The sequence below is a fragment of the Thalassotalea montiporae genome, assembly GCF_053485855.1.
On the sequence record NZ_JBQRUO010000003.1, the window covers coordinates 173,014 to 230,684 of the forward strand.

49 protein-coding genes, 5 tRNA genes and 1 other RNA gene (2 of these 55 only partly in view) are annotated in these 57,671 nt (G+C 42.1%); 13 read left to right on the forward strand and 42 right to left on the reverse strand.

Annotated features, from left to right (window positions below; all coding sequences use genetic code 11):
• Positions 1-143 carry the end of a tRNA-dihydrouridine synthase gene (locus tag ACSLUR_RS11440; RefSeq protein ID WP_448555110.1) on the forward strand. 796 nt of this gene lie to the left of the window's left edge, so the window shows 143 of its 939 coding nt (coding positions 797-939); its start codon lies beyond the left edge, outside the window; it ends in the stop codon at positions 141-143.
• A gap of 358 nt (positions 144-501) precedes the next feature.
• On the opposite strand, the gene ACSLUR_RS11445 is transcribed toward ACSLUR_RS11440, so the two are convergent.
• The 7 genes from ACSLUR_RS11445 to ACSLUR_RS11475 form a co-directional block, all read right to left on the reverse strand.
• A complete protein-coding gene (locus ACSLUR_RS11445) occupies positions 502-1,761 on the reverse strand; it encodes a tetratricopeptide repeat protein (RefSeq protein ID WP_448554655.1) in 1,260 nt (419 codons plus the stop codon).
• Positions 1,761-2,378, reverse strand: a complete 618-nt coding sequence (locus ACSLUR_RS11450) for an energy transducer TonB (RefSeq protein WP_116000821.1) — start codon at positions 2,376-2,378, stop codon at positions 1,761-1,763. The genes ACSLUR_RS11445 and ACSLUR_RS11450 overlap by 1 nt, the downstream gene beginning before the upstream one ends.
• A gap of 3 nt (positions 2,379-2,381) precedes the next feature.
• Positions 2,382-2,783, reverse strand: coding sequence for an ExbD/TolR family protein (locus tag ACSLUR_RS11455; RefSeq protein WP_116000822.1), 402 nt, complete (start codon positions 2,781-2,783; stop codon positions 2,382-2,384).
• Positions 2,784-2,795: 12 nt separating this feature from the next.
• Complete coding sequence (locus ACSLUR_RS11460; protein WP_116000823.1) at positions 2,796-3,320, reverse strand: MotA/TolQ/ExbB proton channel family protein; 525 nt, start codon at positions 3,318-3,320, stop codon at positions 2,796-2,798.
• A complete protein-coding gene (locus ACSLUR_RS11465) occupies positions 3,320-4,669 on the reverse strand; it encodes a MotA/TolQ/ExbB proton channel family protein (RefSeq protein ID WP_448554658.1) in 1,350 nt (449 codons plus the stop codon). The genes ACSLUR_RS11460 and ACSLUR_RS11465 overlap by 1 nt, the downstream gene beginning before the upstream one ends.
• Positions 4,669-5,448, reverse strand: a complete 780-nt coding sequence (locus ACSLUR_RS11470) for a DUF3450 domain-containing protein (protein ID WP_116002426.1) — start codon at positions 5,446-5,448, stop codon at positions 4,669-4,671. The genes ACSLUR_RS11465 and ACSLUR_RS11470 overlap by 1 nt, the downstream gene beginning before the upstream one ends.
• A 414-nt stretch (positions 5,449-5,862) precedes the next feature.
• Positions 5,863-6,567 (reverse strand): 2OG-Fe(II) oxygenase, encoded by a 705-nt coding sequence (locus ACSLUR_RS11475; protein WP_448554660.1) that lies wholly within the window; start codon positions 6,565-6,567, stop codon positions 5,863-5,865.
• 270 nt (positions 6,568-6,837) lie between these two features.
• Between ACSLUR_RS11475 and ACSLUR_RS11480 the strand changes: the two genes are divergently transcribed.
• Entirely contained in the window at positions 6,838-8,727 is a 1,890-nt protein-coding gene (locus ACSLUR_RS11480) for a tetratricopeptide repeat-containing sulfotransferase family protein (RefSeq protein WP_448554662.1), read from the forward strand.
• Here the strand turns inward: ACSLUR_RS11480 and ACSLUR_RS11485 are convergent.
• The 4 genes from ACSLUR_RS11485 to ACSLUR_RS11500 form a co-directional block, all read right to left on the reverse strand.
• On the reverse strand, positions 8,706-9,875 hold the full coding sequence (locus ACSLUR_RS11485; RefSeq protein ID WP_448554664.1) for an aspartyl/asparaginyl beta-hydroxylase domain-containing protein: 1,170 nt from the start codon (positions 9,873-9,875) through the stop codon (positions 8,706-8,708). The genes ACSLUR_RS11480 and ACSLUR_RS11485 overlap by 22 nt on opposite strands.
• Positions 9,868-10,770: a class I SAM-dependent methyltransferase gene (locus ACSLUR_RS11490; protein ID WP_448554666.1), complete on the reverse strand. Its 903-nt coding sequence runs from the start codon at positions 10,768-10,770 to the stop codon at positions 9,868-9,870. Before ACSLUR_RS11490 ends, ACSLUR_RS11485 begins: the two co-directional genes overlap by 8 nt.
• A 58-nt stretch (positions 10,771-10,828) precedes the next feature.
• A complete protein-coding gene (locus ACSLUR_RS11495) occupies positions 10,829-12,646 on the reverse strand; it encodes a tetratricopeptide repeat protein (protein WP_448554668.1) in 1,818 nt (605 codons plus the stop codon).
• Between the two features lie 201 nt (positions 12,647-12,847).
• Complete coding sequence (locus ACSLUR_RS11500) at positions 12,848-15,670, reverse strand: TonB-dependent receptor domain-containing protein (RefSeq protein WP_448554670.1); 2,823 nt, start codon at positions 15,668-15,670, stop codon at positions 12,848-12,850.
• A gap of 786 nt (positions 15,671-16,456) precedes the next feature.
• Between ACSLUR_RS11500 and ACSLUR_RS11505 the strand changes: the two genes are divergently transcribed.
• Complete coding sequence (locus ACSLUR_RS11505) at positions 16,457-17,236, forward strand: sulfite exporter TauE/SafE family protein (protein ID WP_448554672.1); 780 nt, start codon at positions 16,457-16,459, stop codon at positions 17,234-17,236.
• A gap of 159 nt (positions 17,237-17,395) precedes the next feature.
• On the opposite strand, the gene ACSLUR_RS11510 is transcribed toward ACSLUR_RS11505, so the two are convergent.
• Positions 17,396-20,293 (reverse strand): TonB-dependent receptor domain-containing protein, encoded by a 2,898-nt coding sequence (locus tag ACSLUR_RS11510; RefSeq protein WP_448554674.1) that lies wholly within the window; start codon positions 20,291-20,293, stop codon positions 17,396-17,398.
• Between the two features lie 706 nt (positions 20,294-20,999).
• On the opposite strand from ACSLUR_RS11510, the gene ACSLUR_RS11515 reads away from it, so the two are divergent.
• Positions 21,000-21,260, forward strand: a complete 261-nt coding sequence (locus ACSLUR_RS11515; RefSeq protein ID WP_116000835.1) for a late competence development ComFB family protein — start codon at positions 21,000-21,002, stop codon at positions 21,258-21,260.
• An 11-nt stretch (positions 21,261-21,271) separates the two neighbouring features.
• Here the strand turns inward: ACSLUR_RS11515 and ACSLUR_RS11520 are convergent, their stop codons facing one another.
• The 11 genes from ACSLUR_RS11520 to pspA all read right to left on the reverse strand — a co-directional run bounded on the left by ACSLUR_RS11520 (position 21,272) and on the right by pspA (position 30,635).
• Complete coding sequence (locus ACSLUR_RS11520; RefSeq protein ID WP_448554676.1) at positions 21,272-21,943, reverse strand: flagellar brake protein; 672 nt, start codon at positions 21,941-21,943, stop codon at positions 21,272-21,274.
• Positions 21,944-22,127: 184 nt separating this feature from the next.
• Positions 22,128-22,224: signal recognition particle sRNA small type (gene ffs / locus ACSLUR_RS11525), an RNA gene on the reverse strand.
• A gap of 183 nt (positions 22,225-22,407) precedes the next feature.
• Entirely contained in the window at positions 22,408-23,391 is a 984-nt protein-coding gene (locus ACSLUR_RS11530) for a DUF3014 domain-containing protein (protein WP_448554678.1), read from the reverse strand.
• A gap of 225 nt (positions 23,392-23,616) precedes the next feature.
• Positions 23,617-25,170, reverse strand: coding sequence for a transcriptional regulator TyrR (gene tyrR / locus ACSLUR_RS11535; RefSeq protein ID WP_448554680.1), 1,554 nt, complete (start codon positions 25,168-25,170; stop codon positions 23,617-23,619).
• Positions 25,171-25,247: 77 nt separating this feature from the next.
• A complete protein-coding gene (locus ACSLUR_RS11540; RefSeq protein WP_116000838.1) occupies positions 25,248-25,592 on the reverse strand; it encodes a 4a-hydroxytetrahydrobiopterin dehydratase in 345 nt (114 codons plus the stop codon).
• Between the two features lie 9 nt (positions 25,593-25,601).
• Positions 25,602-26,429 carry a phenylalanine 4-monooxygenase gene (gene phhA, locus ACSLUR_RS11545; protein ID WP_116000839.1) on the reverse strand — a complete coding sequence of 276 codons (828 nt, stop codon included), beginning with the start codon at positions 26,427-26,429 and terminating at the stop codon, positions 25,602-25,604.
• A gap of 144 nt (positions 26,430-26,573) precedes the next feature.
• Complete coding sequence (locus ACSLUR_RS11550; protein ID WP_448554682.1) at positions 26,574-27,641, reverse strand: YcjF family protein; 1,068 nt, start codon at positions 27,639-27,641, stop codon at positions 26,574-26,576.
• The gene (locus tag ACSLUR_RS11555; RefSeq protein ID WP_448554684.1) at positions 27,638-29,068 is read right to left on the reverse strand and encodes a YcjX family GTP-binding protein; all 1,431 of its coding nucleotides are present in this window, start codon (positions 29,066-29,068) and stop codon (positions 27,638-27,640) included. The genes ACSLUR_RS11550 and ACSLUR_RS11555 overlap by 4 nt, the downstream gene beginning before the upstream one ends.
• A 175-nt stretch (positions 29,069-29,243) precedes the next feature.
• A complete protein-coding gene (pspC, locus tag ACSLUR_RS11560) occupies positions 29,244-29,705 on the reverse strand; it encodes an envelope stress response membrane protein PspC (RefSeq protein ID WP_116000842.1) in 462 nt (153 codons plus the stop codon).
• Complete coding sequence (gene pspB, locus ACSLUR_RS11565; protein WP_116000843.1) at positions 29,702-29,929, reverse strand: envelope stress response membrane protein PspB; 228 nt, start codon at positions 29,927-29,929, stop codon at positions 29,702-29,704. The genes pspC and pspB overlap by 4 nt, the downstream gene beginning before the upstream one ends.
• Positions 29,930-29,966: 37 nt before the next feature.
• Entirely contained in the window at positions 29,967-30,635 is a 669-nt protein-coding gene (pspA, locus tag ACSLUR_RS11570) for a phage shock protein PspA (protein WP_116000844.1), read from the reverse strand.
• Between the two features lie 192 nt (positions 30,636-30,827).
• Here pspA and pspF point away from each other — a divergent pair, with 192 nt between their 5' ends.
• Genes pspF through ACSLUR_RS11600 form a run of 6 tightly spaced genes read left to right on the forward strand, consistent with a single transcriptional unit; the run spans position 30,828 to position 37,228 of the window.
• Entirely contained in the window at positions 30,828-31,940 is a 1,113-nt protein-coding gene (gene pspF, locus ACSLUR_RS11575; protein ID WP_448554687.1) for a phage shock protein operon transcriptional activator, read from the forward strand.
• Positions 31,930-33,534, forward strand: coding sequence for an ABC transporter substrate-binding protein (locus tag ACSLUR_RS11580; protein ID WP_448554689.1), 1,605 nt, complete (start codon positions 31,930-31,932; stop codon positions 33,532-33,534). The genes pspF and ACSLUR_RS11580 overlap by 11 nt, the downstream gene beginning before the upstream one ends.
• Complete coding sequence (locus ACSLUR_RS11585) at positions 33,534-34,565, forward strand: ABC transporter permease (RefSeq protein ID WP_448554692.1); 1,032 nt, start codon at positions 33,534-33,536, stop codon at positions 34,563-34,565. Before ACSLUR_RS11580 ends, ACSLUR_RS11585 begins: the two co-directional genes overlap by 1 nt.
• Positions 34,552-35,445, forward strand: coding sequence for an ABC transporter permease subunit (locus ACSLUR_RS11590; protein ID WP_448554694.1), 894 nt, complete (start codon positions 34,552-34,554; stop codon positions 35,443-35,445). Before ACSLUR_RS11585 ends, ACSLUR_RS11590 begins: the two co-directional genes overlap by 14 nt.
• Positions 35,445-36,434, forward strand: a complete 990-nt coding sequence (locus tag ACSLUR_RS11595) for a peptide ABC transporter ATP-binding protein (RefSeq protein ID WP_448554696.1) — start codon at positions 35,445-35,447, stop codon at positions 36,432-36,434. The genes ACSLUR_RS11590 and ACSLUR_RS11595 overlap by 1 nt, the downstream gene beginning before the upstream one ends.
• Positions 36,434-37,228: a peptide ABC transporter ATP-binding protein gene (locus ACSLUR_RS11600; protein ID WP_116017839.1), complete on the forward strand. Its 795-nt coding sequence runs from the start codon at positions 36,434-36,436 to the stop codon at positions 37,226-37,228. The genes ACSLUR_RS11595 and ACSLUR_RS11600 overlap by 1 nt, the downstream gene beginning before the upstream one ends.
• A gap of 148 nt (positions 37,229-37,376) precedes the next feature.
• Here ACSLUR_RS11600 and ACSLUR_RS11605 read toward each other — a convergent pair whose 3' ends face one another.
• The 11 genes from ACSLUR_RS11605 to ACSLUR_RS11655 form a co-directional block, all read right to left on the reverse strand.
• Positions 37,377-39,284 (reverse strand): SurA N-terminal domain-containing protein, encoded by a 1,908-nt coding sequence (locus tag ACSLUR_RS11605; protein ID WP_448554698.1) that lies wholly within the window; start codon positions 39,282-39,284, stop codon positions 37,377-37,379.
• Positions 39,285-39,468: 184 nt separating this feature from the next.
• Positions 39,469-39,741 (reverse strand): nucleoid-associated protein HU-beta, encoded by a 273-nt coding sequence (gene hupB, locus ACSLUR_RS11610; protein WP_116000852.1) that lies wholly within the window; start codon positions 39,739-39,741, stop codon positions 39,469-39,471.
• A gap of 284 nt (positions 39,742-40,025) precedes the next feature.
• Complete coding sequence (lon, locus tag ACSLUR_RS11615) at positions 40,026-42,377, reverse strand: endopeptidase La (protein WP_448554701.1); 2,352 nt, start codon at positions 42,375-42,377, stop codon at positions 40,026-40,028.
• Positions 42,378-42,584: 207 nt separating this feature from the next.
• On the reverse strand, positions 42,585-43,865 hold the full coding sequence (clpX, locus tag ACSLUR_RS11620; protein ID WP_116000854.1) for an ATP-dependent protease ATP-binding subunit ClpX: 1,281 nt from the start codon (positions 43,863-43,865) through the stop codon (positions 42,585-42,587).
• An 80-nt stretch (positions 43,866-43,945) separates the two neighbouring features.
• On the reverse strand, positions 43,946-44,587 hold the full coding sequence (gene clpP, locus ACSLUR_RS11625; RefSeq protein WP_281269084.1) for an ATP-dependent Clp endopeptidase proteolytic subunit ClpP: 642 nt from the start codon (positions 44,585-44,587) through the stop codon (positions 43,946-43,948).
• An 88-nt stretch (positions 44,588-44,675) separates the two neighbouring features.
• The gene (gene tig, locus ACSLUR_RS11630; protein WP_448554704.1) at positions 44,676-45,983 is read right to left on the reverse strand and encodes a trigger factor; all 1,308 of its coding nucleotides are present in this window, start codon (positions 45,981-45,983) and stop codon (positions 44,676-44,678) included.
• Positions 45,984-46,643: 660 nt separating this feature from the next.
• A tRNA-Pro gene (locus ACSLUR_RS11635) sits at positions 46,644-46,720 on the reverse strand.
• Positions 46,721-46,823: 103 nt separating this feature from the next.
• Positions 46,824-46,900: transfer RNA gene (locus ACSLUR_RS11640), tRNA-Pro, on the reverse strand.
• An 8-nt stretch (positions 46,901-46,908) separates the two neighbouring features.
• A tRNA-His gene (locus tag ACSLUR_RS11645) sits at positions 46,909-46,984 on the reverse strand.
• Between the two features lie 7 nt (positions 46,985-46,991).
• Positions 46,992-47,068, reverse strand: a tRNA-Arg gene (locus tag ACSLUR_RS11650).
• 52 nt (positions 47,069-47,120) lie between these two features.
• Positions 47,121-47,197: transfer RNA gene (locus ACSLUR_RS11655), tRNA-Pro, on the reverse strand.
• 315 nt (positions 47,198-47,512) lie between these two features.
• Here ACSLUR_RS11655 and folD point away from each other — a divergent pair.
• Positions 47,513-48,370 carry a bifunctional methylenetetrahydrofolate dehydrogenase/methenyltetrahydrofolate cyclohydrolase FolD gene (gene folD / locus ACSLUR_RS11660; RefSeq protein ID WP_448554706.1) on the forward strand — a complete coding sequence of 286 codons (858 nt, stop codon included), beginning with the start codon at positions 47,513-47,515 and terminating at the stop codon, positions 48,368-48,370.
• A gap of 109 nt (positions 48,371-48,479) precedes the next feature.
• On the opposite strand, the gene ACSLUR_RS11665 is transcribed toward folD, so the two are convergent.
• Together ACSLUR_RS11665 and ACSLUR_RS11670 are read right to left on the reverse strand one after the other, a co-directional pair.
• Positions 48,480-50,117: a methyl-accepting chemotaxis protein gene (locus ACSLUR_RS11665; protein ID WP_448554708.1), complete on the reverse strand. Its 1,638-nt coding sequence runs from the start codon at positions 50,115-50,117 to the stop codon at positions 48,480-48,482.
• Between the two features lie 9 nt (positions 50,118-50,126).
• A complete protein-coding gene (locus tag ACSLUR_RS11670; RefSeq protein WP_448554710.1) occupies positions 50,127-51,179 on the reverse strand; it encodes a hypothetical protein in 1,053 nt (350 codons plus the stop codon).
• A gap of 236 nt (positions 51,180-51,415) precedes the next feature.
• On the opposite strand from ACSLUR_RS11670, the gene ACSLUR_RS11675 reads away from it, so the two are divergent.
• Positions 51,416-51,691 (forward strand): hypothetical protein, encoded by a 276-nt coding sequence (locus ACSLUR_RS11675; RefSeq protein WP_116000860.1) that lies wholly within the window; start codon positions 51,416-51,418, stop codon positions 51,689-51,691.
• 271 nt (positions 51,692-51,962) lie between these two features.
• The gene (locus ACSLUR_RS11680) at positions 51,963-52,562 is read left to right on the forward strand and encodes a Yip1 family protein (protein ID WP_116000861.1); all 600 of its coding nucleotides are present in this window, start codon (positions 51,963-51,965) and stop codon (positions 52,560-52,562) included.
• Between the two features lie 171 nt (positions 52,563-52,733).
• On the opposite strand, the gene puuE is transcribed toward ACSLUR_RS11680, so the two are convergent.
• The 6 genes in view from puuE to xdhC are tightly spaced (at most 4 nt apart) and all read right to left on the reverse strand, a layout consistent with a single transcriptional unit that may run on beyond the window.
• On the reverse strand, positions 52,734-53,702 hold the full coding sequence (puuE, locus tag ACSLUR_RS11685) for an allantoinase PuuE (protein ID WP_448554713.1): 969 nt from the start codon (positions 53,700-53,702) through the stop codon (positions 52,734-52,736).
• Between the two features lie 4 nt (positions 53,703-53,706).
• Entirely contained in the window at positions 53,707-54,972 is a 1,266-nt protein-coding gene (locus ACSLUR_RS11690; protein ID WP_448554715.1) for a urate hydroxylase PuuD, read from the reverse strand.
• Positions 54,972-56,363 (reverse strand): guanine deaminase, encoded by a 1,392-nt coding sequence (gene guaD, locus ACSLUR_RS11695; RefSeq protein ID WP_448555112.1) that lies wholly within the window; start codon positions 56,361-56,363, stop codon positions 54,972-54,974. Before guaD ends, ACSLUR_RS11690 begins: the two co-directional genes overlap by 1 nt.
• 2 nt (positions 56,364-56,365) lie before the next feature.
• A complete protein-coding gene (gene uraH, locus ACSLUR_RS11700) occupies positions 56,366-56,719 on the reverse strand; it encodes a hydroxyisourate hydrolase (RefSeq protein ID WP_448554717.1) in 354 nt (117 codons plus the stop codon).
• Positions 56,716-57,216, reverse strand: a complete 501-nt coding sequence (uraD, locus tag ACSLUR_RS11705) for a 2-oxo-4-hydroxy-4-carboxy-5-ureidoimidazoline decarboxylase (RefSeq protein WP_116000866.1) — start codon at positions 57,214-57,216, stop codon at positions 56,716-56,718. The genes uraH and uraD overlap by 4 nt, the downstream gene beginning before the upstream one ends.
• On the reverse strand, positions 57,213-57,671 hold the end of the coding sequence (gene xdhC, locus ACSLUR_RS11710; RefSeq protein ID WP_448554720.1) for a xanthine dehydrogenase accessory protein XdhC. 621 nt of this gene lie beyond the right edge of the window; only the last 459 of its 1,080 coding nucleotides appear in the window; its start codon lies off the right edge, out of view — the gene reads right to left on this strand; it ends in the stop codon at positions 57,213-57,215. Before xdhC ends, uraD begins: the two co-directional genes overlap by 4 nt.

Genomic DNA, 57,671 nt, shown 5'->3' on the forward strand with positions numbered 1-57,671 from the left:
TAAAGCAGTGGTATCGATATTTAAAATATTTCTACCCTCAAGCAGCGACGCTTTTTGACGCCATTAAAACGCTACAGCACAAAGCGGAGATCGTCAGTGAAATCGAGCGAATCATAAAAATAGAAAGTACTGAAGTGTTGTAGTTAGCCTATACCAGTTTGATTAATTATTTAGCCTCTCAGAATGACATAAGCATTATTAGAGCAAACGAAATTTATGACGATATAGTTGCTCTACATCGAGTGAATTTTGTGTAGTTAACATGCTGCTTATGCATTCCCAAAGGCGAGTTTTAAAAGCACATATACTGCGTTATGCCGTTTGCTTTTAGTTCAACAAAAGGGGAGTAACCATTCTCTGCACGCCAAGCCTTGTCTATGAGCCTTTAAATTCTCTCTGAGTGATCAAATAATTATTCAAGTTGATATCAGTTATGTAATTTTCTTGAGGGATAAAAAAACCAGCCATCAGGCTGGTTTTTTGTTTGGTTCTAAAGCCAAATTAAATAGCAACACCTTTACGTTGTGCTGTTTCTTCAATAAATGACTTCCAACCGCGAGCTGCTTTACGCGATTTAGGATCTTTCATTGCACGAGAGATCTCTGCATGCGCTTGCTTGTACTGACCCAAATAGAAGTGTGCTTCAGCTAGGCTCATGTATACACGACCTTTGTTCTTCACACCTGCGTCAAGTGCCTTGTTAAGCGCGACGATAGACTTTTTGAACTGCTCGCTTTGCTTTAACAACATGCCTTGCTTACGCCAGTGTTGTGCTTCGTTAGTTAACTTAGCAACTTCACCGTAGTATTTAGCAGCAGTGGCAATGTTTTGGGCTGCATGGTATGCGTTAGCTAATGTCGATAATGTTTGATCATCGCGCTTAATATCACCAGAGCCAATATGCTTCTCTAGTAATTTAGCTGCTTTGAACGGAACACCATTAGACTGGTACAAGCTTGCTAAAGTTTTTAGCTCAGATTCTTTTTCTAAGAAACCTTGCTTGTATGCCATATCTAACGTCGACAATGCTTTCGGGTAATCTTCTACTAATAAGTAGAACATACCCAATTGCGTCCACCATTGCTTATTCTCAGGGAATATTTGCAGTACGGTTTCAAGCACCTTAACACCGTCGCGGTACATCTTACGTTCGTAGTAAGACGTTAGCTTTAAGATGTAAGGGTTTTGATTTGGCTTGTCGCCAAATAACGCAATCGCCTTATCAGCAGGCTCAATCATTTTGTCTAAGCGACGAAGTTCGTAATAAGCTTGCGCAATCTTAACGTAAGTTTGCGAGTCTTCTTTACCTGTGAACTCCATCCAAGCTTCATAGTTCTTAAGCGCTTCTTCGTACTTTTTGGTTTGCATTTGCAAATCAGCAAGTAACTTGATTGATTCACCGTGATCGCCTTCGTTTAGGATATCAGGCTCAACCGCTTGCTTAAGATAGCTAATCGCTTTCTCTTCTTGGTTGCCTTTGGTTGCATACATTACTGCGATCATACGTGCTACATAAGCTTTGTCGTATGGTTTACTCGCTTCAATGTCTAACAAAAGAACAAGTGCACCATCAATGTCGTCGGCAGTGTAAAGTTCAAATGCTTTTTGTACTTTCTTACCTACTGATGGACCAACTAGTTGTGTTGGACGCTTTTTCTTCTCTTGTTTTGCTTCTGCGGCTTGAACGTCAAAAGAGAACGGTAATTGGACAGTCGTTACTGCAGATGCAATTACTAATGCCGTTGCAAGTTTTTTAAACATTACCTACCTCCGTCCATTTTAAAGTCAAGCTGAACAGTTAAACCAGGTTGCTTTTGCGGTTTACCGTCAACAACTTTTGGCTTGTATTTCCACTTACGTAGTGCACGCTTCGCTTCTTTGTCGAAGATACGTTTTGGCTCTGCTTCGATTACCTTAACGTCTTCAACACCACCAATCTCATTAATAGTAAAAGATAGTCGTACCCAACCTTCTTTACCATCACGAGCTGCTTGAATTGGGTATTTAGGCTCAATTCGAACAATTGGTGTTGCTTCACCATCACGACCAAAACCAGCACCCGGAGCAGATAAACCAGTGTTAGCACCAGCTAACTGTACACCTGGCATATTAAACTCGATACCACCTTGGTTATTGTTTGCTTCAGGCTCTGGAGCTTGAGGCTTAGGTGGAGTCTTAGGCGGCGGTGGCGGCGGTGGCGGTACACGACGACGCGTCTCTGCTGCAGACTTTGGTGGTGTAGTATTCACTTCCACCACGATATTTTCTAACTGTTCTTCCTGAGCGCGATCACCGCTCGCGATCAGGAATGCCATGAACGAAAATAGTCCAAAGGTAACTGCAGCGCCTAGTAGTATTGATACTAAAAAGCGAACCATAAATTACCCCTTAGCAGCTGCAATAGAGATACGATCGATTCCTGCTTCTTTGATAGCATCCATCACTTTAACAACGATACCGTGCTTAGCATCTTTGTCAGCTTGGATAATTACCACATCAGTTGGTTGCTCTGCTAAAAGCTTTTCGATGTTAGCAGCAACACGTTCTACATCAACGCGGCGCTTGTCTAACCAAATTTCACCAGTGTCTTTTACTGCAACAAAAATGTTAGCTGACTTCTGTTTAGTTTGGTTAGCTGCTTTAGGTTTATTTACTTCAATACCTGCTTCTTTTACGAAAGAAGTCGTTACGATAAAGAAGATCAGCATGATGAATACGATGTCAAGCATCGGCGTCATATCAATTGCTGCTTCTTCTTCTTCACGAATACGTTTACGTGCCATTCGAATTTCTCTCTAGTGATGAGGTAAACTGTCAACCAGTTTAGCCTTTGCTAGTTTAACTTTAGCGTCTAAACGCGTACTAAAAAATACGCCTGATAATGCTGCAACCATACCCGCCATTGTCGGAATTGTTGCCATCGAAATACCAGAAGCCATTAGACGCGGATTACCTGTACCTTGTTGAGCCATAGTTTCGAATACCGAAATCATACCCGTTACAGTACCTAATAATCCAATCAGTGGACACATTGCCACTAAGGTTTTAATGGTGAGCATATTACGCTCTAGTAGTTCTGTCGCTTCGGAGATCCATGTATCTCTGATTCGATGTGCATACCATGAAGTAGTATCAGCTCTAGCGTCCCAACGCTTGATGATGTCATCACGCATTTTTGGGTAGTTTGACGCTAGGAACCAATATCTTTCGATCATTAGGATCCACATCAATAAGAGAGCAACGGCGACAAAGTATAGTACGTTACCGCCAGTCGCAATAAAACTCCTGACAGATTCTACAAGCTCTATCAGGAATAACATTACTTAGACTCCTTCTCTGCAATCTCAGCGATTAGACCAGCAGCTTGCTCGTCTAACTTGTGAAGTACAGATTTTGCTTTACCTGCTACAACGCTGTGTACAAGGATAAGCGGAAGTGCTGCGATTAGACCTAGTGCTGTTGTTACTAGCGCTAGTGAGATGTTACCAGCCATGATTTTAGGGTCACCAGTACCGAATAATGTGATCGTTTGGAACGTCATGATCATACCGATAACTGTACCTAATAGACCCATTAGAGGTGCGATAGCTGCGAACATTTTGATTAGGTTAATACCACGGTCAACCGTTGGTGTTTCACGTAAGATTTGCTCGTCTAACTTAAGCTCAAGTGTTTCAGCGTCAGCATCTTTGTTCTCGTGGTAAACCTTTAATAGGCGGCCAAGAGGGTTGTTGCTGTTTGGCTTGTCCATGTTCTTAGTTTGCGCTTTGATTTTCGCACCAACAGCACCTAGAACAATGATACGCTCAAGCGCAATCAATAAACCAATAACTAGTAGTACAGTAATACCGTAACCTACTTCAGCACCTTGGTGGTAGAATTCCATCAATGTACGCTTACGAGTTTCTAACGCTAAGATAGCACCACGTGAAGGGTCAAGGTATAAAGGCGCGTAGCCTGAAGAAGTTGTGAAGTAACTTGTTGCTTCACCAGTGATGTAACCAGCTGGTTGCTTAGCAAGTGGTTGAACTTGTGCTAACTCATCGTTGTAAGTTAAGTAACCGTTTGAAGAGATTAGGTTGAAAGTACCAACACGCGTAACTGTTTCTGAAGACTTAGTACCGTCTAGGTTAGTAACATCAGTTTGGAACTGAGCAATCTTACCAGATTCAGTCATTTCAGTTTGAAGTGCGAACCATAACTCTTCCAAGTCAGGAAGGCCTGGGATTTCTTTTGAGTTAGCGATACGGTTTAATGTTTCGCCACGGCCAGGGTATTGAGCACTAACAATTGATGTAGAGATCATACCGTAAGCGTCAGCAGCAGCTGAACGACTTACACCGAACATTTCACCTAAAGTACCTTTAGCGTTATCAAGTTCTTGCGTTTTTTGTGCAAGTTTGATGTCGTTTGCTGCGTACTCTTTAGTTAAACGCGTATTGCGGTCTTGCTGCGCTTTTAACTCAGCTTTTGCTTTGTTCAATAAAGCTTGCTTGTCAGCACGCGCTGCTAAGAATTCAGATTCACGTTGCTTGTCTAGTTTAGCTTCTGAGATACGGTCAGCTTTAACTTGTTGTAACAACTGGTCTAGTTCATTAGCGTTAGCTGTTGTAGCGAAACCCGCTGACAGAGAAGCAGCAAGTAAAACGAAATTAATAACCTTTTTCATTATTGTGCTCCTGCTGCAAATACTGGAAGTTTAGTTAGATCCATTGGCAATTGCTTGCGTGCCATACGGATAGTGTCAGTGATAGTCTTCGCATATTCTTCACCTAACTCGTCCCATGAACGAGTTGAGTTGTTCCAAACCCAAGCTTGCTTGTAGTCTAGAGATTGTGCGATTAGCGCAACACGACCCATGTGAACGAAATCAGCAGTGATCGTGCGATCACCTAAGTCTAACTCACCTTGGTAAGCATCAAATACTGTACCGTAGTTAGCTTCGATTTCGTATGCTTCAAGTACTAAGCGGAACTGCTCAGAAGTTGTTACGTTAGAATCAGCCATTACGTCGCGAAGACCCGCGATACGCTCTTTACGATTCTCAAGGTTCATTGGTACGTCAAGATCAACAAACTTTTCTAACGTGTCGATCATTTTGTACATTAGTGGAACAACGCCTTGCTTGATTTTATCGATACCATCGATTTGACGTTGTAGTGACGCGATATTTGCGTTTTGGTCATCAACCATGCGCTGTACGTGGTCGTTGTAGCCTTTTAAAACTTCAGCTTCGTCTACTGTTGTACGGTAGTCAGCTAGTAAGTCTTGAGTTTGCTCATAGATGCTATCGATCTTGCTTTGTGATTTAGCTGATGCTTTGAAAATTTGCATTTCAGCTTTTTGTAAATCAGTTAACGCATCAGCAGCAGCGATATTGCTACCAGCCAACGCAAAAACACCTGCTATCGTCGATGCGATAAGGCTTTTTTTACTTATTTTGGACATAGTTCCCAACCAATTGCTATTTAACTTAGATAACAAAAATTTAAAACCCATCAGTAATGATGAATCTAATTCTGCCATTAAAAAGGATTTTTAATTAATCTAGAATACAACCAGCCAATATTCCCAGACGACAGCGAAACTGTCAACCTAGAACATCTTAATCAGAACTACTTTTTTGTAAATTTCCTAAACTGTTTCGCTTGTCGTGCAGCGCCGCTGCTAAGCCTGAAACAATTTATTAAACTCACTAACATTGCCATAACAATTAAGTAAATTTGATTGCGACTAGTGTATTCTCCTTCTCAATTTAACAAATTGCAGACCCATGTTTTACTAATTCATTCGTAGTAAGTCAAATCTAAATAAATAATAGCTTATTAATTGAGCATTTTTATTCTTTTTACAAAGTAGTGTTTAACTCCTAAACCAGCCCGTTAACGAGTAACGGCTAACCGGTGAAAAAGCCGCAATTGAAGTAACCGAATGTACTTTATTAACATCGAATAACGTTAACGAGTTATATTTCGGCATATATGATTGAGTCGGTGTACCATCTGGTTCAAACATTTGTAGTAAACCGCCCCAATCTGGATGCCACTGTGGACTTAAACCTAGCACATACGCATATTTTCGTGTTTCACCAGGTAGATTATCAATGTGGCGTGTTAAGAAGTCGCCAACCCGGTAGCGTGTTGCTTGTCCATCAGCATGGCTTAGCTCATCATCACCAGTAATATGCTTAATAACAGACAAGCAAGCTTCGTCATTAATCAGCTTCAACGCTTCATCAATGATTGCAGGTGACGAATCGCTCGCTTTGTGACGGCCGTAAAGAAACCCCTGCCCCTGCGCGGCTAACTGGTAAATTGCCTGATACATTTCTCTTCGTTGCGCATTCGGCAGCTGGGCAATTTGTTCATCGCTAGCTTCACGGTTTTGGCGATTTAAAAAGAAGGCATTGTTAAATGAAGTGTCGTGATGTAAACAGCGTGAAAGCTCTTCTGCTCCCTCGGTATTTAAGAAATCAAAAATACGAACAATGCCGTAGTCGGCGAATTCTGCTTTTAACGCTGCCTGTTTATCCGAATCTAATGTTGGGTTAATGGTAAGCTGAGTCAATTTCTTTCCTATTTTATAATTTAGTTCTTATTTTCTGGGATTGTCGCCAGTTCTTAGCCAGCCGGTAATCGACACACGCTTTTGTGTGGCAAATGGGCTAACACAGCCAACGTAATGATCTTCAAGGTCTTTAAAAAACTAAATTCCAATCACTTTGTTGTTGAATATGGAATGCTGTAGTTCAGATAAATTCGTTAACTAACATAACGCCTTATAGTATCATCCTGTTCTCTCAAAGTTGAAGATAAACCTAGCATACATTGCATTTTCATGATCACCGTCAATACCATTAGAAAAGCTGAGCAAGCTCACCAACAAGGCCAACTTGCAGAGGCAGAGTCTTTATACCGACAAGCATTAAGTAACGAGCAACATATCGATGCGATCTATGGCTTGGCAACGCTAAAGATGCAACTAAAAGAATACGCTGTCGCCACTCAACTGTTTGAACAAGCACTGTCTATTGAGCCACAAGCACTAGATATCAATTTTAATTATCTTTTGTGCCTCAAACAAAGCAATCAAGTCGAACAAGCAAAAGGGCGACTTCGTGAAATTTCGCACCTTGTTGGCAATAACAGCCAAATGGTGAGCGCCTTTGCTAACTTGGCATTTGAATTAGGTGATTATCAGCAGGTCATTAATATCACCTCTGTCAGTCAGCTAAACCAAGACAATATCAATTTTATTGCCGCAAAAGCCCACATGGCCCTTAACCAATGGCCTGACGCGATCCAATACCTTGTGAAGCTTAGCGAGAGACACCCAACTAATACTGAACATTTAAATTTACTGGCACAGTGTTTTGGGCATACTTTGAACTTTAATTTGGCAATGCCAATATTTGAACAACTCACCGCACTAGCACCTTCTTTGGAAAACACGTTGCGATATGCTGATTTATGCATTCTCGCTCAGCATAAAGCCAAAGCTGAGCAGTTGGTTGCACAGCTAGAGACTCATGCTAATACCGAATTTTCCACGCAAGCTAGCTTGCAATTGCTTTCTATCAAAACAAAGCTAGCACGACTTAACCACGACAAAGCGCAAGCCATTAGCTTAGCTGAGCAGTTACTTGCCCGCGAGCCATCATCCTCACTAGCGTGGCAAGTGCTTTTTGAGCTTGGTAATGACAGTGCGCACAAACAAGTGCTAAAGCAGCTGCCAGCAGTTGTCGAAACTAGTGAACAGCACAGTTTTGACTATCGCCAAAATCTTTATACCCTTGCCAAAGTTTATGAAAAGTCCGATGAGTACCAAAGAGCATTTGAATACTTTACGAGGGCGAATCAGAGTCAATACTTTCAGCTCGCCAATCAAAATCGCGCATTTTCTTATCAAACATTAAAAGCCGAAATTAACAAGTTAACCGAGATTGATTATGCACACCTTGCTGAAACCGAACAGTCTAAAACGCCTGCTACAAATTCCGCCACAGATCACCCCACCAATATTTTTGTCGTGGGGATGCCTCGCTCGGGTACAACATTAGTCAATCGTATACTGTGTCAGGCAACGAATGTAGCTAGTGTTAATGAAAGCAACGGTATCGCGAGTGTTTATGAGCATTTATTAGCGCAGATTGCCGCAGCAGATATCCCTGCATATTTAGCAAAAAACGCTAAAGCGCTGGCAGAAAAGTACCGTGACGCACTCCCTGCCCTGCCGGCTCACACTGAAATTATCGTTGATAAAATGCCACATAACTTTCGTTTCGTTGGCGCCATTTTAGCCAGCTTTCCAAGAGCTAAAATTATTCAAATGCGCCGTAACCCGGAAGACTTAGCACTATCAATTTTTAGCCAGCAATTTAACGATTACCACAACTATGCTTGCGATCAGAAAGCTATCGCTCAGACAATATTTGAAGCGAATAAGCTAATGGATGTTTGGGCTAAGCGCTATCCTGAGCAAGTTTATGATCTCAGTTATGAAGATTTGGTGAACAATCCGGAAAGTGAAGCGAAAGCAATATTTGAGTTCCTCTCACTGCATTGGCAACCTAGCTATCTTGAGTTCTACCAGCAAGCCGTGCCAAGCTTTACGTTCAGTGAAGTACAAGTGAGAAAACCGATTAACCAAAGTAAAATCGGCTTTGCCAAACACTATCACGATCAGCTAAGTGAATTTAGAGCAACTTACAACAAGTTGTTAAAGTAAGCTCGATGCTCTGCTTGTATTCGCTGTCGATGCTCAAAGCTTCGCTGTATGGCTTCTTGCTCAGCATCGCTAAGTTCAGGATGCCAGACCGAGAAAATCAACACTACACGATCAGCATCACTCAAGTTGATTGCTTCGTGTATAAATGAGTCGTCAAAGGCAACCAACGTCCCCTCTTGCCAAGCACATTGCTGATCTGCAACTTTGATGTATCCATCACCGGGGACGGTAATCGGTAAGTGAACCGTTAAGCTGTGGTTCGATAGCCCGTAATGCGGTGTAATATGTTGCCCAGCTTTAAGCACGGAATAAAATACTTCGTAAGGTTGTTCACTTAGCCCGTATAGTGGTAACTGTTTTAGTAACGCTAGAGTTTGTGGTACGTGGCAGGCTAATTCAGGGTTAAGAATACCGTTCTTGAACAAATGCAATGCCGTCCAATTCGCACTGCCAGCCAGTTTATCAAAACCTTGTTGTTTATATTTCTCATTTAAATATGGCTCGCCTAAGCTATCTATTTTGTCAATTAAGGCATTAAATTCCGATTTAATGACGTCAAAACCTTGCTCGATAACTTGCCCATTAAAGGCCTCATTGGCTGGCCAAAAAGGTTGAGCAGTCAATGTTGGCAAATAAAATAAATGAGGCCGTTGTTGCTCTGCTAGGTAAGTAAAGGCATTGTTGTGGGTTTGTGGCCAAATAGCACTTTTTACGGCTTCTGGTTCAGGTTTCGTGCCAATCGCTTTTTGGTGTTCTTCAGTGTAAAAATTACGTAGTGCCACATCTGCCTGATACGAGCGCTTTTTCGTTTGTTCTGCGACTTGTTCATAGCGATAAAACATGGTCAAACGAGCATCTAAATCTTGACCTTGACTGAGAATCGCAAGCCCTGATTCTTTCTCACCAATATTTAAATAATAGGTACCAGCATACAGGTAACATAGGACATTGTTCGTCGCCTTGCGCAGGCAGCTGATGTAAGCATGTTTTGTATCATCAACTGTACCTAGTTGTTCTGAAAGCACCGCAAAACGATAAAGTTGCTCTGCATCATCTGGGTTTTGCTCAACATATTGGTTGAGTAATTGATATGCTTGCTCATTTCGGCCTTGGCCAAACAATTCGTTGACTTGATTTAGTTCAGCCATTTTTAACTCCGTGAATTAGCCAAGCAAAAGTAAACTTATCTTCGGTTAAAACGCTTGAATTTTGGTATGCCATGTCATAAGACTTTAACTCACTCACAAGTGTTTTAATGTCATTCTCAGATTTTGCTACGCTAAGCAAATGCGCTAGCCTCACCTGCTCTGCTGACAACTTATTAGCAAGTAAACTCATCATACTTTTAGCACTGCTATGATTCCCCTGTTGTATCGCAAGTACCGCTTGATTAATGGTTTCTAGTACCTGACCTGTAATACTTTTTGATAAATAGCCTTGATGCTGTTGAATAAAGCGCTGAGCTTTAGTTTCTATCTGCTCAAGTGAGAGTTTACTGTCGGCTAATGCTTGAGCATTTTCAATAAGTGAATCACTTGCCATCAACAAACTAATTTCGTTATGCCTTAGCTTATTAGCTTTAACAATCTCACCATTTGCATGGTGAATGATTAACTGAAAACAGCCGCCATTGCGCAACACTCTAGCAATCTCTGATACTGCGCTAGTTTGAGCAGCATATTCAAAACCAAATTGACTAGTAACCGCATCAATTGAATGATCAGCAAACGGTAAGTTTGCTAGATCTACCTCACCAAGAAAAGTTACTTGCTCTTCGAAATGACCAGTAAAGCCTCGAGGGTTTATTGGGGCATAGTCAACACCGATATATCGATGTTCACTTACTTTGTCACCGTCCAGTAAATTTGCGATAACAGCGCCATTACCCGTCGCTAAATCTAAAATAGTGCTTTGTTTGGGTAGTTTTTCTTGCCAATCAAGCCAAAGCTTTTTTACTAGACGTTGCTCACTGTCGCTAGCAATGCAGCTTTGCTGTTGGCCTTGTTGCCAGTATTGATGCCAAGCTTGTTGTTTTTTCATCATAAAAAATATCGTTTAAATCACCTAGCCGTGATGGGAACGGCTTTTTTAGGGGCATCTATTAAAGCGGCACAACATCAAAAGGTGATGTCAGCCTAAATTCGCGTTCATCACCTTGAAATGGCACAGTGCCATGCCACGCATAAGATGGAAAAAGTGCTAAGGTTCCCGCTTCGGGTTGTATAATTTTCGCAATATGCTCTCGTTCACCAAGCTGCATCGAGGTTTCACCAAACTTAATCGCACCTGCATTTTGAGGTTGCTCAACCGATGACAATTCAGGCAGGGACACATAAAACGCTGAGCTTAACCAACCTGCAGGGTGAACATGGTTAACGTGAAAGCCATTTGGCTTAAGCCTCACCGACCAAGAGCCTGCAAAGGCGAATTTAGGCGACTTACGTGATAGCAATGGATGGGTATTGTCATCTGGCAATGAATCTATATGCGCAGAAACAATATCGGTTAGCGCTTGCTTAAGACTAGCGATAACCGGGTGCTTTTTATGTAGCAAGCGCCCCGGAGTTTGGGTGCCATTTTTTAAGGTTTGCTTTAGCGGAGCCTGATCGAGTTGATGCATCGACAAGAGTACTGTTTTCAACTCTTCAAGAAATGCACCTGTCGATTGATAGCCGTTTGGTGCCACAATACGATATGGTTTGACAAATTTATCGTAATCAATCAACCAGTGATAACGCTCATCACCAACTAAGCGCCAACAGGTACTTTTATAGGCAATAAGCAATTGATGATTTGGCTCCCTCAACTCCGCCTGTGCGATGTAGTGGAGCGCTTTTTGATAATCGGCATTGACGATACAGACATTGATAAGATCCAGCGCGAGATCCATGTAAAAGTGTTTATCAATCGCTTGTTCAAGCAACGCTACCGCTTTTGCGTTATCTTCCCTTACAGCATAAATTTTTCCTTCGGTATGAAGTAGCTGGCTCGTGATTTGAACCTGTTTTGCACTGCTGATAATTTGCTCGGCTTTATCGTACTGTTTGGCTTCAAACATTGCCTCAGCGTAGGCATGACGTATCTCTATGCTTTTTGGAAAATGTTCAATCGCAAGCTTAAAGCTATGACCAAATTTATCTTTCAGGTTACGTTGCCAATAGAATTCATTAAGCGTTTGGTGAACTTCAATATCATTCGGCTTTTTGTTCAATGCGCTCCAATAAAACTGCTCTGCTTGTTCATATTTTCCTTGCTCAAATAATGTATTTGCCAGATTAAAGTCTATTTGGCTCAGTTGCGGCGCCAGCTCTCTAGCCTTATTAAAATAAGCAAAGGCATGATCATGTTGTTCTATTAATTTATAAGTGAGGCCAAGGTTATGTAAAGCATTTACATAGTTAGGGTTAATGCTCAGCACTTGTTGATATTGAGCTATTGCCTGCTCAAAGCTTTCTTGTGCTCTATAGATATCAGCCGTGACCGTCAGTATTGATGTGTTTTGGGGAGCGAGCTTCTTTGCTCGCTCAACGGCTGTTAATGCCTCAGCAAGTTTACGTTGATTAAGTAGCGCTATTGCAAGGTTTTTATGCGCATCAAGGTAATCGGCATCTATTTTTATAGCGTCTTTGTAATTTTGCTCAGCTTCATATTCATGGTGATTAGCAGCCAACAGGTTTGCATAGTTGTTAAGCACTTGCGGCTGCTTTTTGTTGAGTGCCAAACACGCGTCAAAACTTTGCTTGGACTCTTCAAATTTACCCAGCTGTTTTAGCGCAAGAGCCTGTATGTGAAAAACATCTGGTTGGTTTGGAAAATCATGCTCTAACTTCTTCGCCTCTGTAACCACAAACTCAAATTGACGGGCTTGCATGGCTCGCTGCAAGCTTTGCAATGTTTGCACTAAACGATGGGTATTCATTGATGATATAGAACTCTAACGGAAACTATGTGCTCACTTTATTGTAATGAAATCACGCTAAGTTAACAGTGTTAGCTATTGATATAAGGCAAGTTTTTAAGCGTTATTTTGCTTTAAATTCAATTAAATAAGCAATAAAAAAATGGCCAACCTAAGTTGACCATTTTCTGTTTAAGCGTTTGTCTTACAATTAACTAACGATTAGTTAAATGTGTAAGTACCGCTTAGGAAGAAGCGTGGACCGAATACGTCGTATACTTCTGGGAAAGTGTTAGCTTGTTGCTGTGAGTCACCAAGTAACTGCGGCTCTTCGTCAAGAATGTTCTTAACACCGAAGTTAACTTTAAGTGCATCGCTTACTACGTATGCAGCAGAAAGGTCTAAGTAAATCTTAGAATCTAACTCTGGTACTACTAACTCGTCAGCTGTTGCTGTACCTTCTGAGATTTGGTCATCTTCAGTTTCACCGATGTAGCGAACTAATGCAGATAGCGTTAGGTCACCAGTTGTCCAGTTAATACGAGTATTAGATTGGAACTCTGGGCGTGGTGCGCCACAAGTGTTACCGAAGTAACCATCACACTTGTTGATTTGATCTGGTAACGCAGCAATTGGAGTCTGTTCAAACTTGTCTAAGAACGTAGAGCGGAACTGAACGTTTAAGCTTGAACCGTTACCGAATAAACCAAAGTCAAATTCAGTGTTGTATGTGATGTTGAAATCGATACCTGAAGTTTCGATTAAACCAATGTTTTCGTTAAGAGACTTAACAAGTGAAACGTTACCGTCTGTACGACGTGTAATGTTTTGACATGTTACGTCATTGATGTCTTGTGCAACGTTGTAACAAACGTTAAGCGTGTTGTTAACACCAAAAGATGCAATCGCGTCTTCAATTTCGATTGAGAAGTAATCGATAGTGAAATCTAGGCCGTCCATCGGTTGAACAACAACACCCACTGTGAAGGTATCTGAAGACTCTTCTTGTAGTTCAGTGTTACCACCGAATGAACCTTCAATTTGAGAGTTAGCTTGCTCGAAGTTACCTACTAGACCAGCTGGAACACCTGTTGCTTCACAAAGTGCTACGTCAGTAACACCTGCTTGGAAACCGTCTGCAGAACAAGGATCAACCGCACCTGGGAAGCCATTAGATGCACCTAAGAATAATTCAGATACGTTTGGCGCACGAACCGCTTGTTGGTAACCGATACGAGTAGAGATCCACTCTGTTGGTGCCCAGTTAACTGCAGCTGCGAAAGACTCAACGTTACCGATGTTTGAGTAATCAGCAAAACGTGCAGCACCCCATAGGCTTAAGTCTTCAGCAAATGCTTTACCTGAAAGTACAGGAATTGAAATCTCTGTGAAGAATTCGTCAGATGAGTAGCTACCTACTGTTGCTTCACCAGCGTTGAAACCAAGTACGTCACCTGATGCTAAGAATTCATCTGGACGGAATGAAGATTCGTCTTGACGCTTCTCGTAACCAAATACTAAACCGATTGGCTCTTGAGCACCTGGAAGTGTCCAAGGAGTAGTACCAGCGACGTTAGCCATGAATACTTCTTGTGTTACGTTTGTAACGTTTGATGCACCAACGTTTACGAAATCAACAGCTTCTTGTGAGATGTTACCTTCACCGAAGATATTAATTGGTACACAGCCACCTGAAGTGTCTTGACACTCAGTACCAGCATCGTTAGTTAATACTGCTTGAATAAAGCGAGAAGCTGAAACGTCATTGTTTAATAAGTTAGTTTGGTCAAGCATTGAGCGGCTGTAGAATACATCGTATGACCAATCGTCATTAATGTAACCGTCAACACCTAGTAGAATACGGAATGCATCACGTGTATCGATTGATTGACGTGAACCGTTCTCAACCATACGACGACCAATAAATGCTTCAAAGTTACCGTCGTCATTTAGCTCACCGCTGTTCAAGAACGCTTGTTGAACTTCAGGAGAGAAGAATGCACTGTTAGGGTTAATTTCAACCGTAGTAAATGCCGGAGTTGGCGCTAGTTCTTGAGGAACTTCGTTACGAATGAAAGAAACTTCAGTGTAAATACGGTGCTCGTCAGTCACATAGAAGTGAGCGAAAGCACTTGCAGAGTAACGTTCTTGAGGAAGTTGTAAGAAGTTATCTGGTGCGTAGTTAAAGCGAGAGCTTGGCTCAACCCAAGGTAAGCCTTCGCCGTTTGGACCAAATGTACCTAATACTGTACCGTCAGCAAGTGTTGGACCACCGAAAATACGAGTACCTGGAACACCTGATGAACCACCAGCTACAAGCTCGTCACCACTTTCTGTTAATGCAACGCTTGAGAAGTCACGGTCACCTTGGAACAATGCTTCACGCTTTGAGTAACCTAAGTAAACAACTGCGTTACCGCGGTCATCAGCGAAGTTACCACCCATTGTCATATCTAGGTTGAACTTTTCTGCGTCACCTTCGTCAGTAATATCGTAAAGAGTTGAGAATTCAACGCCTTCGAAATCATCTTTCATGTTGAAGTTAACAACACCGCCTAATGCATCTGAACCGTATACCGCAGAAGCACCACCAGTGATGATTTCAACATTTTCAATTAAAGAAGCTGGGATAGTGTTTAAATCCACAACACCATCTTGACGTGCTGGAATCCAACGACGACCGTTAACCATTACTAGCGTACGTGAAGTACCTAAACCACGTAAATCAACTGTTGCCGTACCGTCACCAGGGTTGTTTGAACTAGGACCGAATGAAGGAAGAGTTGATGGTAATTCAGCTAGCTTTTGCTCAACGTTTAAGTTACCTGAAATAGCGAATTCTTGCGCGTCTACTTCGATGATTGGTGTAACAGCTGTTAATTCTTGACGCTTAATACGAGAACCAGTTACCTGAATGCGTTCTACGCCTTCTTCAGCTGCTTCTTCAGCGAATGCTACAGATGCTGGCATTGCCATTGCTGTTGTTGCCGCACCGGCCGCAATAGCAAGTCTTACAGCGCGTGTAAGCTTATTATTTTGATACATTTTTTACTCCCTGGATCACTTTCGTGATTTTAGTTTTTTGAGTGCAAGGCTATGTTGCCTTGTCAGTTTTCTGTCGGTCTAGGACCTGATCTGTCGCTTAGGATATTAAACGGATTCCATTTAAAGCGTCAACACCATTTACTACGAATGGGCAACAAATCTAACAACTAGAAACATGCAAAAACAATTTATTACATTTGATGAGTGATGGTTTTATAACCACACAAAGTTCTCAGCAAACTATTAAATGAGATATAAACAAACCGTAGATATATCGCTAAATGATATATCTTAGACCCAAAGCGATATCATAAACCCATGTTTTACATTGTTTTTTAATTAATAAAGGAAATAAGCGTTTATTGCTTTCTTAAATGTAGAGTAGGAAAAATAAGGTGCTAGAAGAAGAAAACAATATGTAAACCTAAGTTAACAATTCGGCTATTTTTACATGTTACTAAATTTGTAAAGGCTAGGTAGCTATGTCAAAAATCTTATTTCCTTATTAGTACGCCTTGCGTTCGGCTGTGTATTTTGTATTCGTTTAGCCGTTTTTTGACAGAGTTGCTAGCTTATACAACACTAGAAACCATCAAACTCAACAGCCTAAATCTTATAGAACACTCTCCAAGTGCCATTTCAATATACCAAAAATAAAAATTAGACTGGCAGAAAGCATATTGAGGTGCTTATTCAATTTATAAGACATGAATTATGCAAATTCGGTCGAAAGCGATAAAAAAAACCGTGATATACTCGCGCTTTCGCTATTTTCGAGGTTAGTTAATGGATCCAGTATTAGACATCAGCATGTGGGTAATAATATGTGCAGTCGGATTTATTGCTGGGTTTATTGATGCAATTGCTGGTGGCGGCGGAATGTTAACCGTTCCTACCCTACTCGCTTCTGGCTTACCACCACACGTTGCACTCGGAACCAACAAATTAGCTTCAAGCTTTGGTACTTTAACCGCTTCTTTTACCTTCTATCGTAAAAAGTTATTTAATCCCAGCTTTTGGCGATACGCGCTAACGTTTACCGCGATTGGAGCAGTTGGGGGAACACTTGTTGTCAGCCATATTTCAACCGAATGGTTAGAGCGAGGCCTACCCATATTGATTATGGCAACTGCCATCTACACGCTCATAGCTAAGAATGTTTGTAACGATCAGATGGGACTGCCTAAATCTTCAAAGCAAGTTCAACGAAAACAAATGTGCCAAGGTACACTGCTCGGCTTTTATGATGGTGTTGCCGGTCCTGGCACCGGGGCGTTTTGGATGGCATCAAGCTCTGCTTTATATAAGATGAACTTATTATTCAGCTCTGGCCTTTCAAGATCGTGTAACTTTGTTAGTAATATTTGCTCATTAGCAACATTTGTCTACTTAGGACATGTCAATGTCTTGCTCGGTATATCCATGGGCTTATTTCTAATGCTTGGTGCATGGGTAGGCGCACATTCTGCTATTCGATTTGGCAGTCGATTTATTCGACCGGTATTTATTTTTGTGGTGTGTATTATTTCCCTTAATCTTGCGTGGCAAGCTTGGTTTAACGGCTAACACAACTTAGATATTGAAGTGACAGCGATGTTGAGAAGCCTAATTCAAAGTTAATCACTAAAATTAAGCACTTTTGATGAATTAAATTAGCCCCATAAAAAATGCCAGCGTCGTATGCTGGCATTTTTGTTTCACTTGCTTATCAAGTTAACTAAACGCTTATAGCGAGATATTGATACCCGCGTAGGCTCTGCGACCTACTAGATCATAAAGTGCATTCGTTATATAACCCGGTGCTAACTTATCAGTTAGGTTTCGAATACCCGCATTGACTGCAATGGTATCAGACACTTGGTAGCTGAAACCTAAGTCGTGAGTAATAATAGTGCCAACAAATGCTGGTGATGTATCTTCTGGTGTGTCACCCGTTGGTGAGATATCCAATGTAAAGCTTCGATCAATCATGCGAGATGACCAACTGACGGTTAAATCATCTAACTGGTAATCAGCGCCAAAACGCACTTGCCACTCAGGGTCACCCACTTCACCATCTTCCACGTTGATTTCATCTGGACGATCTTGGAATTCAAACTCTTCTAGCTCTAGTAACTTGTTTACCAATAGGTTCATTGTTACTTCACCTGGCAGATTGACGGCGCCAAGTCCCATCACGTATCGAGCTTGTGCTTCAATACCTTTAGTGTTCAATGCTGCGGCATTCAAATAGCCAGAGCGTACCAATGAAATATTATTGGTCACTGGGTCACGGTCTACCTGACTACAGAAGCCTTGATCTAGACCACCAGTGGCATCAACACAGTTATCAACAACATTTTGTGCTGAAACGAAAGTTATCGCATCAGTAATTTCAATGTCGTAGTAATCTAGGGTTAAAGAGAAATCTTCGATATATGATGGTGTCCATACGGCACCAATAGTCAGAGATTCAGACTCTTCAGATTCAAGGTTAGCATTACCGCCCGACAGCAAATCTACAGATACGTTATCATTCGCTTCAAAACCTGATGGAATTCCAAGTGCAGCACAGTTCGCAATGCGATCTTCGTCATCAGTAATATTGTCAACGTCACAAGGGTCGTTTACGTTAGCAAAACCCGGTGATAATGGATCGAACGCTTCTGTGATATTCGGTGCACGAACCGCTTCACCTAACGTACCACGAATACGCAAATCTTCGAATGGCGCATACATTAACCCAACTTTCCAAGCTTCTGCAGTTCCCGCATGCGAGTAATCTGCGCTGCGAAATGCACCGTCAAGTGTTAACTCGTGGGCAAATGCAACACCCGATAATAGTGGTAGGCTAACTTCAATAAAAAACTCGCTAACATCATACTCACCGTAAGAATCAGGCGTTGCGGCGCTCGTTAAGAATCCGCCTTTAGTTAGTTCATCAGTTGTTGAACCTGATGTTTCCTCACGATATTCAAAACCAGTCGCAATGCCAACAGGACCACCTTGAAGCTCGAAAAACTCGCTCGAATCAAATACCAATGTACCGCCGATAAATTCCTGCGTTATTTCATCCTTGCGCGTTACATCAGCGGAAACAAAATCTCTTGCTGCTTGCGAGCTGCTTTGGCCAAACGGATTGAACGCAACACATTCTGCAGGATTGATTTGTGCAGGGTCTTCATAACCTTCACCTTGTGCACTCGCTAACTGACTGCGACATACCGCTTCACCTGTTGCTGGATCAATGACTGAGTCAACAGCGGCCGCAAAGTTGCTCGGAATAAGATCGTTAAGCGTGTTACGGGTATTGGTAGTTTTACCGTAAACGTAGTAAAGCTCCCAATCAAAATCGGTTTCGCTTAATGTAAATGCGCCATTAAAACCTGCGGTGTAACGGAATAACTCACGGCGGTTGTCTGCTGAGCGGTTACCCAACTCATCAAAGAATTTCGCCATAGAAACTGTATTTTGGCCAGCATCCAGCAGTGTTTGACGAAGTGTTGGGGCTAAAAAGGCATTGTCTTCTACATTAATGCTGATATTACCAAAACGGAATGATGGCTGGAATTGCTGCTTAATGTCTGAGCGCACAAACTTAACATCACCATTGAAAGTAATGTTATCTGTGATGTCGTAAGTTAATGTTGAGCTAAGGTTAACCTTCTCTACTTCTGGCGAGTAATTCTCGTAGTTCTCTGGTGAAAAGCAGTAGTCACAGCCATCGGGGAAATTACCGAACGCAAAGCTGCTGGTATTTTCACGTTCAACTTGTCTTAATGGGTTGCCTGCATCGTCAAACACCCATAGCCCTGCTGCACCACCAAATGGGTTAATCACGCCATTAGCATGGATCAACTCAGACATGACATTGGTAACACGTAAACGGTCAGCAATACCATCATCTTCGCCAGTGTTAAGTGGGTTGATGACGGTTCCCCAATTGTCGTACTGGCGAATATCGGTTGCCAACACTTCACCAATGCGATCATAACTAGCAAAAAACGTTACGTTACCATCCTCTAAATCAGTACCTGATAGAATACTAATCGTGTGATTTCGAGAATTAACACCTTCGGTAGACTTAGCACCTGTAACATTAAAATCAAACCCATCGTAGTCTTTTTTCAAGATAACGTTAATGACACCAGAAACGGCATCAGAGCCATAAATAGCAGAAGCACCACCGGTTATTACTTCAACTCGCTCAATCAGCCCGGCTGGAATTGTTGATAAATCAACAGTCGCTTCTCCTGGGTTACCAGCAACATGACGCTTACCATTGACAAGCACTAAGGTACGTGAAGCACCTAAACTACGTAAATCCGCAGAACTGGTACCTGCAACAGCATTGTCACCGTTATTACCAATTAATGAATCACTTGCGCCAATAGCTGGCAACTCACTTAAAATACTACCTAAATCTGGCGTACCAAATTTTTGAATATCTCTTGCTTCCAAGGTTACGACTGGTGTCGGCTGAGATAGTTCTGAACGCGCGATACGAGATCCTGTTACTTGGATCACTTCTTCATTTTCATTCGCCTGCACGTTTTGTGCGTTGGCAGCGATTGTGGTTACTGATGACACACCAAAAACCACAGCTAAGCGAACAGCTTTAGCTATTTTAGTGTTGTTAAACATATTTTATCCCATGTACAGCGCATATTTATGCACCGTTAAATTAGTGTTTTATCTTTTTGAAGTTACCAACGAATATCTGCTGATATAGCAGCTTGGGCTCATTGGGGCGGGCAATTATTCACAAAATCACACGGGCTTCAAGAGGGCTTAATTAAGTGAGTTTTTATTCACATACCGTGAGTATGCATTTTGTGGGAGCAAGTCGTTTTTTTATCGGAAAAAGCGCCTAAAACAAAATAAATGAGGGCGATTACCTAAAAATCAGCCCGAAAAAAAGTATGTAACTTTTTGATCGATTTTAGTTAAAAACTGACCAAATGGTTAATTCGCTATTAAATCGTTGAATTGTATTCATCAATATTGATTAATATTTGCCGTAGCCCAAACCTTGGTGGTTTATCAAATGCAACGCTTGCTGGCACATCAAGTACGCTGATAAAACGTAATTTTGTGCCAGAGCGGAGCCAAATTGGTTAGCATTTTAACGCAACTCAAGTTAGGCTTACGGTTAAACAGAATAATTATACCAATTTCAATAAGTACTTGATAATTCTGGCTGGTTAAAACGCTCATAAACAGCGTTGTTATTTTTGAAATTAGAAAAACTAGTTACCAAAAAATAACGCCTTGCTTATGAACCTTTTTCCAGCGCCATAATTGATCAATTTCTTAATTCAATTGGTACTAGAAAAACCAGAGGAATAGCATGAAAATTTCTGACGATATTCATAATTACTATGAAAACCTAGTCGTAGAGCAGTTCAAAGAACTAAAGCTTGATGATAAGTATGACAGTGATTTTATGGCCGACTTAACTTGTATAGTGCTAAATCAATTGCCAACACGTTACATTCGCCACGAAGTTGATATGGCGTTTTATTTGCCTGCATCAGAGCGCTTTGAAATGGAAAGCAAAGTAAAAGTTGCTGTGCAAAAAGGTTTAGAGTTTATGAAGGTGCATCACTAATTCACCTTAACCTAGCGATCGCTTTCGATCAGCAAATGCTCTAGTAACTGTTGCACTTGCTGATCAGCATCAACAAACGCAATCCCAACATTAATCTTACCTTGCTGATAACGGCTGTTACACACCTTCGCGGGAATATGCAAGCTCGCTTCTTCAGATAAAGCAATCACCACTACGATATCGGTTTTATTAACACTCAGCTTACTGTTATTTGATTTAAATGAAAAACCACACCCTTTTGCAGATACATCGTTAATGACACCGCTAATTCGCGCTTGTCCTTCTCCTTTTTCTTTGCTGGCATAAATCGCCGCGGGTAAATGGGTTACGTAGCGTTGATGATTGCGCAGCTCTCGGTTTTCTATACTTGCTGGAAAATCGATAAAGATCATAATGTAAGGGTGCTTACTTACCGACCGAATTGTTGACTTAAACGCACAACATTGCCCTTGGCTACCCTCAACAATATAACGCACAATCACCATATTACCTGCTACTAGGACATCTTGATAACTGCTCAGTTTCGAAGGCTCTGGGTGCTTTATAATGATGTATTGCCCAACCGAATAACCAACGAGAGAAGTTTTCAGGCGAAGCCCTACAGGGTGCGTAAATTGTAAGTCTAACTGCTTGCCAGGTAATAGCTCAAAATACTGCTGAGTTGAAAGTGCTAAATTTTCCATATCGTCCATGATTAAAAGAACTCTAATCCGACTATAAAAATTTATCGTCTAAATAACAAGCACTTGGTCGTAAGTAAAACAGTGGATTTAGCGTGCAATATGAATAAAACTAACTTTATCGGTTTGAATAAACGCTGGAAAAGTAAAATAAAGAATGCGAAGAAAAGAAAGAATTGGGTGGTCACCCAATCAGCCACACTCCGGCACATGAGTCGTCTGCTACGGTTGCTCCCTTCCGGGCCTGGCCGGGTTAACAGAGTATCATTGCGAAGGGACCGAAAGGGTCACCATAAAACTGTTTTCAAAGCAATTTAAGGGCAAACGCTTATCTAACAACGGCGCGAATTATCGCTAATGCAAAATTCAGTTGCAAGTATTAGTTAGCAATATCGTACCGTCTGCGGCTTTTTTAACCAAACTAATCACTAAGCGCCCTAATGTTGCTTTATTGCTCAGCTAGTGCTTTACTGCTCGGCTTGGGCGCGAGCTAAGGCGTCGCTAAATTCAAGTAGGAATGATTTAATCACTAGCAAATTGTCTTTACCTACTCGCAATAAAAGCTTATCCGCTTCAGGTAATTGCTCTAAGTCTTGCTCAGCATATTTGTACATTACGCTCGGTCTAACTAAAACGACATCATTGTTAGGAAACTCCATATCCAACACTCTTACCAAGGCATCTTGGAGTACTTCGGTAAAATCTTGATCTTCATAGCCTAATTCACCATAAGCTTGATCTATCAATGGCTTCAACTCAAAGTACCACGTTGCCAGTTGCTCAGGTTCAAATGAGCGCAGTAAATCAACATATAACTTGAATCGTGCCGACTGAACATCATTCCAAAGCCATTGCTGCTTCGCCATGGCATTTACGCCTCGGTTATCTAGGTTATCTAGGTTATCTACAGAATTTGGGGTGGTATCAGCTGGCTGTGTGTCAGCGTTTAATTCTGTCGCAGAAAACTTAGTTTGCGGCTGGGTAAGTGGGCTGTATTCGTATGAAACTAGGCCTTGTGCAAAGTTGTCAGTAAACACCACAAGACGACGTACCATGTCGTCATCAATAACTAATCTTAGTAGCTCTTTACGCCAAGTTAATTCAGAAAGCTTTTGCTTCACCCAACTGTCACTATTATCCAGCAATGGCAATTCAACTTTAGGTGCTTCTTCAACAACTGGTTCTTCAATAATTTGAGGTAGTTCGACTACTGGCTCGGGGACTACTTCAACGACTTCTTCAATCACCTCTTCGACTTCTGGCTCTACAACTAATTCTGGCTGCGGTACAACAACCGGTTCAGTCGGCGCAGGCACTGTTTTCTCGCCTGAAAAATAAAGGTAACTAGCCGCACCAAGAGCGACGATAACAGCCAATAAGATGGCCAAACTATTGGATTTACTTTCTGGTTTTTCTGAGGTTTCTGATGATAACGGCTGAGATTCTGTCATAAATAAAATTCATTCTACTTTGGTGAATTAACTTAATACTAAGTTTAGTCAAAGTACTAGCAAGGCATTACTAAGCTAGCTTTACATACTCGTCTTTTTAGACCAGTAAATACGCAAAAGTTTAACAAATACACGAAAAAAAAGAGTAGCTTAGCGTTCACTTTTAGTAACCAGATGTAACGTTATATTGGCTATTTACATTAGTCACTCAAAGTTAAACAAAGCTTATATTTTCACGGTTTTCTTGTTGATATCGTATTCACGCAGCTTATTGGCTATCGCGGTGTGGCTCAAACCAAGTTTCTTCGCCAGTTGACGAGAGCTTGGATAAGCTGGGTACAATTTGCGCAAGATATCTGCTTCATACTGTTTTACCGCTTGATCTAAGGTACCTTCAAACTCTTGTTCTAGATAACCGTGTTCACGCGTATAAGAAGGCAGTTGTAAATGTTCCGTTTCTAACACATTGCCTTCCAATAGTGAAACAGCCCGAATCAAAACATTTTCTAATTGCCTAACATTGCCTGGCCATGGGTAATGTTCAATAAAATCACGACAATCTTCACTCATTTTTAGGTTGTACTTACCCGTCATTTGCGCGGTTTTATTAATAAAGTGCTCGGCCAGCGGCAAAATGTCTGCTCGGCGATCGCGCAGTGATGGTACGTTTAAACCTAGCACGTTGAGTCGATAATAGAGATCTTCGCGAAACTCACCCTGTGCAACTAAGCTAAGTAAATCTTTGTTCGTCGAGCTAATAAAGCGAACATTAACCTTAATCTCTTGTTCATCATCGACTCGTCTAAAACTGCCATCTTCGATAACGCGAAGTAACTTAATTTGTAGTTTAGGTGACATTTCCCCCACTTCATCGAGGAAAATAGTACCGCCGTCGGCAGTTTCAAATAACCCTTTTTTGTGTGTGTTGCCAGCTTGAGCACCACAGCCAAAAAGTTCTGTTTCTGCAACATCGTCCGGCAGCGAAGCACAATTTAATGCCATAAACGGGCTTTCTGCTCTATCACTTGCGATATGACAGGCTTTGGCAATCAACTCTTTACCAACACCGGTTTCACCAACAATCAACATGGATGAATCCAGCAAAGACATTCGTTTGGCTTCTCGTACCACTTTGCGCATGGCACTACTTGATGCTTGAATGCCAACAAAGTTGCCATCATTTTGCTGTTTGAAAACGCTAATTTGCTGACCTAAGCGGGCTTCTGATTTCAAAATAAATACCGCGCCAGCCATCACGGGTTGACCTTGCTCGTCAAACACACTAATCGGCAAGATGTCCGCCACAAAATCATCTTCTTTAAATTTAATGCGTTGAGTTTGGGCAAGTACATCGCCAGATTCTAACCAGCGTGTGATGTTGAACCCTTTGATCCATTGACTAGCAGGTTCGCCAATTATTGATTTGAGGTCTTCACCAATAATCGACAGTGCCACTTCGTTAACACCACGAATATTGCCACGTGTATCAATCGAAATAAAAGGATCGGGGAAAGTACGAATTAAGGTCGCAAGTTCATTGCGTTCGCGCTCTGAAGGCATAAATGGCGTGGTTTTAACATCCTTCACACCTTCAAGCAATCGCAATTGCGGCATAAAGGTTTGCAACTCAGAAAAGTCTAAGTCTGGAATATGAACAAAAATGTGGCCGGTTTCTGTAACGGCATCAATACCCTTAATATTGATTTTGTGCTCAACAAATACACCCAATACCTGCTGTGCAACACCTACGCGATCTTCACATACGATCTCTAAACGCATAAAAAAGCCTCAATCACAAAGATGAGGCCATTGTAAACTAATTTGTACAATAATAAAGTACAAAGTTAACGTAAACGTTAATTGCTCAGCAGTAAATCGGTTTTAGCAGCGCAAATAAAATCATTTTTATGCAACCCCTTAATAGAATGACTCCACCAAGTTACGGTAACTTTTCCCCACTCAAGCAAAATGGCTGGGTGATGAAATTCTTGCTCAGCCAGTTCAGATACCTTATTTGCGAAAGCCCAAGCAAGTTTATAATTCTTAAATTTATATTCACGCTCTAACATCATGATACCGTCACGCACCTGTGGAACCCAGTCAGGGATCTCTTTGATGAGCACTGCGAGTTCTTCTTCACTCACTTTGGGGGCATCAACATGGCAGGCTTCACACTGCTGTTTCGAAAGTGTTGTTGTCATTATTGTTCCTTAACTGGCTATTTTTTCTTGTGTTGATGGATTCTTTTTCGGGAATTTTGGCGCATGTAAACCTAGCGCTTTGGCCTGTTCAACAAGCGACATTAAATCAAGCGCCCGAATAGCGTCTAAATCAGACATTTTCTCAATCATAAAGTAAATTGGCTGCATGATATCGATACGATAAGGAGTTCTAAGCACATCAAGTACTTGCGCTTCATTCGTTAAATAACGACGCTCTGCGTTACCTTCACACATTGCATAATCCGTTTCACCTGGCGAAGACAAAACGCCACCACCATAAATGCGTAACCCCTGAGGTGTTTGCATTAAACCGAATTCAACCGTAAACCAGTAAAGGCGGGCAAGGTACACTCTGTCTTCTTTACTTGCGTTCAAGCCAAGTTGGCCATAGGCCTGCGTAAAGTTGGCAAAAGCTGGGTTAGTGAGCATGGCACAATGACCAAATATTTCGTGAAAGATATCAGGTTCTTGCAAGTAGTCGAACTCTTCTTTCGAACGAATAAACGTCGCCACAGGAAACTTCTTTTCTGACAGTAAGCGGAAGAACTCACCAAAACCAATTAGCGCTGGCACTTGTGCACATTGCCAGCCAGTTTCAGCCATAAGCACTTGGTTAACTTCACTAAGTTGTGGAATGCGATTGGTCGGTAAATTTAATTTCTCAAGCCCCTGCATATACTCATCACATGCCTTGCCTTGAACGCAAGCAAGTTGACGCTCAATCAGTGCTTGCCACGTTTGGTTTTCTTCTTCACTCCAGTGAATAAACCCATTGTCGTCGGCTTTTTTGGAAACGTATTTCGTCGCCTTCCCCATACTACTAACCTTTTAAATTTTATATTGTGGTAAACCACATTAGCTGAGCTCATATTATGTGAACTCAACTAAATTTGGGAAGTTTGATGGGAAACTGAGGTGATGAAAAACCGTACAATATTGTATACAAGGAGAAAAAACACGTTAGTTGGGCTTACTACCCTTAACGAGTTGCTTCACTTGGCTAATCACTTCGCTTCTAACTTGCGAAAGCCTTGGTGCCTGATCATCAAAAGGCAGCGGACGGCACAAGTATATGGTCTTTAATCCCAAGCGCGCTGTTAACATACCTGCACCTAAGCCTTGTGCTAATCGACCAGACAAGCGACCTAGCAGCTCTGCACCTAGCACATCAGCCGAAATGTCAGCCACCACTTCACTGGCACCAGCGTAAATCATGTTACCAACTACTTGTTTGACTAATTTGATACGACTCCAATAGCCAAGCTTTAAGCCGTACAATCCGGCAATTTTTTCAACCATGGTTAAGTTACGCCACAGCATAATTGCCATATCTAGAAGCGCAATAGGGCTAAGCGCTACTAAAACCACAGATTCTGACGAATAACGAGCCACTTCTGATAACGCTTTTTGATCAGTTTCACTTAACACTTGTCGGCTGTATAGCGCTAACAATTCTTGATCGTTATATGACTGCTCAGTACTGCTTTGCCAACGTTGGCGTTGCTCTTCACTTAAATCAAGCGCTAATTGCTGGCTAACCTTATCTAGCACGCTTGGCGCTTGCCCTTGGCTACTACTGTTTTGCAATTGGCGCAATTGTTCGCGAAGTTTTTCACGACTTTTTAATTGGCTTAAGCCAATCAATTCTTTATAGGCAGCACTGCCGCCCAATATCGCAACAATTCCCAAAAGCACACCGTAAAGCGTAGTAGTTACAGGTGATTCAGTGATACCTGTTGCAAAAAAGTCGACCAACTCAATGCAGATTACGCCTACTAGCGCCACAGCAAATAATCGCCAAAGCCATGAGGGTTTACTCGTCACCACCTCTTGTTCAATAGCTAGCGATTCATCAAATTCAGTTTGCTGAGCTTGCCAGTCATCATTATCGACAATAATTTGTTCTGATACTGAAGGTAACGCTTTACCTACCTCATGCTCAGTAGATGCTTTTGCACTAAGCTCACCCTCTTTAAATTCTTGCTCTTCAAAAAGGATTTGTTGCTGAAATTTAGTAGGTTCGGTCATGACATTTTATCCCCTAACAAGAACTGTAATACTTGATCGATTCTCAGGTGAGGCAGGGCTTCATGCTCAGCCATTCCCTGCTTAGGCGCAAAACTGACAAAGTTAAAGTGATGATTAGCCCAGTAATCCTCATCTGGCAGCTTAGCGGGCACAGCGCCAGGAAACAGTGTCGTCAACTTGCCAGTCTCTTGTGCAAGCCCCCTAACAACTGGAATCATCTGACCTTGGTGCGAGCTTTGCCCATAGTCCGTTGACTTGATTGAGGCAATGGCGAGCGATTTGATATCGATGGCGTTGAAACTGATTTGTTGTTTTGTGCCATGAACAAGCTGGTTCATTAAAGATACCAAATGGGTATGTTGCTCAGGAGTGATGTGATCTGCCTTAGTTGCCGCAAACATAAGTTTGTCTATTTTGGGGCTGAACAAGCGACTGAATAAGCTAGACTGGCCATAATAATAGCTTTGCATAATCATATTCATTGCCAATTTTAAATCTTCAAAACTCGCCTTGCCGTTATTTAACGGCGTTAAGCAATCGGCAAGTACAATCTGTCGATCAAACTTTAAAAAGTGTTTCTTGTAGAATTGTTTAACCACACGTTCGCGATACTCTAGAAAACGCGCCTTTAGTGTTCCAATAACACTGCTGTCACTGGCATTTTGATAAGCATTGCCATCAAGCTTGTCAATGTCGGTAAATGGAAAGAATTCGAGTATTGGCGCACCAGCGAGTTCGCCTGGCAAAATAAAACGGCCCGGCTGGATAACAGAAAGCCCTAATTGATGACGAAAGGTGTGTAGCAATTCGGTATAAGTTTTGGCGAGCTCGGCAATTTCTAGCTCATCGGCAGGCTTGAGTGGATCAAGCTCGCTTACCTTTTTCATCCATGTTGCAGCAAATTCCGCTCTTGGTTGCTCGCTTAGCAGTGAAAACATTTGTTCAGACCACTGTTCATAGGTCATGTTCAGCATCGGTAAATCGAGCAGCCATTCACCTGGGTAGTCAGTAATATCAAGCGTTAGCGTGGCAAGCTCAGTCGTGTATTTGAGCAAAGAGTCTTTGGGTTTGTACTTTATCGCTAGCCTTAACTCACTAATACCTTTCGTTGCTTGTGGCCATTGAGACGGAGATTGACTTAGCGCTTTTATCGCATTTTCATAGTCAAAACGCGCAACATGCATATGCTTTTGAGTAACGCGCTTGGCCGCGATAAATCGTTCTTGATGCACAGGGTTAAAAAACGCTAAGTGCTTTTCACCACCTTCATTTAATAATTGATTAACGAGTGAGGTGATAAAAGCGGTTTTGCCACTTCGACTTAAACCGGTAACCGCTAGGTTAACATGCTGATCTAACGTGCGATTTAACAAGTTTCCCGCTTTTTGTTTTAGCTGATCAAACTTATCTTGACTCAATAGTGGCATATACTTCCGTGCCTGCTGTAAATTGTTTTACTTCGTTGATGTTATCGGTTTTATGTCATTGATAACAAGTCATTAATGCTGAAATCCGGATAAAAATAAAGCAGCACCATAGTGGCTATGGGCTGCTTTTATTGTCGACTTAATTCTATCGAACCTAGTGTTTAGGTTGCGTTAGTTAAAGCTTATTTATCTCACGTGAAACGGTAAACTCGGGCGATGTAACATAACGCTCCATTAATCTTAGTTGGCGCTCCATTGCCATATACTTACGTCGAATGTCGTGAAACGCTTGCTTTGGTGGCTCGCCGGCCTGCCAAATGCGCGCTTTAACCTTTATTGGCTCACTTTGAATATCAGCGACAGGCTCATACCCTTCTACTTGTGTTGCCGACGCAGGTGCTGGCGTATGTTGATCGGCAATTGGGTTCGTTGCTGTCGCAGGCTTTTTATCAAGAATGAACCATGCTGCAATGTATAAAAACACTAGCCAAGGCATACCAAACAACACACCAGAAACAATCAGTATTCGAATTAGCCATGTTTCCCAGCCAAAGTAGTCTGCTAACCCTGCACAAACACCTGCTATTTTACCTTGGCTTGGAATGCGATATAGCTCACCACGACGTTTTACACTCATACTTTGTTTCTCCACTCTGGTGACTCGGCATCCAGAATGGCTTCAAGAGTTTTAATGCGATCCGCCATTTTGTCTGCTAGTTCAGAAAGCTCAGATAGCTGAATATATTCTTCTTCGCTTAACCCCTGACTGATTTGACGCTTACTACGGTAATGCAAAATTAACCAAATAGGCGCAACAACCAGCATAAATATAATGATCGGGGCAACTATAATATCTCCCATTCTACTTCTCCTTACTAATGCAGTGGTGGTGGCCTAATTACTTCTTGTCTTTGCTATTAAGCTTAGCTTTTAATTGCGCTAATTCATCATCGATGTTTTCATCGTCTTCAAGTTCTGCAATTTCATCAGCAAGTGACTTACTGCCTAAATCGTGCGCTTCAACTTGAGCTTCTAGATCATCAATTTTACGCTCATAGCGATCAAAACGGCTCAGTGCATCGTCAACCTTTTCGCTATCAATATTGCGCTTCACTTTTAAGCGTGAACTAGCGGTTTTCTCACGCATAATAATTGCTTTTTGGCGCGCTTTTGCATCTGCTAGCTTATCTTGCAACTGCGAAATTTCGTTTTGCAACTTGCTGATGTGCTCTTCTACATGTGCCAATTCCTCAGCCAAGGCTTCGGCATTGTCACTGCTCTTTTTCTTCTCAATTAAAGCGGCTCGAGCTAAATCTTCACGACCTTTGCTTAACGCTAATTCCGCTTTTTCTTGCCACTGCTCGGCATCTTTTTCATAACGACTGATTTGGCGTGCTAATTCCTTTTTGTCAGCCAAGGTTTTTGCTGAGCTAGAGCGAACCTCAACCAAAGTGTCTTCCATTTCCTGAATAATCAGGCGCACCATTTTTTCTGGATCTTCAGCCTTGTCTAATAACGCATTAATATTAGAATTAATGATGTCGGTAAATCGTGAAAAAACACCCATAATCATTTCCTCAACTTAGTTTGCTTAATATCAATCTGGTAACTTGCTATTCATTATCTAAGCCAGATTGACAAATCAAAGCTAACTACATGTATTAGTTAGTTTTATTTATTTTTATTAAAAACACTTCAAACAATTTGGTTAATAAAATACACTATTTGTTAGCGAAATAAACTAATAATTAGGATCAATATGGCGCGCTTTAGTCAACAAGACAATTTGATAGGACAATCAAACAGTTTTCTCGAAGTATTGGAGCAAATTTCGCAAATAGCGCCATTAAGTAAACCAGTGCTTATTATTGGTGAACGCGGCACGGGTAAAGAGCTCGTTGCGGCGCGTCTGCATTACCTTTCAAAGCGTTGGGAGCAAAACTATTTAAAGCTTAACTGTGCGGCACTCAACGAAAATTTACTTGAAAGTGAATTGTTTGGATATGAAAGCGGCGCATTTACGGGGGCTAATAAACGCCATGAAGGTCGCTTTGAGCGCGCCGACAAGGGCACCCTATTTTTAGATGAAATTGCCAATACTTCTGGGCTTATTCAAGAAAAACTACTGCGCGTTGTCGAGTATGGCGAATTTGAACGCGTTGGTGGATCTCGCACCATAAAAACCGATGCCCGCTTAATAGCTGCAACCAATGAAGATTTGCCTAGCTTGGCTGAACGCGGAGAATTTCGCGCCGATTTACTCGACCGTTTAGCGTTCGATGTTATCACCCTGCCGCCACTGCGCGAGCGGATGGAAGACATTTTGGTACTAGCAGAGCACTTTGCTATTAACATGGCGCGCGAATTAGAATTCGAACTCTTTAGTGGCTTTACCGAAAAAGCGAAACGCGCGCTGCTCGAGTACCACTGGCCGGGCAATATTCGAGAGCTAAAAAATGTTGTAGAGCGCAGTGTCTACCGCTGTAACAATCCGCATTTACCTGTTCACGAGTTGGTGATAGATCCTTTTGAATCACCTTATCGCCCTACAACCCGTGTTAAAACACAAGATCGTGTGGTTGAACGTCCAGAGACAAATGAAAGTAAAGACTTAAATACCGCACGTGAGTCAGATACAATAGCGCCAGCTCAGCAAGTGCAACAAACACCAGCTAAAATTACACCTAATTTCCCATTGTCATTAAAAAACTTATCGCAAGATTACGAGATCAAATTGATCAAGTCAGCACTGGCAAATTGTCAGTATAATCAAAAGAAAACCGCAGACGCACTTGAGCTTACCTATCACCAGTTGCGTGGTTACTTGAAAAAATACAACTTACTGGATGGAAATAATTTAGATGAAGCTTAACCGCTGGCTTAGCGCAGTTTTGATGGCCTGTTTAGTGCTGCTAAGCGGCTGTGAAATTGATAATCAAACGATCGCTCAAAACAGCTTAGTCTATTGCGCAGAGGGCTCACCCGCTTCCTTCAATCCGCAAACTGACACGTCAGGCACGACAATAGACGCCATAGCCAATCAACTTTATGATCGCCTTATTCGGTTTAATGACGACAATAGTATTGCTCCTGCATTAGCAAAGTCATGGCACTTAACTCGTGACGGTAAAATGGTCACCTTCTATTTACGCAAAGATGTGACCTTCCATCAGACCGAATATTTCACTCCCACGCGCAATTTTAATGCTGATGATGTCGTTTTTAGCTTTGAGCGCATACTAAACACCGAGCACCCATTTCATCAGGTGTCTGGCGGTAAATACCCATTTTTTCAAAATGTACAATTCAGTAATATTGTTGAGGGCATTGAGAAAATAAACGACCACACGGTGCGCTTTAAGCTGCGTGAAGCCAATAGTTCATTCCTTGCCAATTTAGCTACAGATTATGCGGTTATTTTATCGCAAGAATACGGTCAGCAACTGCTATCACAAGGTAGGCAGGAAGAAATCGACAGCAAACCTATAGGTACGGGGCCATTTAAGCTGCAAAGCTATCAATCTGGTTCGCTACTGCGTTATTACCGTCATGAAAGTTACTGGCATAACGAAGTAAAGCTTAATCAATTGGTTTTTGATATCACTGCCAGTGATACTGGCCGACTAACTAAGCTACTCACCAATGAATGTGATGTTATTGCTTACCCTATTGCACCTCATAAAATTAAGGAAAACCCTAACCTCATTGTTGAGGAAGTCACCGCATTTAATATTGGTTACTTAGGTTTTAATACCCAAAAAGCGCCTTTTGACGACCCGCTGGTTAGGCGAGCAATCGCTCACGCAATTAATAAAGACGCCATTATCACGGCGATTTATGGTGAACAAGGCGAAATCGCGCATTCCATTCTGCCAAAAAGCTCATGGGCACATGATAGCTCAGTGATTCCTATCGAGTACAATCCTGAGCAAGCCATAGCGTTGCTGCAAGAGGCAGGTTATGAAGATGGCTTAACCTTTGATATATGGGCGATGCCTGTTCAGCGCTCATATAATCCAAATGCATTGACGATGGCGAAGCTCATTCAAGCTGATTTGAATCAAATTGGTGTAAAGGTGGATATAGTATCCTACGAATGGTCGACTTTCTTGCGAAGACTAGGTCAAGGAGAACACCAGTCGGTGTTGTTAGGTTGGAGTGCAGATCACCCAGATCCTGACAACTTCCTAACGCCGTTACTCAGTTGTAACAGTGCAGAAACCGGCAGTAATCGCGCGTTTTGGTGTGATCAAGAATTTGATAGCTTATTAAAGCTGGCACTGAAAACAGACAATATAAACCAACGTAAAAATTTATATTTACAAGCACAAGCAATATTTCAACGGGATTTACCTTTACTACCACTTGCCCACTCTAAGCGCTTTCAAGCAAGGCACGAGCAAGTAAAGGGTAAAATTTTAAACTCTTTTGGTGGCATTAACTTTGCCGAGGTTAGCAAGCTGTAATGTTAATTTTCACTCTGCGTAAACTTAATCTGTTTTTGTTTACCATGTTGTTGCTAACCGTTTTGAGTTTCAGCTTATCGTTTTTATTCCCTGGCGATCAGTTAACGAATTTAACCGGCCAGTTAAATATTACGCCAAGTGAACAAACCGCACTCGCAAAAGAGTACGGCCATGAAAGCAATATCGCTTGGCAATATGCAGCTTATTTGGGTCATATTCTTAATGGTGAACTTGGTCTTTCTATGACCAATCAAACTAATATTACTGATGAAATTTTACGGCTTTTACCTGCGACTATTGAATTGAGCTTATTTGCGTTTGTAATTGCCACCATCGTTGGAATTCCACTCGGTTTTATTGCCGCAATTCGACACCATAAACCTGCTGACCACGTAATCCTAGCCTTTGCCATGATCGGTTATTCAATACCTGTGTTTTGGTTAGGTTTATTAGCGATATTAACGTTTTCTATTCAGCTCGGTTGGCTTCCTTCTGGCGGGCAAATAAGTTTGCTTTATGAAATTGAGCGCACTACAGGGTTTATGTTGGTTGATATTTTATTGAGCGACAGCCCATATAAGTGGCAGGCCCTGCAAAATAATTTTGCCCACATGATATTACCGGCGCTAGTGATTGCAGCAGCGCCCGCTACAGTATTTATTCGCCTTGCACGCACGGCGATGCTTGAAGTACTGCAAACGAGTTATATCAAAGCCGCTAGAGCAAAAGGCTTAAGCTTTAGCCAAATTATTTTGCGCCACGCTATTCGCAACGCGCTAATTAAAGTGGTTCAGCATATCGGCTTACAGTTCGCGAACTTAGTTACATTGGCGATGATCACAGAAGTTATTTTTAACTGGCCAGGCATCGGCCGTTGGCTTATCGAAAGTATCTATCAACGTGACTACACCGCTATTCAAAGTGGTTTACTGGTGCTATCTAGCTTTATTTTCCTAGTTCACATTATTACCGATTATACATACGCAGCGTTAAACCCGCTGGCACGTGGAGCGAAATATGGCTCGCGATAAAATTTATCAAGAAGAAGAGTTTCCATCGCCTTTAACGCAGCTTTGGCTGGTATTTCGTCAAACGCCATTAATCTTAGTAGGACTCGGCGCTTTCGCTTTTTTGATTATTCTTGCGATTTTCTCCCCGATACTTGCGCCGCATTCGTCGGTTGAAAGTAATGTCGCCATGGCAATGCTACCGCCGGCGTGGGACGATAATGGCAATGTTTCTTATTTGCTCGGCACAGACGACCTTGGACGAGATATGCTCTCTAGGCTAATGCACGGCGCATCGTTGACCTTTGGTTTAAGTTTTATTGTCGTTATTGTTGCTTTGGTCATTGGCGTTTTTATCGGCGCATTATCCGCGCTAACTCAAGGTATAAAATCGAGCTTCCTTAGTCACTTTCTCGATGTCATTTTATCTATCCCTTCATTGTTATTAGCCATCATAATCGTGGCGATTTTAGGGCCTGGTTTGAGTAACACTTTATGGGCAGTTGTTATGGTGCTCATACCGCAATTTGTCCATATCACCCGAAACGCAGTAAAAGAAGAGTTTGCGAAAGACTACGTGATGGCGTCAAAACTTGACGGTGCAAGTTCGCTGCGTATTTTACATTACTCTGTGCTGCCTAATATTATTGAAAAAATTATCAGCCAAGCGACCTTTGCCCAATCAGCTGCAATCTTAGATATCGCAGCACTAGGTTTTCTTGGTCTCGGCGCACCAATTCCTTTGCCCGAATGGGGGGCTATGCTCGCCAGTGGTTTTGACCTTTTCTATATCGCTCCTTGGACGGTGTATTTGCCGGGGCTAGCCATTTTATTTGCGGTAGTTGCCACAAACCTCGTCGGCGAAGGTTTACGCCATGCCATTAAACAAAGGGTACAAAGCTAGTGAACCTGTTAGATATTCGCAATTTATCAATTGAGCTAGTCAACAAACATGAGCGAACACTTGCCGTTGAGCGAGTTAGCCTAGCGATGAAAGAAGGCGAAGTTCGCGGCCTTGTAGGTGAGTCAGGTTCGGGTAAGTCTTTGCTTGCACAAGCCATTGTTGGGGTGCTCAGCGACAAATGGCATGTCACTGCGGATCGCTTTCACTGGCGAGGTAAAGAGCTTTTACATTTGCCTCTAGACGAACGCAAAGCCATTATCAGTAAAGATGTTGCAATGATCTTTCAAGAGCCCATGGCTTGTCTCGATCCGACAACAACTGTTGGCGAACAACTTGAGGAAGCAATCGCTAGTTCAATGTTAAGCGGCAATTTTTGGCAGCGTAGAAAGCAGCGTAAAGAGGCAGCCATAAGGCTACTGCATAAAGTGGGGATCAAGCAGCATACCTATTGCAGTAAAAGCTACCCTCATCAGCTGACAGAAGCATTTTGTCAACGAGTGATGATTGCTATGGCGTTGGCTAGACGCCCGAAATTATTGATTGCAGACGAGCCTACAGCGGCGATGGAAGCCACCAATCAAAGCCAAATTTTTCGCCTACTGGCCAGCTTAAATCAGCTAAAGAACATGTCGATTTTGCTGATCAGCCACGATTTAGAAAACATTACCCATTGGACGAATACTATTACCGTAATGTACAGCGGCCAATTTGTTGAAGCGGGAACAACCGAGCAAATTTTCAATCAGCCACTGCACCCTTATACACAAGCGCTGCTTGATAGCAGCTTAAATGCCAATAGTAATTTACCGGCAAAATCTCGGCTGATGGCACTGCCAGGCAGCATTCCGATTTTGCAGCACTTACCGATTGGCTGCAGACTGGGGCCACGATGCCCTAGAGCGCAAAAAGCCTGTGTAAACGCGCCAAAAGTAAAAAACTATCATGGTCACCAAGTAAGCTGTCACTATTCGCTAAAGGAGCTTTATTAATGACAACGCCGACAGCGCTGCTAGATGTTAGCGAGTTAAGCAAAGTGTACAAAGTTCGTGGCCAATGGTTTAAACGCAAAGAAATTACTGCCCTTTCACCGCTGTCATTCTCACTGCAAAGCTATAAAACATTAGCCATTGTTGGTGAAATGGGCTCTGGCAAGTCGACATTAGCAAAGTTGCTTGTTGGCGCAGAAGTACCTACAACAGGTAAAATAAAACTCAATGGCCAACTTCTCGAGCCGGGGAATTTTAAACAGCGCTGCCAGTACGTGCGCATGATTTTTCAAGACTCTTCGACAACGCTAAATCCAGCCCTTACCATTGGTCAATTACTGGATGAGCCACTTAAATTGAATACCAATTTAAATGAGCTAGAACGAGCACAACTGATCAGAACCACATTACTGAAAGTCGGGATGTTGGCCGAGCATATGAATTTCTATCCTCATATGTTCTCTGGCGGTCAAAAACAGCGTATTTCGCTTGCTAGGGCTATAATTCTATCGCCGCAAATCGTTATCCTTGATGAAGCCTTAGCTGCCCTTGACCCTTCACTCCGCTCACAAATGATCAACTTGTTGCTCGATCTACAACAACAAATGGGGTTAGCATTCGTACTTATTTCGCACAATTTGGGTATTGTTCGCCACCTAAGTGATGAGGTGATGGTGTTATGTGACGGCAAAGTTGTTGAGTACGGCACCACTGCGCAAGTGCTCAAACAGCCAAACCATAAATACACCAAAAAGCTGATTATGAACCAAAGCGCTCAAATGACTGGCAGACGATAACACAGCTCAATCGATACGCTAATCATTTTGAAAAGTTTGTGATAGCTATACATACAGCAACTACCATTACATTTTCACTGTAAATTACAGATATTAAAAAAGCGCCTTTAGGCGCTTTTTACTTTCAGAACTTTTTTCAAGAACTTAATTAGAAAGCTGACGTTTCCTGAATGCTTTCGCGCTGGCTAATTTTCGCATCAGCTTTTAACGAGTCTACGTAGCCCTTGTATGTTTCCTGAGCCAGCTGATTAGCTTTTTGCTCAGCAAGTTGTGGGTTGGCTGCGTTATTGCCAGCTTTAACTGCAGTGACTTGCACAATTGCTAAGTCACCATTTGCCAGCGTAGCTGTGCCAGCAGCAATGCTATTTTCTACTGGTTTTGGCAGAGTAAATGCCTTGCGAACGATTGCACTATCTACCGCAGCCCCAAATCTCGCCATTGCGACTTGCTCTTCAAACTTGCTGCCAGCTTCAGTTAACTCAGCGTCAATGCTCTCACCACTGTTGTACTTAGCAACTAATTCGTCAACTAACGTTTGTGCTGCAGCTGTTGCCTTCTCATTCGTCAACAACGTAGTAATTTGCGCTGTCACTTCACTTAACGGCTTAACATCAGCAGGTTGGTGCTCAGCTAAGCGAACAACCATAACAAGACCATCGTTTACTTCAATCACGTCAGAGTTTAAGTTTTCGCTTAACACTAAATCAGAAAATGCAGCGTCGATAACATTAGGTGCATCGAAAGGTGCAAGGTTACCATTGCGCGCAAGCCAGTCTGATGTTTTCACTTCTGCGTTCACGGCGCCAGCAGCATCATCTAAACTGTCTGGGAATTCAAACGCTACACGCGCTAGTTCTTGCTGCAATTCAAAGAACTGATTCTGTGCTTTGTCATTTTTAACACGAGCAGTTAACTCTTGCTCAACCTCTTCAAAAGGTTGAATTTGTTCTGCAACTAACTCGGTTAACTTGATAATATGAAAACCAAAGCTTGTTTGAACAACACCGCTCACATCACCTGCAGCAGCTAATGCAAAAGCAGCATCATCGAATGCTTCATCCATCACACCACGTTCGATCCACTCTAGATCACCACCGTTTTCACCGCTGAATGTATCGGCTGATTCAGTTTTAGCTAATTCAGCGAAGTCTTCACCTGCCTTAATTCTAGCAAGAATAGCTTCAGCCTGCTGCTTTGCCGCAGCTTCATCTTCACCGGCTTCTACTAAAATGTGTGAAACGCGGCGCTGCTCTTGCTTAGTAAATTCGTTAATGTTTTCACGATAAAAGGTGTTCACTTCTTCTGAAGTTACATCAACATTTTTAGCGATATCAGCTACATCAAGCGCAACATATTCAACCTTCACTTTTTCTTGGTTTTCAAACATCACTTGGTTGCTTTGGTAGTAGTCACTGATCTCTTGCTCAGTGACTTCAACTTTTGCTTTAAACTGCTCTGCAGAAATGGTGGCAAACTTAATATCGCGCAGCTGGTTTTGTAGCGCGGTTAATTGTTCGGTTTGGTACGGCAGGCTGAACTCCGTTGTCACTAATGCTTGGCTAAGCTGACGTCTTGTTAGCTCAACACGCAAGTAATCACGAAAATCTGAAGATTGGAAAAAACCCGATTGGTTAATAATTGCTAAGTAGCGGTTATTGTCGAACACACCGTTAACCTGAAATTCCGGCATCTCACGGATAGTTTTCTTTAGGTCTTCATCTGAAATACGAATAGCTAGTTCACGAACACTTTGATCAATAAGCTTTTCGTTTATTAGGTTATCTAATACACCGTTGCGGAAATTCGCCATGTAGCTAGGATCAGCTGATAAAGTATCAAACATATCACCAAATTGCTGCGCCATACGATTACGCTGCGCTTGGTATGCTTGATCAAAAGCTTGTTGGGAAATTTTCTCACCATTAACTTCCGCAACAGACGTATCAACACTACTGCTATAGCCGCCAATACCAGCGACCGCAAAAGTTAAAATAATAAAGCCAAGGATAACCTTAGCAATAACTCCTTGAGAGTTTTCTCTTATATTCTCTAACATCTTCTTCTCTTTAACACTCTTGTGTGTTTCGTGTGCGCGATTTTATCAGATGCAACCAGCAGCTTGAAGTAACATCAGGTGATAACTTGAGGCTTTTTGACTAAGTGCGTGCCGCACAAAAGAAAAGACCACCTAATGGTGGTCTTTGGAATGCTTGCATTTGAAACTAAATCAATTGTATAGATTAGTTACACGCGTCTTTTAACGCTTTACCCGCTTTGAAAGATGGGATTTTTGCAGCAGAAATTTCAATCGTTGCACCCGTTTGTGGGTTGCGGCCAGTGCGCGCAGCACGGTCACGTACTGAGAATGTACCGAAGCCAACTAGAGCAACTTGCTCACCGCTTTTTAATTCTTCAGTAACCGCTTCGATAAATGAGTCTAAAGCACGACCAGCAGCAGCTTTTGAAATATCCGCGCCAGCAGCAATTTTCTCGATTAGTTGAGACTTATTCACAGTGTCTTCCCCTTCAATTGTTATTATTCAGCACTATCGTTTGTTTTAGCGTCCTGCAGAAACGTTTATAACAAGCTTCTTTTTGAACATCAAGCACTGAGTTAAAGAAAAAATAGTAGATAAAATTTTTATTATCTTTGACTAGAACCCTTTGTATACGGGCGCTAGCGCTATCAGCGTTTCTAAGTTACCACGTTTTCAGCGTTTGAAAAGCGATATTTGTAATTTTTTCCCACTTTTTTACAAAATCATCGCTTTTCTTGCACTAAAAACACGTAACTGCTTTATTTTTCATCAACCTTGAACGTATCAACAGGGTGTTCAAGGGCGATATCAAGCACTTCGTCAATCCATTTCACAGGGTAAATAGCGAGGTCTTGCTTAACGTTTTCCGGTATTTCTTTTAAATCACGCTCGTTGTCTTTCGGAATAACAACCGTTTTAATACCACCGCGATGAGCCGCTAGTAGCTTCTCTTTTAAACCGCCGATGGCTAAAACTTCACCGCGTAAAGTAATTTCACCCGTCATCGCAACATCTGCTTTAACTGGATTGCCCGTTAAGCTTGAAACTAATGCGGTACACATACCAATACCCGCGCTTGGACCATCTTTTGGCGTCGCCCCTTCTGGCACGTGTACGTGAATATCGCGTTTTTCGTAGAAATCTTCATTAATGCGAAGTTTTTCCGTGCGGCTGCGAACCACTGTCATAGCTGCCTGAATAGATTCCTGCATCACATCGCCGAGTGAACCTGTGTAAGTGAGTTTACCTTTACCAACATTCGAAGCGGTTTCGATAGTCAATAAGTCACCACCTACTGATGTCCACGCTAAGCCCGTCACTTGGCCTATGCGGTTTTGGTCGTCTGCTTTACCGTAATCAAAACGTTGCACACCCAAGTATTCACTTAAGTTTTCATCTGTAATTTCAATATGCTTGATTTGTTTATCAAGTAAGATGGCTTTAACCACTTTACGACATAGCTTCGAAATCTCTCGCTCTAAGCTTCGAACACCTGCTTCTCGTGTGTAGTAACGGATGATGCCAACAATCGCGCTATCATCAATGGTGACTTCTTTTGCTTTTAAGCCGTTACGCTCAATTTGTTTCGGCACTAAGTGACGCTTGGCAATATTTAGCTTCTCGTCTTCGGTATAACCAGATAAACGAATCACTTCCATACGATCTAGTAACGGGCCAGGAATATTCATGCTATTTGACGTAGCAACAAACATGACATCCGATAAATCGTAATCCACTTCTAAGTAATGATCATTGAAGCTAGTGTTTTGCTCAGGATCTAATACTTCTAATAATGCTGATGCTGGGTCACCGCGCATATCGGATGCCATCTTATCGATTTCATCTAATAGGAATAGCGGGTTTTTCACGCCAACTTTCGCAATTTTTTGAATAAGCTTTCCAGGCAAACTACCAATGTAGGTACGACGGTGACCACGAATCTCGGCTTCATCACGTACGCCACCAAGTGCCATGCGAACATATTTACGGCCAGTAGCTTTCGCAATAGATTGACCCAATGATGTTTTACCAACACCTGGAGGCCCAACTAAACAAAGAATAGGTCCTTTTAATTTGCTAACGCGCTGTTGAACCGCTAAGTACTCAAGAATGCGTTCTTTAACCTTATCTAGACCGTAGTGATCTTTCTCTAGTACTTCTTCTGCTAACGCTAAGTTCTTTTTCAGCTTACTGCGTTTTTTCCATGGTACATTACACATCCAGTCTATGTAGCTGCGCACTACCGTAGCTTCTGCCGACATGGTCGACATCATTTTCAGCTTTTGGTACTCCGCCATCGTTTTATCTTTGGCTTCCGCAGGCATTTGCGCTTCTTCAATGCGTTTAAGCATTTGCTCGGCTTCATCTGGCACATCGTCCATTTCGCCTAGCTCTTTTTGAATCGCTTTCATTTGCTCGTTAAGGTAATACTCGCGTTGGCTTTTTTCCATTTGCTTTTTCACGCGAGTGCGAATTTTCTTCTCAACTTGCAGTAAATCAATTTCACCTTCCATCAAGGCCATTAAATATTCCAAGCGCTCAGCAACATTAGAAGTTTCTAATACCTTCTGCTTGTCATTAATTTTCAGTGGCATGTGAGCTGCCATGGTATCGGCCAGCTGCTCAGGGTCTTCGATACCTGACAATGATGTTAATACTTCCGGTGGGATCTTCTTGTTAAGCTTTACATAGCCCTCAAACTGAGAGATAGCAGAGCGTACCAAAACATCGCTGCTCTCGTCGCTGTCGCTTTGTGACTCAATGTATTCAACATCTGCGGTAAAGTAATCTTCAGTATTGATAAACTGTTTGATTTGAGCGCGCTTAACGCCTTCAACAAGTACTTTTACCGTGCCGTCAGGCAGTTTAAGCATTTGAAGAATTGATGCAACAGTGCCCGTTTCGTATACATCGTTCGCTGTTGGGTCATCAATTGCCGCATCTTTTTGTGCAACTAGGAACACCTGCTTATCACTTTCCATCGCAATATCTAAACTGCGGATAGATTTTTCGCGACCAACAAACAATGGAATCACCATTTGTGGATAGACTACGACGTCTCTTAACGCCAATACGGGGATTTCTACTACACCGGATAATTCATTGGTCATAGATAACTCTCTTGGAAATAGAATCTGAAATCAGCAGCTTATTTTTCTTCCCATGAAAAAAACAAGTGCAATACTCAACGAGTATTCAATACGATAAAAAAGTATATGGGGATGTTAAAATAACTTTCAACAAAGCAATAAAAAAAAGAGCCTTATAGGCTCTTTTTTGTGCGATTACGATAACTTACCATTATCACTTTGATGGACTTAGCTGTCTGATGCAGCTTGGTCTTGTGGCGTTTCGTAGATAATGATTGGCTTAGACTCACCGGTAATAACCGTTTCGTCAACCACCACTTTCGACGCATTTTCCATTGATGGTAGCTCGTACATGGTATCAAGCAACACACCTTCTACAATTGAACGCAAACCACGTGCACCAGTTTTGCGTACCATGGCTTTGTTAGCAATTGCTTTTAACGCGTCTTCTCTGAACTCTAGCTCAACGTCTTCCATATCAAATAAGGCGGTAAATTGCTTCGTTAAGGCGTTTTTCGGCTCTTGTAAGATTTGAATCAACGCGTCTTCATCAAGCTCACTTAACGTTGCAACTACAGGCAGACGACCAATAAACTCAGGAATTAAACCGTACTTCACCAAATCTTCAGGTTCAACTTCTTGGAAACGCTCAGTAAGAGACTTGTTTTCGTCTTTACTGCGCACTTCTGCGCCAAAGCCGATACCCGTACCCGTTTCACAACGCTGCTCAATCACTTTATCAAGGCCTGCAAATGCACCACCACAGATAAACAAGATTTTAGACGTATCTACTTGCAAAAACTCTTGCTGCGGATGCTTACGACCACCTTGCGGCGGCACTGACGCTATTGTGCCTTCAATTAGTTTTAGCAGTGCTTGCTGCACACCTTCACCAGATACATCACGGGTTATTGAAGGGTTATCTGACTTGCGTGAAATTTTGTCGATTTCATCAATGTACACGATACCACGTTGCGCTTTTTCAACGTCGTAGTCACATTTTTGTAGCAGCTTCTGAATGATGTTTTCCACATCTTCACCAACATAACCCGCTTCAGTTAATGTCGTCGCATCAGCCATGGTAAATGGCACATCTAATAGGCGTGCTAATGTTTCTGCCAATAGTGTTTTACCACTACCTGTAGGACCAATCAGCAAGATATTACTTTTGCTTAACTCAACACCATTGTGCTGATCGCCATTGCGCAAACGCTTATAGTGGTTATAAACCGCTACGGCTAATACCTTCTTGGCGTGCTCTTGACCAATAACATAGTCATCAAGGCTTGCACGAATGTCCATTGGTGAAGGCAGTGACTCTTTATCTTGCTTAGGTGCAATTTCTTTGATTTCTTCGCGGATAATGTCATTACATAATTCAACACACTCGTCGCAAATAAAGACTGACGGACCAGCAATTAATTTACGTACTTCGTGTTGGCTCTTACCACAAAAAGAGCAATATAATAATTTTCCACTATCACCGTCACCTTTCTTAATATCGGTCATACGGTACCTCTAAATTTATAACTTTCTAAATGATTCACGCTGTTTTACTAAGTATTTCACAAAATGCTTAGATGACAATCTTATTTGTCAGCTCTTTGTTCTAATATGGCATCAACTAAGCCATATTCAACTGCATCTTGTGCACTTAAGAAATTATCGCGGTCAGTGTCTTGCGCAACTTGCTCAAGCGGCTTACCAGTATGATCTGCCATTAAGCGATTTAATTTCTCTTTAATGTATAAAATTTCTTTTGCGTGAATTTCAAAATCTGACGCTTGACCTTGGAAGCCACCTAATGGCTGATGGATCATAACGCGTGAATTTGGCAGACAGTAACGCTTACCTTTTTCACCGCCAGACAACAAGAATGCGCCCATGCTAGCCGCTTGACCAATACACACTGTGCTCACGTTAGGCTTGATAAACTGCATGGTGTCATAGATAGCTAAACCAGCTGTTACTGAGCCACCTGGTGAATTAATGTATAAGAAGATGTCTTTTTCTGGACTTTCCGACTCTAAAAACAACATCTGTGCAACGATTAGGTTAGCCATATGGTCTTCAACCTGGCCGCACAAGAAGATTACACGCTCTTTTAACAGGCGCGAGTAAATATCGTAAGAGCGCTCCCCTTTTGCCGTTTGTTCAACCACCATTGGGACTAGGGCATTTTCGATATTGTTATTTTCGTTAAGGGAATGAGTTAGATGAGATGTAAACAACGGAATTTCCTTACTTGTAAAAAAAATGGCTCATATGAATCCATACAAGCCATTTAAGCTATTGCTTAGCGTATTGTCAACGAAAAGCTTATTTTGCTTCAGGGTTCATGATGTCCTTGAAGCTTGCTTCTTTGTCAGAAACATTTGCTTTTTCAACAACGAAATCTACCGCTTGCTCTTCTAATGCAACGTTTTGCATTTGCTGGTGCATTTCTTTGTTGTTTTTGTAGTACTCGATAACTTCAGCTGGATCTTCGTATGCAGATGCAGCCGTTTCGATTAACTCGTCAACTTTCGCTTCGTCAACTTTTAACTCGTTTACTTTGATGATTTCACCAAGTAATAAACCAACTTTTACGCGACGTTTCGCTTGCTCTTCGAACATTTCAGCTGGTAGTTGAGGTAAGTTTTTAGGGTCCATTTGACCACCGAAGCGCTGCAGTGCTTGTTGACGTAATACGTCTACTTCTTGTGCGATTAATGCAGCAGGAAGCTCAACTTCGTGGTTCTCTAATAAACCTTCTATTGCTTGCTCTTTGATCTTAGCTTTTACTGCTTGACCAAGTTCACGCGCCATGTTTTTAGAAACTTCTTCACGAAGTGCGTCTACGCCGCCTTCTTCAACACCGAAAAGCTTAGCGAACTCATCGTTAACTTCTGGAAGCTCTGGGCCTTCAGTTTTAAGTACTTTAATGTCGAACTCAGCTTCTTTACCTTTTAAGTTTTCAGCATGGTAGTCTTCAGGGAAAGTTACTTTAATCGTTTGCTCTTCACCTACTTTCATGCCAGTGATTTCTTTTTCGAAACCAGGGATCATGCGGCCAGAACCAAGCTCAAGTTCGAAACCTTCAGCTTTGCCACCTTCAAACTCTTCACCGTCAACACGACCTAAGAAATCGATAGTTAGCTTGTCGCCTTTCTTAGACTTACGCTTGTTCTCTTTCCACGTTTTGTGTTGGTTTTGAAGGGTAACGAACATTTCATCGATGTCAGCATCAGTTACTTCAGCAACTGGGCGCTCAACAGCGATTTTTTCTAAATCTTTGATTTCAACTTCTGGGTATACTTCGAACGTTGCTTCGAATTCGAATGGTTTGCCATCTTCGTTGCTTTTCGCTTCGAAGTTAGGGCGACCCGCTGGGTTGATCTTTTCTTCGATGATTGCTTCAACGAAGTTGCGTTGCATTAGCTCACCCGTGATCTCTTCACGAACTGCCTTGCCGTAACGCTTTTGAATAACTGATGGTGGAACTTTACCAGGACGGAAACCATTGATGCGTTGGGTCTTAGCTAATTGGCGAAGACGGTTTTTAACTTCAACATCTACTTTTTCAGCAGGAACAGAAATCGTTAAACGGCGTTCCAAACCTTGTGTAGTCTCAACAGAAACTTGCATTTATATACCTCAATTTAGCGTTTGAACACGCTTCCTATTTTCCATCTATCTATCCAAGCAAATTCTCACCATGAAAATGCTGTCAGCCCTTGTGGTCTAAGCCAGTTGAGCTAGGAAACACCTGAATAAATGATGCTCATATTAAAATTAATGACGCGCAATTATAGCCATGCTTTTTGCAAGAGTCGAGTTTATCACCTGATTATTTTATATTCTTAAACTTTTCAACAAGATAGTAGCAAAATTAGCGCATTTCTAAGGTGTTTGCGCTAATTCACTGATCTAATGAGAAATTACTCGATAAAAAAGAAAAACGGCCAAAAGAGTTAAGTAAATTGCTAGGTGGTGTAAAGCGTAATTCAACTGAGCAATTTAGGAATACCCAAACCACTTGCAATCAAAGGACTAATGGTAAAGTAATCGGTAATATCGAGTGTGAAACTATGAGCCTTTTAGAGAACACTCAATCAAATTTCTATTTAAGGAAGAAAGAGATAGAAGCCAATAATGTAGGATTTGAGCCCAAGACTCTTTGAGAGAATACCCAAACTAAATGCTATCAAACAAAACAAGAAAAAGTGATCGGTGATATAGGTTTTGAACCTACGACAATTTGCGAGAACACCCAAAACCAATGGAATTAGAGATATAAAGAGAAAGTGGTCGGTGATGTAGGATTTGAACCTACGACCCCTTGGACCCAAACCAAGTGCGCTACCAAGCTGCGCTAATCACCGACAGAGGTAATGGTAATCGAAGTATTATAATTCGAACCACTTTAAATTTTAGCATCTTAAATTGTGCTGATGATAACACTACAAAAGCTAAAATCTGAAAGAGTGGTCGGTGATGTAGGATTTGAACCTACGACCCCTTGGACCCAAACCAAGTGCGCTACCAAGCTGCGCTAATCACCGACGAAAGATGGGGTGGCTAATGGGACTTGAACCCACGACAACCGGAATCACAATCCGGGGCTCTACCAACTGAGCTATAGCCACCATTGTATGGCACGCCCTGCAGGATTTGAACCTGCGACCCACGGCTTAGAAGGCCGTTGCTCTATCCAGCTGAGCTAAGGGCGCACATCACCTACAAGTGCGTAGCTTTATTACCTATTAACTTAAGATAATAAAGTGGTCGGTGATGTAGGATTTGAACCTACGACCCCTTGGACCCAAACCAAGTGCGCTACCAAGCTGCGCTAATCACCGACTAAGTTGTTAAAAGCCTTGTTGCCTTCAACGGGTGCGCATATTACCGACCCACCCTTTACTCGTCAAACACTTTTTTAAAAATTTATTTCAACCGCTCACCTTTTCACCACAACGTCTAAAAAAGCGAATAAATGCTGATTTTTTGGCTATAAACACTATGTTTCTAATGAATATTTAGATCACTTAACTTATTTTGCGATAACAACTGACATAGCTCAGATTTTTTCGTAATTATGCGTTTTGTTGTTACAACAAGCTCGGCTTTTATGCAAAAATATTAGCGTGAATTAATCCTCTACCTATTAAAGAACTATGACAGCACAACTTATTGACGGAAAAGCTATCGCACAGAATATTCGTACTTCGGTGAAAGAGAAAGTAGCAGCGCGAATAAATCAAGGAAAACGAGCACCGGGATTGGCGGTTATTTTGGTTGGTAATGACCCTGCATCAGAAGTATACGTTGGCAGCAAACGCAGAGCTTGTGAGGAAGTAGGTTTTGTTTCTCGCTCATACGACTTGCCTTCAAGCACGTCTGAAAAAGAATTACTGGCGCTAATTGAAGAATTAAATCACGACGATGCTGTTGATGGTATTTTAGTGCAACTGCCTTTGCCTGAGGGGTTAGATCCCAATTTAGTGATCGAACATATCAACCCGCAAAAGGATGTAGACGGTTTCCACCCTTCTAATGTAGGTAAACTAGCGCTGCGTCAACCTGGCCTTCGCCCGTGCACGCCCAAAGGCATTGTCACATTAATCGAATCAACCGGTGTTAAACCTCATGGCTTAGAAGCCGTTGTTGTTGGTGCTTCTAATATAGTAGGCCGACCGATGACACTTGAGCTACTGCTAGCTGGCTGTACGGTAACAACCACTCATCGTTTTACGAAAGATTTAGAAAGTAAAGTTCGCCAAGCTGACTTGCTAGTCGTCGCCGTGGGTAAACCAGAATTTATTCCAGGTGATTGGATCAAAAAAGGTGCCATTGTGATTGATGTTGGTATCAACCGCCTAGAGTCGGGTAAGTTAGTTGGTGATGTTGAATTTGGTATTGCTAAAGATAAAGCTGATTACATCACGCCTGTACCTGGTGGTGTTGGCCCTATGACGGTTGCAAGCTTAATAGAAAATACCTTAATCGCCTGTGAAGAGTTCGGTGCAAACTAGCCCAATCTAACCGATGGTATATAGTGCTTAGCGGAATAAAAGTACACGATTAAAAAAGCGCCATTAGGCGCTTTTCTTTTGTCGTCTATCTATTACGTTTTAGAAGCTATTAGTTAATCTTAAATTTATTGACTAATGGTTCATACACGTTGATAACACTGCGCAGCTCTTCACTCGTTTGCTGCAGGTTTAGCACCGACTCATTCGATAACTCACTCAACTGAGTTGCTTCGTTAACCTGTTCATTGATGTTTTGTAGTGTAACTGATTGCTCTTCCGTGGCACTGGCGATTTGCTCATTCATAGACAAAATATTACTCAACATCTTCACAATATTTTGCAATGCTTGCTCTGATGACTGAGTAAAGCCCACGGTTTCATCCAGTGATTTCATACTGCCTTGCATCGCATTTACTGATTGATGAGCACCTGCCTGCAACTTTTCAATCATGGATTGAATTTCACTGGTAGACTCTTGAGTTCGCTGTGCAAGTGTTCTTACTTCATCTGCAACAACAGCAAACCCCCTTCCTTGATCGCCAGCCCGTGCGGCTTCAATCGCAGCATTAAGGGCCAATAGATTAGTTTGTTCCGCAATTCCCCTAATAACATCTAACACAGAGCCGATTTCGTTAGTGTCATCAGACAACTGAGCAATTGCGTTGCTGGTGTCTGTCATATTATCTTTTAACCCCTCTACAGCACTTATCGCTTGCCCTTGCAGCAATAATCCCTGCTGCGCTTCGCTGTCAGACTTTTGTGCTTCAACACGAGCATTATCCGCACTTTGGGCAATTTCTTCTGTCGCGGCAGTAATTTCTGAAGTTGAATGGCTAACCGATGTCAGTACTTCCACACTTGTCGCTAAATTGGTACTTGATGAACCAACGGCTTGTGAAAGCGAATTAGATTCACTGTGCAACACAGGAACCGATTGCGCAATCTCACGGATCACTGAGTTAAGTGATGAAACCATATGGTTAAACGCGGTGCTCATCTGGGCAACTTCGTCGTTACCAACAACCTCAAGCGACTGTGTTAGATCATTACGCTTATCGATATCAGTGATCTTATTGGTTGCACGTCGCAACGGTTTTTGAATACTTGCTATTAAACCAACCCCAACAAGAACACCAATTACAATAACAACCGCTACCGCGATTAACATGAACTGCCAGCTTGTATCGTATGTTTCTTGGTTACTCTGATAAAACTCTTCAGCACCAACTACATTGGTTTGAAACATATCTTGTAGCTGCTTGTGCAGCTGTTCAAACAAAGCACGGTATTCGTTATTGGCCAATCGGTCCGCTTCAACATCATTATTTGTTTGGCTCAGCCTAACAATTTGATCGCGCAATTTTGCCATTTCTCGAACTTCGTCTTGCACTTGTTGAAATAGCTCTGTTTCTTCACCTGGGTCTAGTGTTTTTGAAAACTCATCCAATGAAATGGTGAGTTGCTGCGCAGCATTAGTTATTCTGCGCTCAGCTTCGCGCATCGCATTATCGTCAGGTGAAATAATATGGCTTTTAAGCCAGACAAACTCCTCATAGGTGTGTTTACGCGCATCGGTTAAATTAACCACGCTAACAAAGTAATTGTCGTAAATCTCTTGGCCGCCTTCATTTATCGAACCAGCAGAACGCAGTGCCATTAATAGCATTAGCACAGGAATCACGATAAAGATGATGATAGCCAGCGGAATCTTCTGTGAAATCTTTAAGTTTCTTAACAAAGTAATCATAACTACCCTCTAAAATTCAACGCTAGCTCTAAGCGTGACAACGGTTGGTTCACTATCAGTCTCACCAAGATCGCCAAAACCACTGTTTTCTATGCGCTGCACAGATCCAGTCAAATAAAAATTATCAAACATTTGGTATTTGGCATAAGCTTCGAATTGGCTAATATCATCAAGCTCATTGTTGGTGTTAAGCTCACTGCTCACCATCGACTGGCTATAACCAAGGCCAAATGCCCAGCGTTCCACTTGCTGTTGCCAAGAGATGCCGTAAAACTGTTCAACGTCACTGACATCTTCATTTGCGAAACCATAACGCAATAGAAATTGGCCTGCGTTGCTTTGAAAAGCCAGTGTAATATGTGCTCCTGCATTATTGTCTTCACTGCCATCAAATGTTTCTACATCCAAACTAGATGCCCAAATTGAACCATGCACACTTAGTTGTTGGTATTGCCAAGCTAACTCCAAAGATGTGAAGTACTCGTCCATTTCATCAAACAAGCTTGAATAACGAGCATCTAAGTCGCCCAAGCCTTCCGCCTGAGAAAGTAAAAATGAATAGTTTAATTGGCTATTGATTTCACCAGTATAACCAAGGCCTAGTGCATAATCTGGTGCGCCACTGGTTTGAATATTAACAAACGATGACGAAACAAATTGTGTTGTTTCATCATTCGCCCAATCGCCTGATTCCGTAAATCCGGAAGGGTAAAGTAAGCCTACAACTAATTCACCATTACCAACTGGTAAATAGTATTCAGCACTTGATATCTGAATTCGGCCATTGCCATTATCGTCAGCAGCTCCGCCAGCATCGGCCAGTGCCTCACCATAAGTATCAGTTACTCTTCCTTCTTTAGAACTACTGGTACCCTCGATATACATGTGCCAGCGACCTAATGGTAGTCGCCCATCAACATCAGCATCAAGAACACCAATAAATTCACTGCTAACGTCATCTGCTGATGTAGTTAAATAAAAGCCTGTTACAGCGCCACTTATTTCCACAGCAGACAAGCTCGCTGGTGCCATTAACAAACCGAGAAATACTTTCTTTAACACTATTTTTTATTCCTTTTTCCAACGTCAACATCTAATTTGTAGCAAGACAAGGCAGTTTTTTCCTATATAACAACAAGAAATACCTTATTACTTTTCTTGTTATTTTATCTGTCACGTATGCAACCAATTGTTAATAAATGTAAAATCAAAAATTTAGTTTATGTAAATATAAAATGAACTAGCGACACTTCACTGAGTTGTTAAAATGTTGCTATTTCTCCATCAAGCCATTACCTATGAGTAAACAAGTCAATCAGTTACTAGATCAGCACAATAAATTAGTTCATTCAGAATCATTGAAAGTTATATCGCACGTTCAAAGGGAAGATGATGATTGGATTGTAAATACTTTGATGTTGGACAATATTGACGTTCCCTTCAAATATAAGCGCAAAAAACAATACCGAAGCTTGCAAGGACAACGAGTCAATATCACCTATTACCCAAGCACAGAGACCGTCGCAGGCTTTGAAATGGAGGTAATGAATATCGTCAGAATCAAAATTGCTTAGGCGGAATCGATACTAGTTAGCCTATTTACTAGCGAATCCTTAGATAAAAACCATCATGCAGGATTTATTTTATTGATTTAAATCGTTCACCCAGTTTATTTTTTAATCACCTCTTGACGAATTCCTCGCCATATTACATAAATAAATAGTCGACATTAAAAAAATACATACATCGACTTTGTACATAAACAGCTTGTGCATACCACTAGTGTTGCGAATAACAAAAACAAAACGCAATTAACAAAAATCGGGGACTGCGAGAGGTACAATTATGATCTTAAATCATATCTGGGGGCTTTATGCTCACCCAAAAGAAGAATGGCACACCATTGAGAAACGTCACGAAAGCTTGTTCTACAGCTTGGCACACATATTAACTATCGCCTTAATTCCATCAATTTGTGGCTATTACGCTGCCGCTCATATTGGCTGGTCAATCGGTGCTGCTGACGTGATTAAATTGACCGAACAAAGCGCGCTAGTCATGTCGGTAGGCATGTATGGGGCGTTAATTGCGGGAGTGTTTGCGCTTGCCTATCTAATTCATTGGATGGCCAAAACCTTTGATTCAGATCCTAGCTACACACAATCACTAGAACTTGCCGCCTACACAGCAACACCTTTGTTGATGGTCGGTGTCACGGCTCTATTCCCTGTGCTTTGGTTTGTGGTTACAGCGGGCATGTTGGCAATTTGTTACTCGGTTTACCTGCTTTATTCAGGTGTGCCGATTATGATGAATATTCCTGAAGAAAAAGGCTTTATTTACTCTAGTTCAGTGGTTACTTGTGGTCTAGTACTGCTAGTTACCATTATGGCAGCAACTGCCATTTTATGGAGTATGGGCTTTGGTCCAGAGTATGTTGCTTAGCGCACATACTCCTTTAAAACCAATATTTAAAAACGAGTTGAAACTTTAAAATATAAAACGACGTCATTATCTCCCCGCTTTTTAAGCTACAGTGACGTCGTTTTTTTATGCCCAACTAACTAAGCTATACAAGCCAAGTAAGCTAACTAAGATTGGTAAGCTGAATTGCCTTTAAGCTGAACTGCTTTTAAATGGATGGGTTTTATGCCAATGCTCTGCAATATCAATACGGCGGGCAAACCACACATGGTCAAATGACTGCACATATTGGAAAAATCGCTCTAACGATTTAATACGCCCCGGACGACCAATCAAACGGCAATGCAAACCTATCGACATCATTTTCGGGCTATTTTCGCCATTCGGATCACCTTCTTCATACAAGGCATCAAAAGCATCTTTAAGATAATTAAAGAATTGATCGCCGGCATTAAACCCTTGAACTGCGGCAAAGCGCATATCGTTTACATCTAGCGTATAAGGTACGATTAATTGCGGTTTGGTCTCACCCTGTTCGCCAATGGCGACTTCCCGCCAAAATGGCAAATCGTCGCTGTAATCATCAGCGTCATATAGGAACTCACCATTTTCTGCCACTAGCTGACCAGTATTAGGGCTTGTACGCCCAGTATACCAACCCTTGGTTTTTTCTCCTGTGATCTGCTCAATGATCTCGATGGCCGCTTGCATATGCTGGCGTTCAGTATCGATATCGATATTTTGGTAGTTGATCCATCTCAGCCCATGACTACAAATTTCATGACCCGCCGCCATGCAAGCCTGCGCAATCTCGGGGTGACGTTTAAGTGCCATGGCAACAGCAAATACCGTGACTGGTATTTGGTACTTCTCAAACAGCCTGAGTAAGCGCCAAACACCCGCACGACTGCCGTATTCGTAGATTGACTCCATGCTCATATGACGATCTTCTACATGTGGGGCGTTAATAATTTCAGACAAGAAAGTTTCGGCTGCTGGGTCACCATGCAGCACAGAGTTTTCACCCCCTTCTTCGTAATTCATTACGACCTGTACCGCAATTCTCGCCTTATTTGGCCAGTTAGCATGAACCGGTTTGCTGCCATAACCAATCAAGTCGCGCGGGTAGTTGTCATAGCTTGAGCTATTATTACCTGTCATTGGTCTACTCCCCTGCTTCTGTGTTGGCCTGTAATTCATCCTTGCTACTTGTAAGCCCTGCTAACCAAATTGCCAATTGCTGACGTTCATCGTCCGTCATCTTGGTTACATTGCCCAATGGCATATCGCGGTTAACAATGGCACGGGTATGAATAAAGGCACTTAGCTTCTTTGCCTGCGTGACGGAATCCAAAATAAATCCATTGGGTGCCGTTTGGAACAGTTGAGAGCGCGGCGCTTGGCTATGACATTCAGTGCAGTGCTTATCAATAATCTGCCATGCTTGCTGATCGCTGACGGTTTCGCTCGCTAGGTGATTTTGCGTTTGCACCACATGCCAAGGGGCGATGAGCAACATCAAAGCGAAAAATGCGGCAATACCACTGACTAGCACTTGCGGCTTATAAACGCCTTGGTGTTTTAAATTAAAGAAGTGGCGAATCCACATGCCAATGACAAACAAAGCCACTAGAATTAGCCAACCATAAGGGTGGCTATAGGTATACGCAAAGTGATTCGAAAGCATAATGAAGATAACGGGCAGCGTTGCATAGTTATTGTGAACCGAGCACAACTTAGCTTTCAAGCCTGGAGCAGAATCAGGTATGCGCCCAGCTTCCACTTCCGCCACCATGTAACGCTGACTTGGCATGATGACATGATAAACATTACCGGCCATACAAGTACCGATAATCGCGCCGATATGAATATAAACAGCGCGATCTGTAAATAACTGGTCAAGCCCCCAACTGTATAAAGCCAGTAAGCCAATTGCGACGAGCGCAAACAGTTTACCATTATCAACCAACGGTGACTTACACAACAGGCGGTAAATAACATAACCGGAGCCAATAATGGCTAATGACACAGCAATTGCACTGGCTTTATCTAAACTGGATTTATTGGTATCGAGTAAATAAGCGTCAGCGCCAACATAGTAGAGCAAGGAAAACAATAAAATACCGCTAATCCAAGTGGTATATGCTTCCCACTTAAACCAGTGCAAAGTGCTGGGCATTTGCTCTGGGCCATTTTGATATTTAGCAACCTCGTAGAAACCACCGCCATGAATGGCCCATAAATCACCACGGATCCCTTTATCTTGCTTCCATTTGGGTGGTGTTTGTAAATTGTTGTCGAGCCAAACAAAATAAAACGATGCACCTATCCAAGCGATACCGGCGATAACGTGAAAATAACGTAAAACTAGGTGTGCTAGCTCAAAAAAGTAGTTTTCTAAACCAGCTAACCCCAATGCTTCTAACACCATTAACTCACCTCCTTAAGTACAGAGGGCTCGCTAATATCTGCTAACGTTGGTTTAAATTGTGGCTGACCATCGCGTTTATAGGCCTTCTCACCCAGAATATAGGTCGCTTCAATACAGCGATCGTCACCGAGCATCATAATGGCAAATAAACGTTCGTGTAGGGTTTTCGCCTCTTTCAACCTGAAGCTTAAAAATGGTGTTGCTTGGTAGTCTAAAACGACAAAATCCGCTTCACAGCCGGTATTGAAATTACCAATAGTTCCCTCTAAATCGAGCGCTCTAGCCCCGCCTAGGGTTGCTAAATAAAGCCCTTTAAACGCAGAGAACTTCTCCCCTTGCAACTGTTGAATTTTGTATGCTTCATTACCTGTTTGCAGCATAGAAAAGCTAGTTCCTGCGCCAACATCGGTGCCCATACCAACGTGGATACCACGCTTTTCACAGGCTTTGAGGTTAAATAAACCAGAGCCAAGAAACAGATTCGATGTTGAGCAGTGAGATACCGATGCCTGTGTTTTGGCCAAGCAATCAAGCTCGCGCTCGGCAAGGTGAATAGAATGCGCAAACACTGAGCGCCTGCGCACTAGCCCTGCATCCTCGTATACACCAAGGTAGTCTTCACTTTCAGGGAAGAGCTCTTTGACCCACGCACATTCGTCTTTGTTTTCCGATAAATGGGTATGCAAATAAACATCTGGATACTCTTCAAGCAGCTGTGTACATTTCGCTAATTGCTCTGGGCTAGAAGTTGGCGCAAAGCGCGGCGTTACCGCGTAGCTAAGGCGATCAACATTATGCCACTTTTCAATCAAGGCTTTTGAGTCTTGATAGCTAGATTCTGGGCAGTCTGATAAATCTTCGGGACAGTTTCTGTCCATCATCACTTTACCGGCAATCATACGCAATTTTCGTTGCTGTGCTTCACTAAAGAAAGCATTCACCGATTGTGGGTGGACAGTGCCAAACACTAGTGCGGTCGTTGTACCATTGCGCAGCAATTCATCAATAAAGCGCTGAGACACCTGCCGTGCATAGTCTTCATCAGCAAACTTTTTCTCCGTTGGAAACGCATATTCAGTCAACCACGTTAATAACTGCTCGCCGTAAGCCCCTATCATTTCAGTTTGTGGCAGGTGAATATGCGTATCGATCATGCCGGGGATAATTAAACGCCCAGTATAACGTTTGGTGTCGATTAGCTGATCTGGATAAGCTAACGCTAGGTTTGGTAAAATGTCTCGCTCAAAGCCCAGATCGGCTACTTTGCCATCTTGAATCACTAGCGCGCCTTGCTCCAAGTAGCGATAAGCTTTATCGCCAGCAACAGCAGGGTCATCAACAAAATCAAGAATATCGCCGCAAATCACGCGAATTTTATTAGCTGTAGTCATCATTAACTTCCTCGATATGTTGAATAACCAAATGGCGACAATAGCAGTGGAATATGGTGATGATTGTCGTCTAACACGCGAAAACAAATTTCCGCATAAGGATAAAAGGCTGGCACTTCATCAGCCTGTGATTGGTATGCATCAATATCAAATACCAATTTGTATGTGCCGTGGGCAATCGCTAACGCTGCTGGCAGCCAATCAATCAAACGGCCATCTGCATCTGTTTTGGCGGCGCACAGCTCGCACCATTCGTTAGTGGTGTCGTTAAGCTGAAACAAGCTTACTGGTACACCACTGGCAGGTTGACCTGTACTTGTATCAAGAATATGGGTGGTTATTGGACTTCTGCTCACACTAATTTCTCCAATCTTATTTTTGTTATTTTGGCTTGCTCGGCAGCAGCAATGGCAAGTTCGGTTGCAGGCTCGTTATTAATACGTTCGCGAATAAGTTCCAGCATCTCAAGTGCTGACTTTCCGGTTGCACAGACAATAAAAATAAAGCCAAATTTAGCTAAGTACGCTTGGTTAAGTGCTAACATTTCTTCTAACACTTGTTCGTCAGCTTGACTCATACCTGATTGCTCATGGCCTGCGAGTTTGGCAGTATTCGCAAATTTTTTACTTAGCGTTGACACATCACCAATTTGCGGGTGTCCTTCAAACGCCGCCAAGTAATCACTCTCACCTAATAATTGCCATGTTTGTTGTGCTTGAAACAATAATTGCTCACGCGAGACAAAAGGCCTGGCTAACAACATTTGATCGATCCAACGCGGCGCAACACAACAACTTTGCAGTGCGGCGTGCGCCTGGGCATCATCAAGTAAATTAAATTGTTCTACTGTCATTGGTTAACGACCTCCTGTACATCTTCTGTTAACACATGATTTTGTTTAGCACTTTTTTCTTCGGCAGCGTTTTTCTCTGCAACATTTTTTTCGGCATTGTTTTGTTCTGCACTGGTTGACGAGGTTGCAAAACTAGCGGTTAGTTCTCGCCACTGCAGGCCATTGCGCTTTTGGGTTTTATTATTGACTGGCATTTGCTGTTCTTTTGATTCGCTTTTCTGCTGGCTTTTTTGCTGATAGAGCCCGATCAACTGGCCAGCAATAGATACCGCAACTTCCATCGGCAACTTACCTGACACACTATCAATACCAACAGGGCATTGCATACTCGCTATTTGTTGTTCACTAAAACCTCTGTGCCCTAAACGATATTGAAAACGCTTGGCTTTGGTATCTGAGCCTATCACTCCTAACCAACGCACATCATCACGCTTTAAAATGGCTTCAGTTAAGGC

What these genes read in the sequence shown, in the direction of transcription:
- ACSLUR_RS11445 (WP_448554655.1), bottom strand. Translation starts at nt 1,761, where the DNA reads ATGTTTAAAAAACTTGCAACGGCATTAGTAATTGCATCTGCAGTAACG.
- ACSLUR_RS11450 (WP_116000821.1), bottom strand. Translation starts at nt 2,378, where the DNA reads ATGGTTCGCTTTTTAGTATCAATACTACTAGGCGCTGCAGTTACCTTT.
- ACSLUR_RS11455 (WP_116000822.1), bottom strand. Translation starts at nt 2,783, where the DNA reads ATGGCACGTAAACGTATTCGTGAAGAAGAAGAAGCAGCAATTGATATG.
- ACSLUR_RS11460 (WP_116000823.1), bottom strand. Translation starts at nt 3,320, where the DNA reads ATGTTATTCCTGATAGAGCTTGTAGAATCTGTCAGGAGTTTTATTGCG.
- ACSLUR_RS11465 (WP_448554658.1), bottom strand. Translation starts at nt 4,669, where the DNA reads ATGAAAAAGGTTATTAATTTCGTTTTACTTGCTGCTTCTCTGTCAGCG.
- ACSLUR_RS11470 (WP_116002426.1), bottom strand. Translation starts at nt 5,448, where the DNA reads ATGTCCAAAATAAGTAAAAAAAGCCTTATCGCATCGACGATAGCAGGT.
- ACSLUR_RS11480 (WP_448554662.1), top strand. Translation starts at nt 6,838, where the DNA reads ATGATCACCGTCAATACCATTAGAAAAGCTGAGCAAGCTCACCAACAA.
- ACSLUR_RS11485 (WP_448554664.1), bottom strand. Translation starts at nt 9,875, where the DNA reads ATGGCTGAACTAAATCAAGTCAACGAATTGTTTGGCCAAGGCCGAAAT.
- ACSLUR_RS11490 (WP_448554666.1), bottom strand. Translation starts at nt 10,770, where the DNA reads ATGATGAAAAAACAACAAGCTTGGCATCAATACTGGCAACAAGGCCAA.
- ACSLUR_RS11495 (WP_448554668.1), bottom strand. Translation starts at nt 12,646, where the DNA reads ATGAATACCCATCGTTTAGTGCAAACATTGCAAAGCTTGCAGCGAGCC.
- ACSLUR_RS11500 (WP_448554670.1), bottom strand. Translation starts at nt 15,670, where the DNA reads ATGTATCAAAATAATAAGCTTACACGCGCTGTAAGACTTGCTATTGCG.
- ACSLUR_RS11505 (WP_448554672.1), top strand. Translation starts at nt 16,457, where the DNA reads ATGGATCCAGTATTAGACATCAGCATGTGGGTAATAATATGTGCAGTC.
- ACSLUR_RS11510 (WP_448554674.1), bottom strand. Translation starts at nt 20,293, where the DNA reads ATGTTTAACAACACTAAAATAGCTAAAGCTGTTCGCTTAGCTGTGGTT.
- ACSLUR_RS11515 (WP_116000835.1), top strand. Translation starts at nt 21,000, where the DNA reads ATGAAAATTTCTGACGATATTCATAATTACTATGAAAACCTAGTCGTA.
- ACSLUR_RS11520 (WP_448554676.1), bottom strand. Translation starts at nt 21,943, where the DNA reads ATGGAAAATTTAGCACTTTCAACTCAGCAGTATTTTGAGCTATTACCT.
- ACSLUR_RS11530 (WP_448554678.1), bottom strand. Translation starts at nt 23,391, where the DNA reads ATGACAGAATCTCAGCCGTTATCATCAGAAACCTCAGAAAAACCAGAA.
- tyrR (WP_448554680.1), bottom strand. Translation starts at nt 25,170, where the DNA reads ATGCGTTTAGAGATCGTATGTGAAGATCGCGTAGGTGTTGCACAGCAG.
- ACSLUR_RS11540 (WP_116000838.1), bottom strand. Translation starts at nt 25,592, where the DNA reads ATGACAACAACACTTTCGAAACAGCAGTGTGAAGCCTGCCATGTTGAT.
- phhA (WP_116000839.1), bottom strand. Translation starts at nt 26,429, where the DNA reads ATGGGGAAGGCGACGAAATACGTTTCCAAAAAAGCCGACGACAATGGG.
- ACSLUR_RS11550 (WP_448554682.1), bottom strand. Translation starts at nt 27,641, where the DNA reads ATGACCGAACCTACTAAATTTCAGCAACAAATCCTTTTTGAAGAGCAA.
- ACSLUR_RS11555 (WP_448554684.1), bottom strand. Translation starts at nt 29,068, where the DNA reads ATGCCACTATTGAGTCAAGATAAGTTTGATCAGCTAAAACAAAAAGCG.
- pspC (WP_116000842.1), bottom strand. Translation starts at nt 29,705, where the DNA reads ATGAGTGTAAAACGTCGTGGTGAGCTATATCGCATTCCAAGCCAAGGT.
- pspB (WP_116000843.1), bottom strand. Translation starts at nt 29,929, where the DNA reads ATGGGAGATATTATAGTTGCCCCGATCATTATATTTATGCTGGTTGTT.
- pspA (WP_116000844.1), bottom strand. Translation starts at nt 30,635, where the DNA reads ATGGGTGTTTTTTCACGATTTACCGACATCATTAATTCTAATATTAAT.
- pspF (WP_448554687.1), top strand. Translation starts at nt 30,828, where the DNA reads ATGGCGCGCTTTAGTCAACAAGACAATTTGATAGGACAATCAAACAGT.
- ACSLUR_RS11580 (WP_448554689.1), top strand. Translation starts at nt 31,930, where the DNA reads ATGAAGCTTAACCGCTGGCTTAGCGCAGTTTTGATGGCCTGTTTAGTG.
- ACSLUR_RS11585 (WP_448554692.1), top strand. Translation starts at nt 33,534, where the DNA reads ATGTTAATTTTCACTCTGCGTAAACTTAATCTGTTTTTGTTTACCATG.
- ACSLUR_RS11590 (WP_448554694.1), top strand. Translation starts at nt 34,552, where the DNA reads ATGGCTCGCGATAAAATTTATCAAGAAGAAGAGTTTCCATCGCCTTTA.
- ACSLUR_RS11600 (WP_116017839.1), top strand. Translation starts at nt 36,434, where the DNA reads ATGACAACGCCGACAGCGCTGCTAGATGTTAGCGAGTTAAGCAAAGTG.
- ACSLUR_RS11605 (WP_448554698.1), bottom strand. Translation starts at nt 39,284, where the DNA reads ATGTTAGAGAATATAAGAGAAAACTCTCAAGGAGTTATTGCTAAGGTT.
- lon (WP_448554701.1), bottom strand. Translation starts at nt 42,377, where the DNA reads ATGACCAATGAATTATCCGGTGTAGTAGAAATCCCCGTATTGGCGTTA.
- clpX (WP_116000854.1), bottom strand. Translation starts at nt 43,865, where the DNA reads ATGACCGATATTAAGAAAGGTGACGGTGATAGTGGAAAATTATTATAT.
- tig (WP_448554704.1), bottom strand. Translation starts at nt 45,983, where the DNA reads ATGCAAGTTTCTGTTGAGACTACACAAGGTTTGGAACGCCGTTTAACG.
- folD (WP_448554706.1), top strand. Translation starts at nt 47,513, where the DNA reads ATGACAGCACAACTTATTGACGGAAAAGCTATCGCACAGAATATTCGT.
- ACSLUR_RS11665 (WP_448554708.1), bottom strand. Translation starts at nt 50,117, where the DNA reads ATGATTACTTTGTTAAGAAACTTAAAGATTTCACAGAAGATTCCGCTG.
- ACSLUR_RS11675 (WP_116000860.1), top strand. Translation starts at nt 51,416, where the DNA reads ATGAGTAAACAAGTCAATCAGTTACTAGATCAGCACAATAAATTAGTT.
- ACSLUR_RS11680 (WP_116000861.1), top strand. Translation starts at nt 51,963, where the DNA reads ATGATCTTAAATCATATCTGGGGGCTTTATGCTCACCCAAAAGAAGAA.
- puuE (WP_448554713.1), bottom strand. Translation starts at nt 53,702, where the DNA reads ATGACAGGTAATAATAGCTCAAGCTATGACAACTACCCGCGCGACTTG.
- ACSLUR_RS11690 (WP_448554715.1), bottom strand. Translation starts at nt 54,972, where the DNA reads ATGGTGTTAGAAGCATTGGGGTTAGCTGGTTTAGAAAACTACTTTTTT.
- guaD (WP_448555112.1), bottom strand. Translation starts at nt 56,363, where the DNA reads ATGACTACAGCTAATAAAATTCGCGTGATTTGCGGCGATATTCTTGAT.
- uraD (WP_116000866.1), bottom strand. Translation starts at nt 57,216, where the DNA reads ATGACAGTAGAACAATTTAATTTACTTGATGATGCCCAGGCGCACGCC.